The organism is Ferrimonas aestuarii, assembly GCF_005116665.1.
Taxonomy (GTDB): domain Bacteria; phylum Pseudomonadota; class Gammaproteobacteria; order Enterobacterales; family Shewanellaceae; genus Ferrimonas; species Ferrimonas aestuarii.
This window is the reverse complement of record NZ_SWCJ01000022.1, coordinates 1-57,671: the sequence shown is the minus strand read 5'-3', so window position 1 is coordinate 57,671 and position 57,671 is coordinate 1. Positions and strand designations below refer to the sequence as shown.

Below are 57,671 nucleotides of genomic sequence, written 5' to 3'. Positions count from 1 at the left end.
GCGCTTTGTTTAGCTCAGCCAGAACTTCGACCAACTGCTGCCACTGGGCATCAGTCAGAGCGGCGGCTTCGGTCACCGGAGCCAGACCATCGAACCAAGCTTCGGTGAATACAAACTCACCACGCTCACCTGGCATCAACTGCCAGATTTCATCGGCAGTAAAGCTCATGATTGGCGCCATCCAGCGCACCATGGCTTCAGTAATCAGGTACAGCGCAGACTGACAAGAACGGCGTGCCAATCCATCTGCCTTAGCGGTGTACTGACGATCTTTGATAATGTCTAGGTAGAAGCTACCCAACTCGATGGAGCAGAAGCGCATCAGCTTCTGAGTCACCGCAAGGAAGTTGTACTCGTCATAAGCGGCAACGATCTCTTGCTGCAACTGATAAGCACGGCCAACCAACCAGCGATCCAGTGCCACCATCTCATCCAGTGCCACCATGTCACGAGCTGGCTCAAACCCACTCATGTTGGCCAGCAGGAAGCGGGAGGTGTTACGGATACGACGGTAAGCATCGGCGCTGCGCTTAAGAATCTCGTCAGATACGGTCATCTCACCGGTGTAGTCGGTTGAGGCAACCCACAGGCGCAGAATATCCGCACCCAGTTTGTTGACTACCTGCTGAGGGCTAACCACGTTACCGATGGATTTAGACATCTTGCGACCCTTACCATCAACGGTAAATCCGTGGGTCAGTACCTGCTTGTACGGGGCTTTGTTTTTGATGGCCACACCGGTCATCAGTGAGGACATAAACCAACCGCGATGTTGGTCAGAGCCTTCCAGGTACAAGTCCGCTTCGGCGCCGTTAAACTCAGGGCGAGCATCAACTACAGAAGCATGAGTGGAGCCAGAGTCAAACCATACATCCAGGGTGTCCATCACCTTGTCGTACTGCTCAGCTTCTTCGCCCAGCAGCTCGGCAGCATCCAGATCCCACCATGCTTGAATGCCTTTATCAGCAACGCGGTCGGCAACCTGATTCATCAGCTCAACGGAGCGTGGGTGCAGAGCTTGGGTCTCTTTGTGAACGAACAGAGCAATTGGCACACCCCAAGTACGCTGACGGCTGATGCACCAATCAGGGCGACCAGCAACCATGCCTTCGATGCGGCTTTGACCCCAATCAGGGATCCACTGTACGTCTTTGATCTCTTCCAGAGAGCGCTCACGCAGCTTGGCTTGATCCATAGAGATAAACCACTGCGGCGTTGCACGGAAGATGATTGGCGTTTTGTGACGCCAGCAATGTGGGTAGGAGTGACGGAATGCTTCATGGTGCAGCAAAGCGCCCCTCTCTTTCAAAACTTCAACCACGGCATCGTTGGCTTTAAACACGTGCTGGCCAGCGAACAGTGGAGTGTCAGGCAGGTACACACCGTTGTTACCAACTGGGTTGGCCACTTCAAGGTTGTACTTGTTGCCCACCACGAAATCTTCCTGACCGTGGCCAGGCGCAGTGTGAACCGCACCAGTACCAGACTCGGTGGTCACGTGGTCACCCAAGATGGCCGGTACGGTCATCTCATAGAATGGGTGGTTGAACTGCTGCATCTCCAGCTCACTGCCTTGGCAATAGCCCAGGTTGTGATAGTTCTCGATGCCAGCACGATCCATCACTGACTTCACCAGATCCGCCGCAACGATCAAGCGCTCAGGGGTCTCACCTTCAACTTGAACCAATGCGTACTGCAGGTCGTGGTGTAAGCACACAGCGCGGTTAGCAGGCAGAGTCCAAGGCGTGGTAGTCCAGATAACCACAGACACAGGGCCGTGGCCGCTGTGATCTTCAGGGCAATCGAACTTATCGGCTACCAGCTTGGCATCAACGGCACTAAAGCGAACGTCAATGGAAGGAGAGGTCTTATCTTCATACTCCACTTCGGCTTCCGCTAGGGCAGAGCCACAGTCGGTACACCAGTGCACCGGCTTGGCGCCTTTGTGCAGGTGACCATTGTCGATGATCTTAGCCAGAGAACGGATGATCTCCGCTTCGGTGCCAAAGTCCATGGTCAGGTATGGCTTGTCCCACTCACCCAAAACACCCAAACGGATGAAATCGGCTTTCTGGCCTTCAACCTGCTTGTGGGCATACTCGCGGCACTTCTCACGGAACTCGGCAGCGGATACCTTGTGACCCGGCTTGCCCACTTTACCTTCCACTTTCAATTCAATTGGCAGGCCATGACAGTCCCAACCCGGCACGTATGGGGCATCGAAGCCAGCCAGAGTTTTGGACTTAATAATAATGTCTTTCAGGATCTTGTTAACTGAGTGACCAATATGAATGTCGCCGTTGGCGTATGGAGGGCCATCGTGCAAAATGAATGGCTTCGCTCCCTGACGGCTGGCACGAATCGCTTTGTACAGCTCTTTCTCGTCCCAGCGTTTCAACATTTCCGGTTCCCGCTTGGCAAGGTTGCCGCGCATAGGGAACTCGGTTTCAGGCAAGTTTAGCGTTGATTTGTAGTCGCTCATTGATCCTTTCACCATAATTCAGGCTAAAAGCATTAAGACGCAGACAACAGGGCTTTTGCCTGTGCTGCATCCTTAGAAATTTGATTTTGTAATGCATCCAACGAATCGAATGCTTGTTCATGTCTCAGGTGATGCAGCAGCTCCACTCTGAGGTGTTGCCCATATAGATCACCTGTAAAGTCAAACAGATGAACTTCCAATTGGCAACGGGTTCCCGCAACGGTAGGCCTACGACCTACGTTTGCGACCCCAACAAAACAGTCACCCTGACGGGTAAAGGCGCGAACCGCATACACACCCCCTAAGGGTGATACTCGGCGATTCATCGCAATATTGGCTGTGGGGAAGCCGATGGTTCGGCCCAATTTCCGGCCGTGACGCACCCTACCGGTAATTTGGTAGGGGTATCCCAACATAGCATTAGCTTGCTCAAGCTCACCAGACTTTAGAGCCTGACGAATCAGGGTTGAACTGACTCGCTGCTGCTGCACTCGAAAGCTGGCTGTCGGCACCACATCGAAGCCATGGCGGTTGCCCGCTTCAACTAGCGTGTCAAAATTCCCCTGACGGCCTTTGCCGAAACAGAAATCATCGCCCACCACCAGAAATTGAACCCCAAGCTTTTCAACCAAAAGCTGTTCAACGAACTGAGTATGACTCAGCTGGGCAAACCTCTGATTAAAGCTCACGCACAGAATGCGCTCAACTCCGAGTTCACTCAAACGCTGCACTTTATCTCGTAAACGGCTGAGACGTGGCGGCGCTTTATCACCGGCAAAGTGCTCTTGAGGTTGAGGCTCAAACAGCATTACGGTCACCGGCAGATCCAGCTGTTTGCCTTTTTCCACCAGTGATTTGATCACCTCAGCATGGCCAAGGTGAACCCCATCAAAGTTACCTATTGTCAGCACACAGTTACGGTGCCTCGAACGTAGGTTATGTGTTCCGCGGATCAGCTCCATAGTCCTGCTTGAGCTTGTTATGTCGAAAATCGCCGGATTATACCTCAGTGTGAGCTCAGAATCAGCACTCAAGCTGCTCGAAGATCGCGAGGACGCACCCCAAGCAGGAATAATGTGATGGCGTAGATGCCCGCGCCAGCACCAATCAGCCCACAGAGCCACAAAATTCGCTCACTCAAGTCCACCGCCAACCACTGAGCCATCTCAGGGGTTAACCAAACCAAGCCCGCCGCCATGGAGACTGCGGCAACAATCACTTTCATCAGATAGATAAAGGTTGGTTTAGATAACTGATACACCCCTTGGCGCTTTAGGCCGAAGTAAAGCATCCCAGCATTGAGAGTGGCTGAAGCCGCCGTGGCCAGCGCCAAGCCTACATAACCAAAAGGGATCGCCAGTAAGAGATTAAAAACCATATTACTCACCATGGCGATAATGCCGTAGCGCACCGGCGTCTTGGTGTCCTGGCGACTGTAGTAACCGGGAGCCAATACTTTGACCAACATAAAGCTGAGCAGGCCGCAGGCATAGGCCATCAAACTGGCGGCCGCCATTTGAGTATCATGGGGCGTAAACTGCCCGCGCATAAACAGCACCATGAGCATCGGCTGGGCCAAGGTCATTAAACCAAGGGCCGCAGGTAGACCCAAGGTGGAGACGCTGCGTACGCCCCAGTCCATGGTTGATGCAAATTGACTGCTGTCGGCATCCACATGTTTTTTCGACAGTGCGGGCAGAATGACCGTCGCAATGGCGATGCCGAATAGCCCCAGCGGAAATTCCAACAACCGATCAGAGTAATAGAGCCAACTGATGGAGCCGGTCATCAAGAAACTGGCAATTAGGGTATCGAACAACAGATTAATCTGGCTCACCGACACACCGAACATCGCCGGTATCATCAAGGTGCGAATCTTCACCACTCCAGGGTGATTCCAGCCCCACTTAGGGCGAACCAGCATCTTGGCTCGAAACAGAAACGGAATCTGAAACAGAAACTGAATTAGCCCCCCAGCGAAGACGCCCCAGGCCAATGCCAGTTCCGGCTGTTCAAGTTGCGGACCAAGATAAAGTGCAAAGCCAATAATGGCCACGTTCAAAAATACCGGCGTAAAGGCCGCAACCGCAAAACGCCCCAAAGTATTCAGAATGGCACCAGATAAGGCAGTAAAGGTGATGAACCACAAATACGGGAAGGTGATCTTAAGCATCAAGCTAGCCAGCTCAAACTTCTCCCCTTTGGGGCCACCGTTTAACCAATCAATAAACCAGCCGGTACCAAACAGTGCCGCTAATACTGGAGATCCAATCACACCAATCAAGGTCACTACAGTGACGATGGTGCCCAAAGTGCCGCTGACTCGGGCAATGAGTTCACGAACTTTGTCATCATCGCCTTCGGCACGCACCTCGGTGAGCACCGGCACAAACGCTTGGGCAAATGCACCTTCGGCGAACAGTCGGCGTAGGAAGTTTGGGATCTTGTTTGCCAGAAAAAATACGTCCGCCGCTGCGCCAGCGCCCATCAAATTGGCGACGACCACGTCACGAACCAGTCCCAAAACCCTTGAAATCAGTGTCATGGCACTGACAATGGCTCCAGAACGAATCAGCTGTTTACTCAATTGAAATCTGCTCTTTGTGTGGAGAGGAGAGGGGTTTGTTTCATCTACGCGATAAATATCGTCGCTTGCCCCTGTCACCGTACTAAAAATGCTGCTAGAATTGCGCCCCATCTTAAACTAGTTGGCTGGAAAAGTACCAAGGTTCGGAGAAATCCCAATCTGGTGACGTTAATTTGCACGGTAAGATTGACATTGCTTGGCAAAAACGCTATTTTCCACGGCCTTTGAAAATACGACAGCACCGTCTTTTAGGAGTTTGACCTTGGCTAACATCAAGTCTGCTAAGAAGCGTGCAATTCAATCTGAGAAGCGTCGCCAGCACAATGCTAGCCGTCGCTCCATGTTGCGCACCTACTTGAAGAAAACTGTAGCTGCTATCGCCGCTGGTGATAAAGCTGCCGCTACTGAAGCATTTAACAACGTTATGCCGATCCTTGATCGCATGGCTACTAAAGGCCTGATTCACAAGAATAAGGCTGCCCGTCACAAGAGCCGTATGGCTGCTCAGATCAAAGCCCTGTAAGAGCTTCGATCCTTGTGATGAAAAAACCGGCTTAGGCCGGTTTTTTTTTTTGCCTGAAATCTATCGTTGCAGATTAATTACTGCGATAACAGGCTGATTTTTGTAACATTGGCGCTCCAAAGGAGATAACAACAATAAAGGATGCCAATGCGCCGCTCGACTCTACTTGCCGCCCTATTGCTCTCAAGCAGCTGGGCCAACGCCGATTCTGCTCTGTCTGAACAGACCCTCAACGCCACCCAAGAACTGAAAAAACACGCCATGGTGAGCCAGCACCCCTGGAACATTCTGGAATCCTTGACCACCGAAGTGGGCCCAAGACTGCCAGGAACCGAGGGTGATGTTCGTGCGGTTCAGTGGGCCATGGATAAATTTAAACAGCTTGGTTTTAGCAAGGTCTACAAAGAGCCGGTTAAGGTGCCCTATTGGTATCGTGGCAGCGCCCACGCCAGTGTTGTCGCGCCTTTCCCACAGCCACTCACCATTACCGCTTTAGGCAACTCGGTTGCCGCCGATGTCACAGCACAGATCATTCGCTTTGATAACTTAGACGCACTTATCCAAGCCGATGCTGCGCAGGTCAAAGGCAAGATCGTCTTTATCGACCATAAGATGGAGCGATATCGCGATGGTCGCGGTTACGGCCCGGTAGTAAAAGCCCGAGGCAAAGGCGCGGTTGAAGCTGCCAAAAAAGGCGCTGTGGCGATGTTGCTGCGCTCAGTTGGCACTGACAGCCACCGCTTCGCCCACACCGGTGTCATGCGCTACGTAGATTATGTGGATGCCATTCCCGCGGCGGCGCTATCGAATCCAGATGCCGATCAGATCACTCGCATGCTCAGCCGAGGCGAAAAGGTCGAAGTAAACGTTAAGCTCACCAGTGAAAACCGAGGTGAGGCCACCTCCTATAACGTCATTGCTGAGATCCCCGGTAGTGATCTAGCTAATGAGGTGGTGATCATTGGTGCTCACCTCGATTCTTGGGATGAGGGTACCGGCGCTCTGGATGACGGTGCCGGTGTTGCCATTGTGACTGGCGCCGCCAAGCATATCCTCGAGCGAGGCCTCACGCCTCGCCGCACCATTCGAGTGGTGCTGTTTGCAGCCGAAGAGATTGGCCTTGTGGGGGCGAAAGCCTATCGTGATGCCCATAAAGACACGTTAGATAGTATTTACATCGCAGCCGAAGCCGATTTCGGCGCAGGCCCCATCTATCAGTTCAACACTCGGGTTAACGAATCTGCTCTGGATAGCATGGAGATAATCGCGAAACAGTTGGAATCACTTGGCGTCAAACTTGGCAATAACGCCAGTTGGGGGGGACCGGATGTGTCAATACTGCCAGCTCTTGGCGTTCCCGTCGCTGGGCTGTCGATGGATGGAACCGATTATTTTGATTATCACCACACTGCCGATGACACCCTAGATAAGGTTGACCCTGATGCACTGCGTCAAAGCAGCGCCGTCTACACCCTGTACGCTTGGATGATGGCAAACTTGGACGAAGAACTGCGTCCAATTCCACTGCCAAAGCAGTAATCAAACAAAAACGGGACCTGATGGTCCCGTTGCTTTAATCGTGATTGCTGCCGCAGTTATGCCGGCTCGTCGCGCAGGAACACTAGAGTATCATCGCTGGATTGCTCTTCACTAAAGTAATAACCGGCGTAGTTAAAGCCTTCAAGTTGGCTTAACTCAGTCACCTGATTCTCAGCCATGTAGCGCACCATCATTCCCCGAGCCTTCTTAGCGTAGAAGCTGATGATCTTGTACTGGCCGTTTTTCAGATCTTTAAACACCGGCGTGACCACCTTGGCATCCAAACTCTTCGGTTTCACCGCCTTAAAGTACTCATTGGAAGCCAGGTTCACCAACACCTGACTGTCAGCCTGTTTCAGCTGCTCATTGAGCATGTCAGTTAGGGTCATGCCCCAAAACTGATACAGGTCTTTACCCTTAGGATTCGCCAACTTAGTGCCCATCTCTAAGCGATAGGCCTGCATCAGATCCAGCGGCTTTAGCAAGCCATACAGACCTGACAAGATACGCAGGTTAGCCTGACAATAGTTCAGACCGGTTTCACTTAGCGAGTGAGCATCGATGCCGCTGTAAACATCCCCATTGAAGGCATACAGCGCCTGACGGGCATTGTCTGGAGTAAAAGGACGCTGCCACTCTTGGAATCGGGCAACATTAAGCCCAGCCAGTTTATCGCTAAGCTTCATCAAACTGGCCAGATCAGCGGGAGTCAGCTGTCGGCATACCTGAATTAGCTCCTCAGCCTGATCCAATAGCGGTGGCTGGGTGTACTCAGAGGTGGTCACCGGAGTGTCAAAATCCAGATTCTTTGCCGGTGAGATAACTGCCAACATAATGTGCTCCTAATTCACTGTGATGACGTCACTATATCAATGCCGTGGTAACAAAAAAACCGACAGTATTAGATAGCCGAAATCGCTTTTATTGAGGCAAATTCCTTGGTGTCGCTCACCCCATAAAAAAACCACGCTCGAAAGCGTGGTTCTAATGGATTATGAGAGCTTAAGATTATTTATCCCAAACGCCCTTCTCAAGCTTACCTTCAAGCTCAGGGAAGTTCTTCATCTCAAAACGAGGCTTCAGGCCTTGGTCTAGCTGACGCAAGTAGTCTTTGGCCAGTTTAATGGCGATGCCAGAAAGAGCCAATACTGCGATAATGTTGACTACCGCCATCATACCCATAGAGGCATCCGCCAGATCCCACACTACGGCAACCTTCGCCATTGCGCCAAACATCACCATACCCAGCACGAGGAAACGGAACGCCATCAGCCCCTTCTTGGTGTTGCCATTTAGGAACATCACGTTGTTCTCGGCATAGCTGTAGTTCGCAATGATGGAGCTGAAGCTGAATAGGATAATGGCAAAGGCTACGAAGTAGGTGGCCCAGCCGCCCAGCTCATTGGTCAGAGCCAATTGCAGCAGGCCAATACCTTCAGCACTGCCAGGGTTATCCATCACACCAGAAAGCAGAATGATGGCCGCAGATGCCGTACAGATAACGATGGTATCGACAAATACGCCGGTCATCTGAATGAAGCCCTGAGACGCAGGGTGATTTGGATTTGGGTTAGCACTGGCTGCAACGCTAGCGGCAGAGCCCATACCCGCTTCGTTAGAGAACAGGCCGCGCTTAGCACCGATGATCAGTGCACCCAGCAGACCTGCACCCGCTTGTTCCCAACCGAAGGCGCTCTTAATGATCAAAGCGATAACACCAGGAACTTCAGTGATATTCAATACCACGACAACCAGAGCGACAGCGAGGTAAACCAGTGCCATGATCGGCACGATGATTTCAGAAGCCTTAGCCACCTTCTTAATACCGCCCATGATGATCAGCGCAGTGGCAACCACCATGATGCCGCCCAGCAGCATCTTATCGATACCAAAGCTGTCACCGATTGCAGCTGCAATGGTGTTCGCTTGAACGGCGTTGAACACCAAGCCAAAAGCGATGATTAGGAAGATGGAGAACAGGGTACCCATCCAGCGTTGACCTAAGCCGCGCTCCATGTAGTAAGCCGGGCCACCACGGAAAAAGCCGTCTTCATCTTTCACTTTGAACAGCTGAGCCAAAGTTGCCTCAACAAAAGCGGTGGACATGCCCAGCAGAGCAATGACCCACATCCAGAAGATGGCACCAGGGCCACCGCCAATGATGGCCACGGCAATACCCGCCATGTTACCGGTGCCAACTCGGGCAGCCATTGAGGTGCAGAAAACTTGGAACGAGGAGATGCCATCGTCACTTTCTCGTCCGTTCAGAACGGAGTGGAAACCATGGCCTAAGCGGCGAAATTGGATAAAACCCAAACGAATCGTGAAAAATGCTCCCGCAAGAACCAGGAGATAGATCAACACGTGGTTCCAAAGCAGACCGTTGATTGAGCCTGTTACCGAAGCCAGAACATCGTTCACGGCTTCCAGGGTCGAGGCCCCAGCAACTGTAGTCATAATCATATTGGAGTTCTTCTTTGCTGAATAACCGAGTAAGTCTACTCAGTTAAAATGAATGGATATGTCCGTAACCAATTAGCGGCCTTTCATGGCCTTTCGCCCTATTTATAGGGTAGTTTTTTAGTGAGAATCTGCTGTTTTATTCAACAAACTCCGGGCGATGGGCTGGCACGTTAGCATAGCTCTTTCGAAAATCCGCGTGACCAGGATCACAAGTCAACACCCCTGTTACGGCAGCGCAACAAGAATCACACCAATAAAATACAAAAAAGACCATTCACAGCGCAAAATACGACCTTTAGCTCAATGTTTGCACTGCGACTTCTGAATGAAATACACCAGCGCCTGACGCAGATTAAAGGTAGGACCAATTGCCTCTCGGTTACTGGCCCATTTGGCATCAAATCATGGCAAAGCTCACTCAGGTTCTGGTGGTAATTTGGTCATCTAACACTACCTTTACTAAACAGGTATATAGAAAGGCCTAACCCACACCATGAAATTCACTCTCATTAATATCGGAATCGCTCTGCTGAGCTTCGCCGCGACCGAGGTGAAACCATCACCCACTCCCATAGAACAATTGGCACTCAAAGATCAGCCTCGACCGATCACGCCAGTCTACCAACAGGAGCCAGAGCCCACTCTGCCCTCCTACCTCTACTTTGGCCTAGATTCTGCCAGCTTGGCTCCCTCCGAACTTGCCAAACTGGCGCAGGTGGTAGCGTTTTTAGACAGCAACCGCAGTTATGATGTTTTTTTAATGGGTTACGCTGATGCGTTAGGCAACTCAGGCTACAATCAAGGATTGGGAATGCGGCGAGCTCAATCTGTAGCAAGCTTTATATCGCACTCATTTCCCAATTCCCGTTTGAAAATTACCCTTGGTAGTAATGGCGAAGTCGCTGCCGACGGCCGTTCTGGACGGGAATTCCGCAAAGTAGAGGTTAAATTGTTACCTAAGTGAACACTAGGTAATCTATCTGTCTTTGTAATTTAATTACTTTTCGGTTGGCAAACAAACAGAAATCGCATTTAATGTTGCTCTAGCCCGTCGAATTAGGATCAAATGGAAACACTTTATGACTGATGCTCTGTCACAACTTAAAGCCATGACCACCATTGTTGCCGATACCGGTGACATTGAGGCAATCAAACGCTATCAACCTCAAGATGCGACTACCAACCCTTCATTGATCCTAAAGGCGGCTCAGATCCCCGATTATGCGCCACTGATTGAGGATGCCGTCGCTTGGGCAAAAGCGCAGAGCAACGACGCCACTCAGCAGTTGGAAGATGCCGCAGACAAACTGGCCGTGAACATTGGTCTGGAGATTTTAAAAATTGTCCCTGGACGCATCTCCACCGAAGTGGACGCTCGCCTATCATTCGATACTCAGGGTTCTATCGCCAAAGCCAAAAAGCTCATGGCTCTTTATAACGATGCCGGCATTGGCAACGATCGAATCCTGATCAAGCTGGCCTCCACTTGGGAAGGCATTCAAGCCGCCAAGCAACTGGAACAAGAAGGTATCAGCTGTAACTTAACCCTGCTGTTCAGTTTCGCTCAAGCACGCGCGTGTGCAGAAGCTAACGTCTTCCTTATCTCACCTTTTGTTGGCCGTATCCTAGATTGGTACAAAGCCAGCACTGGCCAAGAGTACAGCGCCGCCGAAGACCCTGGTGTGGTTTCTGTGTCCAGCATCTATGAATACTACAAGCGTCACGGTTACGACACCGTGGTGATGGGCGCAAGCTTCCGTAACACTGGCGAAATTCTCGAGTTGGCTGGCTGTGATCGCCTGACCATTGGCCCAGGGCTACTGGAACAGCTAGAGCAATCTTCAGAAGCCGTAGTTCAAAAGCTGAATTACACCAGTGAGCTAGAGCCTCGCCCTACTCCACTGTCTGAAACCGAGTTCCGCTGGCTAATGAATGAAGATGCCATGGCGACTGAGAAGCTGGCAGAAGGGATCCGTAACTTTGCCGTAGACCAAGGCAAGCTGGAAACCATGCTAACCCAACGCCTGGCCGGTTAATCTGATTCACCTCTAGACCCCTCATTTGTGTGGGGTCTTCTTTTTGGAAAGGACTTAGCGATGAGTACCCTAACTTCCATGCCTGCGTGGCACGCCCTGCAAAACCACGCTCAAGAGATCACCCACACCCACCTGCGCGATCTGTTTGCCGCGGATGACCAACGTGTCGAACGCTACAGCGCCTCTGCCGCGGGTCTGTATTTGGATTACTCCAAGAACCGCATCAACGACACCACGTTGGCTCTGCTGAAACAGCTGGCCGATGAGGTTTCCCTGCCAGAGATGGCACAAAAGATGTTCCGTGGCGATAAAATTAACCACACCGAGGGTCGAGCTGTGCTTCATACCGCGCTGCGTAGTCGCAGTGACGAGCCTCTGTTGGTGGATGGCGTTGATATCCGTCAGGAGATCAAAGCCACCTTAGCCAAAATGAAGACCTTCGTTGAGCAGGTGCAACAGGGCGATTGGAAAGGGCATACAGGAAAGCAGTTTACTGATGTGGTCAGCATCGGTATCGGTGGCTCATTCCTTGGGCCGAAAATCATGGCGGAATCGCTAAAGCCTTACTGGAATAAAGATCTCAAGTGCCATTTCGTCGCCAACATTGACGGTACCGCCATCAGTGAAAAGCTAAAGCAGTTGGATCCAGAAACCACACTGTTTGTTATGTCTTCAAAGTCATTTAGCACCCAAGAGACGCTAACGAATACCCTAACTGCTCGAGACTGGTTCCTGGCCCACAAACTACCAGAGGAAGCCATTGGCCAACACTTTGTTGCCGTGACCTCCAATGTGGCTGCCGCTGAAGCTTTTGGTATCGATAAAGACAACGTATTCCCAATGTGGGACTGGGTTGGCGGACGTTACTCTATGTGGTCAGCCATCGGTCTGCCGATCGCTTTGCAGATTGGTTTTGATCACTTTGAGCAACTGCTTGAAGGCGCTGAGACGATGGATCAGCACTTCCTAACCGCGCCAGTAGAGTCCAACCTACCAATGCTGATGGGCCTGTTGGGCGTGTGGTACACCAATTTCTTCGGCTCTCAAAGCCATGTCGTACTGAGCTACGACCATTACCTACGTGGTTTGCCCGCCTATATCCAACAACTGGATATGGAGAGTAATGGCAAGAGTGTCGATAACCAGAGTAATCAGGTGGACTACAGCACAGGTCCGGTGATCTGGGGCGGCGAAGGCACCAATGGTCAACACGCATACCACCAGCTTATTCATCAAGGCACTGGCGTCATTCCCGCAGATTTCATTCTGCCTTTGACTAGCCACAACCCTACCGGACGTCATCACGCCATGTTGGCCGCCAACTGCTTCGGACAGACCCAAGCACTGATGGCAGGCAAAACCCTCGAAGAAGCCACTGTGGAGCTGCAGCAAGCCGGTCTGGCTGAGGATGCCATCAACGCACTGGCGCCGCACAAAGTAATGCCAGGCAATAAGCCAAGCAACACGCTACTGATGGATAAGCTCACACCAACAACTCTGGGCGCGCTAGTGGCACTGTATGAGCACCGAACCTTTGTTCAAGGCCAAATTTGGCAGTTGAACTCCTTCGACCAATGGGGCGTTGAGCTTGGTAAAGTTCTTGGCAATTCAGTGCTTGATGACCTAGAAAGTGCCACTCCGAAGCTCAATCAGGATGGATCCACAGTCAGTCTTATTAAAAAATTCCGTAACGGAGAAATTTAATAGGAAAATAAACCCTCCCGAATGCAACACTTTTGCAACATTAGTGTTGCATCATAAATGACGGCCATGTTATACCGTTGTTACGCAAGCAAGCTTAGGAGGGTTAGCTATGGAAAGGTTGGATTATGGTTCACCACTAGGGACAGTTGTGGAGAAGCCAACACGTACTCGCACCAACAAGAAGCGCAAATGGCGTGAAATTGAAGCTCTGAAAGAGCGTCATCGCCTCGAAAAAGAGATTCACGACATCGACTTTGCGTATGAGTTTGACTGGGACGCCATTGAAGTCTAACGACTCATTCTAAGCAATAACCCCGCCGAGGCGGGGTTATTTGATCTTGGGCTAGCATGAACGCCGTTAACCTACTCTGCATCCACCAGATAGCTGCGCAGATCTTCAAAGTCCTGATCACCACCGCGGCCAAATAACGGGTCATCCATCAGCTTGGATGCCACCTGCTGGTCCAACTGCTGCCAATCCTCATCAGTAAACTCCGCCTCCATCAACGGCAGTATGTGCTGCTCCTCATAGGTCAGGTGGCGGGTCTGCATCGACACGAACTCTTGAATACCTTGAATAAGTCGCTCTCTAGGTACGACAACATCGTTTAAGATCGTATTTAAGGTATCCAATAGGTTCTCAGTAGCACGGCGCAAAGACTGGTGCTCAACTTCCAGTTGGCTGACCTGATCGCTGCTACCCATCTTTTCCAGATAGTAACGATAGAGAATGTCTTCCAGTGGGTGGTGACTGCAATCGGCGTAGCGAAGCAGATAGTAGATGACATCACGCAATAGAGTCAGGTTGACCTCCTGCCCCGCTTGCAATCGTTCAATCTTTTGATGCAATAAGTTAAGCAGAGTCAGAATATGTCTATGATCTGTTCGAATTCTTGCTAACATAATCGCCCTCAATGTTCACAATTCCTGCCGCATCATAGTTAAGTTTTAGTTTCAAACCCTAACAACGGCATTATTCAATCACGGATTAATTGATGTAGATCAAAGCTGCCAATCGATTGGAGCTTGGTTTTTCTCAATTAACCATCTATTTGCTTCAGTAAAATGTCCACAGCCAAAAAAGCCTCGGTGCGCTGATAGCGGCGAGGGGTGCGGCGCATTTAAAACCAGATGCCGGCTTGCATCCAACCCTTTACCTTTCTTCTGAGCATGGCTACCCCACAGCATAAATACTGCCCCAGGATGGTTTTGGTTCAGCGACTCAATTAACGCATCGGTAAACCGCTCCCAGCCTAACTTAGCATGGGAGTGAGCTTGCCCCTGCTCGACGGTGAGCACCGTATTTAGCAGCAATACCCCTTGCTTAGCCCACGGGCGCAGATCGCCAGACTCTGGCGCCGTAAAGCCTGAGATACTCTGCTCAAGCTCTTTAAATATATTACGAAGAGAGGGGGGGATTTTCACACCAGGATTCACTGAAAAGCTCAACCCATGAGCTTGGTTAGGGCCGTGATAGGGATCTTGCCCCAAGATCACCACTTTCACCTGCTCAAACGGCGTCGCAGCCAATGCCGCCAGCTCAAGGTCAGCGGGGGGATAGACCGCAACGCCGGCACGACGACGGTCGGCAACCTGCTGAGTCAGCTCCTGAAAATAGGGGAGCTGACGCTGATTATCGATAATATCTTGCCAATTCACAAAAAACGCCTTAGTGCCTGACGAGAAAGAGCGTCAGGATAAAGCCCTTACCCGAGCGAAGCAACGCTTGAAACAGCTGTTAATCCACAAAAAATCGATTAAACCGATCCAAATAAGCCGCACATTTACCATTGTAGTTGCTGTGCAAACTGCCTACCCTATCGAGCCCCTTGAGCAATACCAGAGACAGCCATGCGACGTATTGGAGCCCATGTTAGCGCAGCCGGTGGCGTGGAGAACACCCCTCTCAATGCCGCCAAAATTGGTGCCAAAGCCTTTGCCCTATTCACCAAGAATCAGCGCCGTTGGCAAGCGGCACCTCTAACAGAGTCGAGCATCCGCAAGTTCATTGCAAACTGCGAGCAGGTGGGGATTGATCGCCGTTACGTTCTTCCTCACGACAGCTATCTTATCAATCTGGGCCACCCAGATCCCGACGCACTGCTGCGATCCAGAGAAGCATTCATTGATGAGATGCAGCGATGCCAGCAATTGGGGCTAAGCCTGCTTAATTTCCACCCCGGTAGTCACTTGAGGAAGATAGACGAAACCCATTGCATTCGGCTGATCAGTGATTCCATCAACATGGCCTTGGAGAAAACCGAAGGGGTGACCGCCGTCATCGAAAATACCGCTGGCCAAGGATCGAATATTGGCCATCGTTTCGAACAGATCGCTGCCATTATTGATGGCGTCGAAGATAAGTCTCGAATCGGCGTCTGCTTAGACACCTGTCACACATTTGCCGCTGGATACGATCTCTCTAACGCCGCGGGTTGCGCTCACACCTTTGACCGCTTTGATCAACTGATCGGATTAGATTACTTAAAGGCCATGCACCTTAACGGGTCGAAAACCCCGTTAGGAAGCCGAGTAGACCGACACCACTCATTGCAGCAAGGAGAGATGGGAACCGCCGCTTTCGAATTCATTATGAACCACCCCGCGACGGACGAAATTCCGATGGTGCTAGAGACCATTGACGATACCATCTGGAAGGATGAGATCCGTTGGCTGTACAGCCTCGAACAATAGCGGGCAAAAAAAAAGCAGGCCAAAAGGCCTGCTAAATAAGGGATGCACAAAAACCATATTGATGATGTTCCGACACAATTAAACATCATCTGGCTAGCGCAAAAGCACAAAACTGAATGAAACGAAAAAACACTCTCTCTAGCAGAACCTCGTCGAACTAGAATGAGTTACTAATTAAGCCACTGCTGCCTTAATCAAGATGGGAACATTCTGCCAGTGGTTGAGACAGGTCACAATCGAATAAAAATCAAGCTTGAATGAGCTCACATCATCCGAAACTGAAATGACCTAATAGCCAGAACCAATATCTCAACCTCAGCGCCGATGACCAAATGTGATCTGAACCACGTCACCTCTCCCCCTTAAATGCAAACAAGTGTTATTTCTGACCTGACCTGATAGAGTGAGGCCGTTTTTTGCCCAACCATTAGATGTCGAGACCACGATGATCGATCTACGCTCAGATACCGTTACCCTTCCCTGTGACGCCATGCGTCAAGCTATGCTTGTGGCGCCTGTCGGCGATGATGTTTATGGAGATGACCCCAGTGTTAATCAACTGGAAGAATATGCTGCTGATTTAGCGGGTTTCGAAGCCGCTCTGTTTACCAGTTCCGGAACTCAGGCCAACCTACTTGCCCTGATGAGTCATTGCCAACGAGGCGATGAGTATCTGTGCGGCCAGCAAGCTCACAACTACAAATTTGAGGGTGGCGGCGCTGCAGTATTAGGCTCTATTCAGCCTCAGCCAGTGAACAACCAAGCGGATGGCACCATAAATCTGAGCGAGTTGGCCAGCTACATCAAGCCAGACGATTTTCATTTCGCTCAAACTCGTTTGTTGAGCCTAGAAAACACCATTGGCGGTAAAGTGCTACCGCAACGCTATTTGGCAGACGCCCAAGCGTTCGCCTTTGAGCATAACCTGAAAATTCATCTGGATGGCGCTCGAGTCTTTAATGCTGCGGTTGCTCAAAACCGACCTCTGTCTGCAATCAGCCAACATTTCGATTCCCTGACCATCTGTCTATCCAAAGGCTTGGGGGCGCCGGTTGGCTCACTGCTGATTGGTGATGAAGCGCTGATCAACAAGGCTCGTCGCTGGCGTAAAATGTTGGGCGGCGGCATGCGCCAAGCGGGGATGTTGGCAGCGGCAGGTCAGTTTGCTCTAGAAAACAACGTTGAGCGTCTTGCTGAAGACCACGACAACGCTGCCTATTTGGCACAACAGTTGGCCGACGTACCCGGATTTAACGTGGATTCGGCACAGGTTCAAACCAACATGGTGTACGCAACTCTAGAAAACATAAACCCAGTTCAATTACAGTCGCACCTGCAACAACATGGCGTTATGATCTCCGCCGCCAAAACGCTGCGACTGGTGACTCACTTGAATGTCTCTCGCAGCGATGTGGACACCTTTATCAATGCCGTTAAGAAATTTGTGAGCCAATAATCGATGACTGAAATCCGCCAGCCCCAAGGGCAGCTGCTACTTCGAACCTTAGCCATGCCAGCAGATACCAACCCCAATGGGGATATTTTCGGTGGCTGGATCATGTCGCAGATGGACATTGCCGGAGGCTTGCTGGCCAAGGAGATCGCACGAGGCCGAATCTGTACCGTATCCGTGGATAAGATGACCTTCCACAGCCCAGTGGGCGTAGGCGATGCCGTCTGCGTTCATGGTCATTGCAGTCGCATTGGCACCTCCTCCATGGTGATTCATTTGGAGGTGTGGGCTAAGCCGATGCTGAAGCAGGAGAAAGATCGCTACTGCGTGACCGAAGGTACCTTTACCTACGTTGCCATTAATGAATCCGGTCGCCCTCGGCCCATTCCGGCACAAGCTTAAAACGAAAAAGGAGCCTTATGGCTCCTTTTTATATCGAGCTAATGCAGCTTAAGTTCTGGCCTAACCAGTCGCTGAATTCCGTTAAGCAGCATCAACAGTAACCCCTTACCAATACCATGCAGCGCAATCAAGTGACGTCGGTAGAGTGAGGTATAAACAAGACGAGCCATCTTGCCCTCCACCGTCATGCCCCCCCCAAGAAAAGACAGCATATTGCCTACGGTGTGAAACTTGGACAGATTAACGAAGGAACCTAAATCTTTGTAAAGGTACTCCTCCAAAGGCTCTTGCGATCCCACCATCAACTTCTGAATGTTATCGCCCACCATCAGAGCCATCTGCCGGGCGGTCTGCCCTCGCGGCGGCACCCAAGAGCCATCTGGCTGAGGGCACGCAGCACAATCACCGAAAGCAAAAATGCGATCATTGGTGAGCGTCTGGCAGCTCGGCTTCACCATGATCTGATCATTCTGATTCAGCTCAAGTCCCAACTCCCGCAGGGATTCATGACCTTTCACCCCAGCTGCCCACAACGTCATATCAGACTCGATAAACTGCCCATCCAAAGTCTGCAGCCCCTTGGGAGTCACCTCGGTGATGCGAGTATTGGTCATCACCTTAACCCCAAGTTTATCCAGTTCCTCCTCCACCGCATCGCAAATTCTAGCGGTATCGATTCGAGGTAAAACACGGTTGGAAGCTTCAATGAGGTTCACTTGAAGCAGATCTTCACTGATCTCATACCCATAGCCCCGCAACGTTGCGGCCGCATGATGCATCTCTGCTGCCATCTCCACGCCAGTAGCCCCGGCTCCAACAATGGAAATTTTAAAATGACGCTGTTCCACATCGTGCTCTTTGGCGTGTTTTAAGAAGCGGCGGCGAATCTTGACTCGAAGGGCCATCGCCTGCTCAGTCAAGTCCAAGAAATCACAGTGCTGGCGAACTCCATCAATACCAAAATCGTTAGTAATGGCGCCAACACCAATCACCAAATAGTCAAAATCAATTTGACGCTCCGGTAAGATCTCATCCCCTTTTTCATCTCGCATTGGCGCGAGGATTACTCGACGATCAACCTGGTCGATGGCACTGAGAACACCTTGCTCAAAGCGGTAGCCATTTTGAGAGGCGTGCATGCGGTAATCCAGCGCATTAAGCCCTTCATCAAGGCTACCGGTGGCCAGTTCATGCAGTAGGGGCTTCCAGATATGGTGGTCAGCCCGATCAATCAAGGTGATGCTCGCGCTGCCTTTTCGCCCCAACTTACGCCCAAGTTTGGTAACAATCTCCATGCCACCAGCGCCACCGCCAACGATCACAATTTTGGTCATGATTCCGCCTCTGAAAAGTCACCAAGGACTGTCAAAGCGTAGATAGAAAACCACCAAGTCTCGAATCCGATAGCAAAAAACTGACAGCGACGCTCACGACACCTCGGTGGCGATGGACTCATTCGACAGCAACTGGCAAAACTCTGGAACCGTCACCGGTCGGCCATGAAAGTAACCCTGAGTTAGATCGCAACCGTGTTGCTTTAGCCAGCGGTGTTGCTCAATTTTTTCGACCCCCTCAGCGACCACGGTTAAACCTAAATTTTGGGCCAAATGTAAAATCGCCTTAGTGATTTTGCAGTAATCGTGATTGGTTGGAAGCTGGCTCACAAAGCTGTGATCGATCTTAAGCACATCAAAGGGCAGTTGAGACAGGTAGGCCAGCGACGAGTGGCCTGTGCCAAAATCATCGATGGCAAACCGAATACCAAGAGACTGCAGTTGAACCATGGTTTGCCGAGCCACATCAAAATTATCCATCAATAGGGTTTCGGTGAGTTCAAACTCCAGCAAGGATGGTTCCACACCAGCGCGTTTAACGATTCGCTCAACCCGCTCCACAAATCGAGGATCACTCAGTTGGCGAACGGACACGTTGACGGCAACCACTATACGGCGGAACTCATCGTTCCAGCTTCGAACCTGCAAACAAGCCTGCTCGATGACCCAATCGCCAATGGGCAAAATCAGCCCCGACTCCTCAGCGAGAGCAATAAACTCATTGGGCGGAATCAATCCCAGTTGTGGATGATGCCAACGAAGTAGCGCCTCAGCGCCGTGAATCTCATCTTCATCCACTCGCTGCTGCTGATACACTACCTGCAGTTCATTGCGCTGAAGCGCGAACCTAAGGTCATGTTCGAGTTGCAGCCTTCTGTGAGTTTGCTCCCCCAACCGGCTGGAATGGATGCAACTGCGCTCGCCGCCAGCAGACACCGCCGCACCAACGGCGCAGTCGGCATCTCTAACTATCGCTTCCAACTCGTAGCCGGAAAGCTCGCAACTGGTGTAACCCTGACTCATGGTAAGGTGAAATTGGCGCTCGCCACGTTCACAAACAATAGGCTGACGAAACGCCGTGGCCAGTTTTTCGGATAAGCCGTCGATCCGAGTTTTGCAAAAAGGCACACCCCACAGCAGTGCAAAACGCGTGGATTCAAAACGGTACAACGCCAATGGCTGTTCAGGGCTATGCAGCTGATTTAACGTTCGCCGCAACAACTGTGCTGCCCCTTTCAACACTTCATCGCCTCGATTAAATCCGATCGCCGAAGTAACCCGTTGGAATCGATCTAGGTGAATCATCCCAACCACCACGGTTTGCTCCCGCTGTTCCAATGCGATAGCCAGATCCTTTTCAAATCGACGCCGATTTGGCAAGCCGGTCAAAAAGTCATGGTAAACCTGAAGCTTCAAAGCTTGCTCAGCCTTTCGGGCTTCGGTGATCTCGCGAATATGAAGGTGAACCTGAGACAGCTCTGTCTCAACCACAATATGAACCGCCAGTAGGTGCTCCTGCAGATTACATTCGAAATCTGAAACCTCATCGGTTTGCAGCTCACCCTCCAGTTTCTCGGGAAGATAGTCAGACAGCATCTCCAGCAAATGCGGCGCCGTGTCCACAGCTAATCGCTTCAACAGGGCTACCATCGCAGGATTAACGCTCAAAATGCGATATTCAAGGTCACAAACCATTACCGCTTCACTGCTGTGTGCCGACAATGCCGCCAGTCCGCCTCGCAGTTGTCGCTCTCGAAACCAAAGCATGACTAAGGCCACCGAGAGCACCACTGCGCACCAAAGCAGTATTAAAGCTTGCCAAGAAGAATCCATCGATGACTGAGCCTGGCTATCGGCAGGGACAGGAAGTACATCTGACAGAGTCACTAACAACTGAGCTGCTTCCTGAAATTGCAGCAGTTCCAGCGACCAAGATCCGCCCTCTGCGGCCAGATTTAATTTAGATAAAGTGGCATTCAGGGCGACTATGGTCTGCTGTAATTCGAGATTTCGGGCGGGTTCGAGGCCATCACTTAACTGATTAAGCAACTGCTGAGCTGTGGCTACCGACAGATCAAAGGAGGACAACCAAGGTTGAACCGCTTGGGTTTGTTGAACCAGATAGGTCTGTTCTAGCAAAGTTGCAGCATGATAGTGCAGCTTATTGAGCTTAAGCTGCCAACCATACTCCACACGCTCAGACTGAGCGCTGCTCTTTATTGTCAGATCGAGTGTCACACTGATTGCCAATCCAATGGCCACCAATGAAAACACACACAACATTAACCGCCAATGAAATGGCTGAGTGAATAATTTTCGCATCCTTGCACCTCAATACCACCAGCGCCTCAGTAATAACTCTAGACCCATAACGACATTCACGCTTAATAAACAGGAGGTAAAGAAGTAACAATTACTAACGTCAGCCGACTTCACTCCATTGAGGCCGGCATTGATGGCAGGTTAGTCGGCTTTTCTCACCCAGCCTAAATCTGACAAGATGGCATAGGCTGCGGGTATCACGAACAGCACCAACAAGGTCGAAGCAAAGATGCCAAACACAATGGAGATAACAATAGGGATCACCACCTGCGCCTGTAGGCTGGTCTCTAGCAGCAGCGGCAACAAGCCCGCGGCGGTTGTCAGGGAGGTCAAAAACACCGCCCGGAAACGCTCTCGACTGGCCTGAACCACCGCCTCTAATATCGGCTCTCCCAATTTAAGGTGATGACGGATGTACTGAACTAGCAGAATCGAGTCGTTGACCACGACCCCAGCCAAGGAAACAAAGCCCAACATCGATGGCATCGACAGATCTTTGCCCAACAATAGGTGACCCCAAATCACCCCGATCAACGCCAAAGGAATGGCAGACATCACCACCAACGGCTCTTGATAACTGCGGAACTGGAAGCTCAAGATGGCAAAGATGCCAAACATACCGATGATAAAACTGCGCTTCATGGAATCTGCGGTTTCTGCGCTGTCTTTAGAGGCGCCCTCCACCACTAGACGCACCCCAGGAAACTGCTGCTTGAGTGTTGGCCAGTATTCACGATTGAACTGGGCCAGTACTTCGGCGGTATTGGCTCTCTGGTTGTCGACGTTACCCATTACCGTAATAGTGCGCAGGCCGTTGATGCGCTGAATGCGAACGAAGGAGCGCTGGAACTCAATTTGCGCCACCGACGCCAGAGGAATTTGGCTGCCATCGGCCATAACAATGGGGAAGCGACTCAGAGCATCAATATCACCAGCTTGACGTTTATCAAGGCGAACCTGAATCTCGATGTTCTCCGGCCCCACCTGCACGATATCGGCATTTTGCCCAAAGAATGCCGCACGCAGCTGAGAGGCGATCTGATTCCCTGTCACCCCAAAACTCTCGGCACCACTGCGCAAACTAACCTTGATCTCCTCTTTACCCGGGCGCATGTCATCAAGCAAACCGGTAATGCCATCAAACTGAGCCAGATACTGCTGAATCGCCACCGACACCTGCTTTAGCTCATCCAGATCATCCCCTTGAATGCGAAGCTCAAGGTCGCGACCTCCGGGTCCCATCGCTGGCTGCTGAAATGAGAGCGCCAGCGGCATTGCCATCTCGCCGCTCTGTTCACGCCAACGGTAGAGAAAATCATCCATGCGGGTTTCACGCACCTCTGCCGACAACAGATCCAAGCGCACAGTTGCCACGTGAGGGCCACTTTCACCGGCATCGGCGTTGCTGTTGTAATGCACCGTAATGTGTTCAACCAGCGGCTGACCATCTTCTAGGTCTTGAGTAAATTCCGCTCCAACGGTTTCGGCGGCATCGATAATTCGAGCCACCACCGCCTCGGTTTGCGACAAGGTTGAGCCTGGCGGCAATATCAGGCGCGCTTCGGCAACATCGCCATCAAGATCTGGAAAGCCGATAAATTTCACCGCACCGCCCGCCAATAGCGCAAAGCTGGCCAATAGCAGGCCCAGCACCCCACCTACAAAGGCGTAGCGCCAACGCACCACGGTACGAACTGCGGGCACCAAGGTGTCATTACGAAACTGCTCAAATTTTTGCAGAAACACCCGCTTGAACTTGGGATCCGGCGTCTCATCTCGGCGCTTATGCAGCGAGTGGCGTAAGTGATTAGGCAAGATTAGGAAGGCTTCAATCAATGACAGGCTAAGCACCATAATCAACACCGCAGGAATGGCAGACAGCACCGCCCCCATCTGGCCATCAAGGAACAGCAAGCCACCAAAGATACAGATGGTAGTCAGAAACGAGGAGAACACCCCTGGCATCACCTTCTGTACCCCTTGAATCACCGCATCATCGAGCTCCATTCCTCTATCCAAGTGCGCCGCAATGGACTCAGCCAACACAATGGCATCGTCCATCATGATGCCAATGGCCATCAGCAGCGCCACCAGCGTCATGATGTTGATGGAGATGCCAAATAGCCCCATCAGGTAGATAGAACCTAGAAACGCCACCGGCAGTCCCGCCGCCACCCAGAAGGAGTAGCGCAGGGAGAAAAACAGCCACATCACCAGAAACACCAAGATGATGCCCTGGATGCCGTTATCGATGATCATCGACAATCGGTCCCACAGCAGCGAGGAGAAATCGTTGGTCAACGTTAGTGTTACCGTATCTGGCAAGCGCTGGCGTTCCGCTTCAATGAAGCTCACTACCTCATCTTTGATGGTCAGGGCATCTTCGGCTTTGTTCTTACTGACGGTCAAAATGGCCGCGGCGTGTCCATCAAACTCAATCTTGGCTTCATCAAGCTCAAAACGGTCGGTGATGGTGGCAATCTCTTTCAAACGCACCACCGCCCCACTTGAGTCCGACGCAACCACCAGCTCCCCTAACCCTTTGGGCGTAACCTGACGCTGATCAAAACGGATTAACAGATTCTTCTGCTCAGTCTCAATGCTCCCACTGGGCAGTTGAATGTTCTGCTGGCTCACCTGATTAGCGATGTCTGCCACCGACAGTCCAAGTTGGCGCACCCGCGCTTGATTGAGCTCAATGCGCAGCTGATGGTCGGAAAAGCCCTTAATCTCCACCAGTGCCACGCCGGTATCCAGTTTTAAGCGCCGCTTTAAGTCTTCCGCATACGCCTTCAAAGCTGGCTGGCTCATATCGGCACTGACGGCGATGTCGATCACCGGTTCAATGCGCTCAAACTGCTGCACAACCGGTGGTTCAATGTCTGCAGGGAAGTCTTTAATGGCGTTAATCTGAGTCTGGACATCCACCAGGTTGCGGCTCAAATCCGCTTTGTCATCCAGCTTTAAAATCATGCTGGCGGTGCCTTCCAGCGCCTGGCACTTGGTTTCGATGATGTCGCCAATGCCATCAACCGCATCTTCCATTCGCAAGCACAGGCTCTCTTCCACTTCAGAAGGTGATGCTCCCGGATAGGCGATGCTGGCGCTGATGTAGTTGGGATCAAACTCAGGGAAAGTTTCCCGCTTAATCTGAGGCAACGCCTGAATACCCACCAGCAGGAGGCCTGCCATCAGTAAGTTAGCGGCGGTAGGGTGGCGGCTAAAAAACGCAATCATCAATTGGCCTCCACCACTTTTAATGGCATGCCATCAACCGCTGGAATCAGGTCATTGAGTACCACTGCCATGCCACTCTCCAGTGCACCGGCAATGGCCACCAGGTTGCCGCTGCGATAGAGCACTGTAACTGGAATAATCCGCAGCTCGTTGTCCTCAGTCATGGTGTACAAGCTGCTGCCACGCAGCGCACGCTCCGGCACCATAAAGGCCTCTCTGGCTTTACCCTTTAAGGTCGCTTCAAGAAACATGCCTTTAACCAAAGGCGGGTTGTCTGGATTTTGCGACTGAGAAACTTCAAGAATCACGCCGACGGTGGCTTGATTTGGATTGACGGTATCACTGAAGCGGGTCACCTTGGCTGGCCAGCTTACGCTCACATCGCCACTTTGCAGCGTCACTTGAGCAAACAGCGCTAACTTAGACACATCGGGAAGCTCGCCGGTCATCGCTTGGCTGCGCTGGCCTCGCATCAATTTGGCAAGATCGTGAATGGCCACCTGGGCTTCCACTTCGGTGATTTCCAAGCCGTGAGCCTCCACCATCACCTGCTGCAGGTTCACCACCTGCCCCTGCTCGATGTTGACCTCAGCAATACGGGCGTCAAACGGCAGCACCACTTTGGTCTTCGCCAGCGTTCGCTCGGCATCTTTCACCCGAGCCTCGCTAACGCGAATGGTCGCTTTGGCCACTTCGATGTCATCGGGCAACAAGGTCAATTGGTTTTCTAGCTCCTGCACCACCTTGGTTTGCGACAGATAGCTTTGCTTTTGCGTGTCCAATGTGGATTGTGAAGTCAGCCCCTGCTTACGCAGTTTCTTCTGACGCTCTAGTTCCTGTTTCGCCAACCCCAAACGGCTGGTTTCAATCTCTAGCGTCAACTCCGTATTGGCCGTTTGCTGCTCCAGCCTAGCCAACTGAGTTTTGGCGCTACTGAGATCCGCCTGAGCTTGTGCCAAGGCCAGCTCATACTCCAAAGGATCGACACGCAGCAGCTCGGTACCGGCTTTGAGAAAGCGCCCCTTCTCCAGTGTAGGTAAGCGATATACCACCTCGCCGCTAACTTCCGCCAGCGCTTGCCAAACCAACTTAGGTACCGCACGACCATAGCCGGTGATCTGAGGCTGAGCCGAAGCCTGTGTCAGTGACATCACCTCCACCAGTCGTGGGGCCTGAGCACCCGGATGTACCGGCACTGACGGCTTCAATTTGATTGCCAGCAGCAAAATAATCACACCAATGGCAAGCAAACCAGCTCCCAGCTGCCTAGGGTGGCGCCTGCCATAGTTCTTAAGTGTTGCTGTTATGCCGGAGGCTTGGGTCGAAGAGGATGGCATTATTTGTGTTCTCCGGTGTTTGCGAGCATGCCCGCTTTAAGCATCGCCACATTGTGCTCTGCTAAGCGGTCGAGAAAGTCAGGGTCTAGCTTTGCGCCATGGAGCGCTAACATCTGTGGGGGAGCAAGGAATGGAAAGATCATCAGGCTAAAAAAGCTAACTCTAGCGATGGCGGCTTCAACGCCGGGCTTTAGTTCACCTTTACGCTCTAGAGCGTCAAACAGCATTGAGTCAGAACTGCCTATCACCTGTTGCACCCGCTCCATAAACATCAAAAACAGTGGACTGTCTTGCTCAAGGGTCAATATTCGATAAATAAGTTTTGGAAAATCAGGGTTCTGACCCATCACACGATAGTAAGTTCTCAGCACGTTAACTTGAGACTCAAAATCATCTCCAATTCTGGCTTGGGTCATGGCCTCGAGCATCGGCGCCATGGTCTCCTCCAGCATGGTACGAAACAGGCCCTGTTTATTGCTGAAGTAGTAGCGGATCATCGCCGCATTGACTCCGGCTTTTTCCGCCACCATACGGGTGGAGACTTTATCGTAATGCAAAGCGGTAAAAAGCTGTTTCGCCGCCTCAATCAATTGGCTGCGTGCGGTTGAAGGCCCTGATGGACGGCCTCGATTGTTTGCCATGACGCTGCACCCCTAAAATTAACCATTTGGATAATTCTAAAAGAAAACCGAGACCATTGGTCTCGGTTTAATTACTCAAATTCAGTCGCAGCGATTAAATTCGCCACTCAGTTTGATTAATCTCAATCCAATGAGAGGGTCACCTTGTCTAGGCTGCCCGTGGTTACCGAAGAGCTGTTTTTAAGCTTGATCATCAGTCGCAGATCGTTCGCAGAATCCGCATGATGCAGCGCTTCCTGCTCACTGATGCGATCCGCTGTAAACAGCTCATACAAGGCTTGGTCGAAAGTGCACATCCCCTGCTCATTGCTGGCCGCCATGGTGGCCTTGAGCTCATGCAGTTTGCCGTCAGCCAGAAGCCCCGACACTCGCGGAGTGTTAAGCAGCACCTCGATCGCGGCCTCTCGACCTTCTCCTGACTTCGATGGCACCAACTGCTGTGCAATGATGGCATTCAGATTCAACGACAGATCAAACAGCAACTGCCTGTGTTGCTGCTCTGGCATCAGGTGCAAGATACGATCTAGCGCCTGATTGGCATTGCTGGCGTGCAACGTTGCCATACACAAGTGGCCCGTCTCTGCGAAAGCCAAAGCAAATGCCATCGCTTCAGGAGTACGAATCTCCCCAATCAAAATCACATCCGGCGCTTGGCGCAGAGCGCTCTTTAGGGCGGATTCAAACGACTCGGTGTCTTGACCCACTTCTCGCTGCGTCACAATGCTGCGTCTGTGCTTGTGCACAAACTCGATGGGATCCTCGATGGTAAGGATGTGGCCTGCCTGATTGGCATTTCGATGCCCGACCATGGCCGCCAATGAGGTTGACTTACCGGTACCCGTGGCACCAACCATCAACACCAAACCACGTTTAGCCATGGCCACGTCAGTCATCACTTTGGGAAGTTTAAGTTCCTCTGGTGTGGGGATCTCCGTTTGAATGCGGCGCAGCACCATACCCGGCAGTTTTCGCTGCCAGAATGCAGACACCCGAAAGCGGCTGCCATCATCCAGCTCATAGGCAAAATTAGCTTCTTGATGGTCGCAAAACTCCTGCCACACCTCGTCGCTCATTACCGCTTTCAGCAACGCTTCGACCTCAATCAGTGTGAGGGAGGATTCGCTCAAAGGCGACAGCACGCCATCGATTTTAGCGCTCACCGGAAAGTCACAGGTGATGAACAGGTCACTGCCCCCTGCCGCAACCATCTGCTTGAGTAGCCCAGTAATATCCATGTTGATCGCCTCCTTAGGGGAACACTCAGTTAGTGCCAAGCTTGGCCATCATATCCTGACGACTGATCTGCCCGGATGTGGCAAGGCGCGTGAGACTTTGCTCCAACGTTTGCATGCCGTGGGTGGCACCGGTTTGAATCGCCGAGTACATCTGCGCCACCTTATCTTCGCGGATAAGGTTTCGGATCGCTGGGGTGCCCAACATAATTTCGTGGGCTGCCACTCGGCCACCACCGGTTTTTTTCACTAGGGTTTGCGAGATCACCGCCTGCAAAGACTCAGATAACATGGTTCTTACCATGCCTTTTTCTGCTGCGGGGAACACATCGACAATGCGATCCACGGTTTTGGCAGCCGAGGTGGTATGCACGGTGCCAAACACCAGGTGGCCGGTCTCCGCCGCGGTCAATGCCAGGCGAATGGTTTCCAGATCCCGCATCTCCCCTACCAGAATCACATCGGGATCTTCACGCAGGGCACTTCTTAGCGCGTTACTGAAGCTGTGGGTGTCGCGGTGCACTTCGCGCTGGTTTACCAAGCAATTTTTCGACTGATGCACGAACTCAATAGGATCCTCAATCGTGAGGATGTGCTCACGGCGCTCGGCGTTGATGTAATCCACCATCGCCGCCAGCGTGGTGCTCTTACCTGAGCCAGTGGGGCCCGTTACCAGCACCAAACCTCGAGGGTAACTGGCGATCTGTTTAAAGATATCTGGAGCTTGCAGCTCCTCTAAGGTCAATACCTTTGACGGAATGGTACGAAATACCGCAGCGGCACCGCGGCCCTGATTGAAGGCGTTAACCCTAAATCGAGCGAGATCGGGAATCTCAAATGAAAAATCCACTTCGAGGTTTTCTTCGTATTCACGTCGCTGCTTATCGTTCATGATGTCGTAGATAAGGGCGTGAATGGTGTCATGCCCTAAGGCATCCACATTAAGGCGGCGTACTTCGCCATCCACACGGATAATCGGTGCTTCCCCTGCAGAGAGGTGCAGATCGGAGGCATTGTGTTTTACACTAAACGCAAGAAGCTCAGTAATATCCATATTTAACAACCAACTGATCAATAATGATGACAACCATAGCAGACCGGATCGATGCTGCGAAAGCTCGAATCACCCAAGCTGAGAAGCAAGCCCAGCGTCCGCTAGACTCAGTACAGTTGCTGGCCGTCAGTAAAACCAAGCCAGCCTCAGATCTGCGTCTGGCCTTCGAAGCGGGCCAAACTCAATTTGGCGAAAACTATCTTCAAGAAGCACTGGATAAGCAACAGCAATTAAGTGATCTGAATATCCAGTGGCACTTTATCGGCCCAATTCAGTCCAACAAAACCCGTCCCATCGCCGAACACTTCGATTGGGTACACAGTGTCGAACGGCTAAAGGTAGCCCAGCGCCTGTCCAATCAGCGCCCAGACTCAATGGCTGAGTTAAATGTGTGCCTGCAGGTCAACATCAGTGGAGAAGCCTCCAAGTCTGGCGTCAGCGCCAATGAGCTGTTGCCCCTAGCTAAACAGGTGGCAGCGTTGCCACATCTGACCCTTAGAGGTTTGATGGTTATTCCACAAGCTACTGATAATCCAGAACATCAACAGCAACAATTTTCTGAGGTAAAAGCCCTGTTCGATCAGCTAAAATCTCAGTATGACAGCGTGGACACCCTGTCTATGGGGATGAGCGGCGATCTGGAAGTCGCCGTAGAACAAGGCAGTACCATGGTGCGAATTGGCACCGCCATTTTTGGGGCAAGGAATAAACGTGAGCAATAACATCGGATTTATTGGCGCAGGCAACATGAGCCGCAGCATCATTAGTGGGCTAGTCACCAATGGCTATCCTGCGGCCAACATCATCGCCAGTAACCCCAGTCAGCCAAAGCTAGATTCCCTAAAACAGGACTTTGGCATCCAAGTCACCACCGACAACCTACAAGCGGCTCAATCGGATCTACTGGTATTGGCGGTCAAACCTCAGATGCTGGAGCAGGTATGCAAACAGTTAAGTCACCTAGACTTAAGCAATACTTTGCTGGTTTCCATTGCTGCTGGCGTTACCTGTGAACGCATCGCTGAGTATCTTGGTCAGCCAGTCAAACTGATTCGCGCCATGCCAAATACGCCATCGCTTTTAGGGCTCGGCATGACCGGCATCTATGCCAATGCAAGGGTTAGTGATGAGCAGAAGCAGCTGGCACAGCAGTTACTGAGCTCTGTTGGTGAAACCGCGTGGTTTGATGAGGAAGTGGGCATCGATCAGGTTACCGCCTGTGCCGGCAGCGCACCAGCGTACTTCTTCCTGATGATGGAAGCGATGCAGCAAAGTGCTGTAGACAGCCTAGGTGTTAGCCCAGAGCAGGCAAGACAGCTAATTCAACAAACCGCCATTGGCGCCGCCGCCATGGTAAAACAGAATCCTGAGTTGTCACTGGAGGAGCTACGCCTACGAGTGACCTCAAAAGGCGGAACCACCGCCAAAGCCATTGAACATTTTGAAAGTCAGGGATTACGTCAGACCGTCGATGGTGCTATGCAAGCCGCCTTTGAGCGCGCCCAAGAGATGGCCAAACTTTTTTAATTTGATACGGACCGAACGCTAATGCAATCAATCGTCTATCTAGTCTCAACTCTGTTCAACCTCTATTTGATGGTCTGTCTGCTCCGCATCTGGCTGCAGTGGGCCAGAGCCGATTTCTACAACCCATTTAGCCAATTTATCGTCAAAGCGACCCACCCCATTTTGTCGCCAATGCGCCGAGTTATCCCCTCCATTGGCAAGCTGGATCTGGCCAGTCTGGTGTTGGCGTATCTAGTGGCGCTGGCGAAATGGCTGGTTTTGGGTGCCATCACCGGCGCCGCCTTTGACCCACTTTCCTTCTATTTGGCCGCCATCACCGTTGTGAAAGAAGCGGGCTTCCTGCTGTTTTGGATCCTGATCATTCGCGCCATCATGAGCTGGGTTAGCCAAGGCCAAAACCCCATTGAATTCGTGTTCCACCAACTTACTGAACCTTTCCTCGCGCCAATTCGCCGCGTCATTCCTGTAATGGGCGGTCTGGATCTGTCGCTGATGGTGGTACTGATTGGTATGAACTTCATCAATCTGGCGCTGGGAGATCTGCTGCCATTGTGGAGAGCCATTTGAGCCCAGTGACGCAGCAAGCCGACGGCTTGCTGCTCAACCTCTACATTCAACCTAAAGCGAGTCGAGATCAGATTGTTGGCACTCACGGTGATGAGCTGAAGATCACCATCACTGCGCCGCCTGTCGATGGCAAAGCCAATGCCCATTTGACTAAATTTCTAGCAAAACAGTTTAAGGTGGCCAAAGGGCAAGTCAGTATTTTGAAAGGCGAACTTGGCCGCCACAAACAGATACACATCGAGGCACCAAGGCAGGTGCCAGACGTCATAGAACGTCTATTATAAGTACAAGGCAGCCTCCAAATCGGAGGCTTCGCCACCGCAAGGAGCTGATTATGTTTACACGTTTAGGCGCCATTTTGGCCCTGTCTCTCATGCTGGTTTTCCCCGCAATGGCCGAGCAAAAGGTGACGGTGGGCGATTACGCCATCCACTACGTCTCCTTTGGCAGCACCTTTCTAACTCCTGAGATCGCCAAAAACTATGGCCTGACCCGAAGCCGCTACATCGGCTTGGTGAATGTCAGCGTTAATGACACTCGGGATCCCGATGCCATGGCCATTCCTGTGACCATTACCGGCTATGCTCAAAACCTAATTGGTAACCAAAAGACACTGGATTTTAAAGAGATCCGTGAAGGGGATGCCATCTACTACTTTGCAGAGCTCGACCATCGCAACGAAGAGACCTTCACCTTTAACCTCACCGTCTCCAACGGCAAAGATCTCTCCACCAAACTGAGCTTTAAACAGAAGTTCTACGTCGACTGATACTTTGGTATTCGGCCTAGGCTCGGGTAGAATCCCTCTCCTGAGCCTCAGGCACATAAACCGAGTACCTATTATGAAAAAGATTGTTCTGGCCACCGGTAATGCCGGCAAGGTTAAAGAGTTCGCCACCCTACTGGCTGACTTCCCGATTCAGGTTTCCCCTCAAAGTGAATTCAACGTCCCTGAAGCCATCGAAGATGGTTTAACCTTCGTTGAAAACGCCATCATCAAAGCTCGTAACGCCGCCAAGGCCACTGGACTTCCAGCCATCGCTGACGACTCAGGTATCGAAGTGGACGCCCTAAACGGCAAGCCTGGGATCTACTCGGCTCGTTTTGCAGGGGAACCCTCAAATGCTGAGAACAACTGGCGCAAATTGCTGATTGAGATGGAAGGTAAAGCCGACCGCAGCGCCCGCTTCCAATGCGTATTGGTATTCATGCGCCATAGCGAAGATCCAACCCCAATCATCTGCCAGGCAAGCTGGGAAGGTGAGATCTTGGATCACGCCCGAGGTGAACAAGGCCATGGTTACGACCCGGTATTTCAGGTTCGTGGCGATACCCGTAGCGCCGCCGAGATGGACGCCGACACCAAAAACCGCCTCAGCCATCGCGGTAAAGCGATGAAACTGTTGCTGGATGCCATGAAAGAACAAGGCATTATCTAATGATGAAGTTGCCACCGCTGTCGCTTTACATCCACATTCCGTGGTGTGAGCAGAAGTGCCCCTACTGCGACTTTAACTCCCATGGTCGCAAGGGAGAGATACCAGAAGCGGACTACATCAGTGCGCTCCTTGAAGACCTTGCCAAAGACGCTCATCTTGCCAAAGGGCGTAAGCTGGCCAGCATCTTCATTGGCGGTGGCACCCCTTCGCTGATCTCCGCCGTCGGCATCGACAGATTACTTCAAGGGGTCGAGCAGCAGTTGGGGTTTGAAGACCACATTGAGATCACCATGGAAGCCAACCCAGGCACCCTAGAAGCGGGCCGCTTCGAAGGGTATCGCCTCGCGGGCGTCAATCGCCTGTCGATTGGTGTGCAGAGCTTCCAGCCTCAAAAGCTGATGCGCTTAGGTCGAATCCACAATGATGCTCAGGCCCACAAAGCGATCGACAGTGCCAAAGCCGCCGGTTTTGAGCGAATCAACATCGATCTGATGCACGGACTGCCCAACCAAAGCGTTGACGATGCCCTATTCGATCTTAAACAGGCCATCGCCCACAACACCGCACACCTGTCTTGGTATCAGCTCACCATTGAACCCAACACCCAGTTTGCTTCCAAACCGCCTACGCTTCCCGACGAAGAGATCCAGTGGCAGATCTTCGAACAAGGTAAAGCCCTACTGGAAGCCGCCGGTTATCAGCAGTACGAGATCTCCGCGTGGGCCAAACCAGGCTATCGCTGTGAGCACAACCTCAACTACTGGCGCTTCGGTGACTACCTTGGCATTGGCTGCGGTGCCCACGGCAAAATCACCTTGCCAGAAACCAATGAGATTGTGCGTACCGTTAAGGTAAAACATCCAAAAGGCTACCTAGAGCCAACGCGGGACTTCATGGACAACCAAAGCCCGGTCCTCGAAGAGGATATGGCACTTGAGTACTACATGAATCGCCTAAGGTTGATGGAGGCGATGCCACTCACCGAGCTGGCCGAGCGCACCACACTGACTCAGCAACAGGTGGCAGAGGTGCTAAAAAACGCCGAGCGCAAGCAGCTTATTCGCATCGACCATGAGCAGATGCAACTCACCAGCACTGGTCATCGTTACCTCAATGAACTGCTGGCAATGTTTCTGCCCGATTAGTTTAAACACCTTGGTTGATCGAATATTCAGATCTTTTAACAATTTCGATTCGAAACTTTCTATCGCTCCATGCATGATTAAACCAACCTAATTAAATAAGTGGTCTATCTAGTGCGACCAAGAAATGGGTTCAATCAAAACGCGAGACGCCATTGCTAGTGCCCCTAACAATCGGTCTCGCAATGAAGAGTTGCCCCATTAAAGCAAGCAGTAGTGATCAGGTATTTATTCAGGTTGGTATAAACCCCAAATCGATCACTGCATGGAGCAACACGTGACCCTACGCCACTCAATTACCGCCGCGGCGGTCAGCGCGACCCTACTCTTCAGCCAAAGTGCTTTTGCCCACGCTGAAGGCCACGGCCAGCCCGCCCCTACGTCGACCACTTCCCAAGCCAAACAAAGTGATAACGCCGCCGCAGAAGCGCTGTTTGAACAGTTTTTTATGGAAGATGTGATGGCCAGTCCCGTATTTCAAACCTACCTTGGCATCAAGAAAGACCAAGATAAGTGGGACGACCTCAGCGACGGCTATCAGCAACAGCAACTTGAGCGCACAAAAGCACAGCTAAGCAAACTCAGCAACCTGGATGAAAGCGCCCTGAGTGGCCAAACCAAGCTTAGCTACCAACTGTTGAAACAACAGCTTGAGCAGGATATCGCAGACTACAAGTGGCGTTATCACAGCTACCCAGTCAACCAGATGTATGGTTACCAATCCACCACGCCCTCGTTTCTGATCAACCAGCATCAGATCGAAAGCGTTGATGACGCCACCGCCTACATCAGCCGCTTAGAGGGCATCGAGAAGCGCTTTGATCAGGTTATCAGCCAACTTAAGACCAGGGAGCAGCGCGGCATCATCGCCCCCAAATTTGTGTTTGCCTACGTGCTGGATGACAGTCGCAATATCATCACAGGCTACCCTTTTGAAGACAGTGAGCAGCCATCGACACTATGGCAGGATTTCTCCGATAAAGTGGCCAAACTAGAACTCACCCAACAAGCAGAGCAAGCCCTACTTAATGACGCCCAAATGGCGCTGACTGGCCCAGTAAAGCGCGGCTACGACAAACTAATAAAAGAGAGTGAGCGCTTACAATCCAAAGCTTCAACCGATGATGGTGCTTGGAAATTCCCAGACGGTGACGCGTTCTACAATCAAGCGCTAAAAAACACCACCACCACGGAGATGACCGCAGATGAGATCCACAAACTGGGTCTGTCTGAGGTGGCTCGCATCCACGATGAGATGCGAGCGATCATGAATCAGGTGGGCTTTAAAGGCGACCTGCAGGCATTCTTTGAGTTCATGCGCACCGATAAGCAGTTTATTCTGCCGGATACCGAGGCAGGCAAACAGCAGTACCTGCAATTGGCCAGCGACTACATCGGCAATATGAATGCTCAGCTAGACTCCGTATTTGGCATCAAGCCCCAAGCTGGGCTCGAAGTTAAGCAGGTGGAAGCGTTTCGCGAAAAATCCGCTGGCAAAGCCTTCTATCAGCGCCCTGCCCCAGACGGCAGTCGCCCAGGGTTCTTCTATGCCAATCTGTACCAGATGGCCGATATGCCAACCTATCAGCTAGAAGCCCTAGCTTTTCATGAAGGCATTCCAGGGCATCACATGCAGATCGCCATCGCCCAAGAGCTGGATTCTCTGCCTAAATTCCGCCGCTTCGGAGGCTATACCGCCTACATCGAAGGTTGGGGGCTCTACTCTGAGTATTTGCCAAAAGAGATGGGCTTTTACCAAGACCCCTACTCTGACTTTGGTCGCCTAGCCATGGAGCTGTGGCGAGCCTGCCGTCTGGTGGTGGATACCGGTATTCATGCCAAGCGCTGGACACGTGAGCAAGCCATCGATTACTTGGCCAAAAACACCCCCAATCCTGAAGGTGACATCGTTAAAGCCATTGAGCGCTACATCGTGATGCCATCTCAGGCAACAGCCTATAAAGTTGGAATGATCAAGATCTTAGAGCTAAGAGAGCAGGCGAAACAGCAACTGGGAGATCAATTCGAGCTCAAGGGGTTCCATGACACTGTTCTCGGAAACGGACCATTGCCCCTTAATGTACTGGAACAGCAGGTCAATAATTGGGTAGACAGCGTTAGGTTGTAACTGATTACGGTGGCGGTTTCGGCCGTCATCGTTCCCCTTAACCGACGCCTTGGCCAAAAGGCAGATAAGAAAAAGGGAGAGCCTTTCGGCTCTCCCATTTCTTTTTATTATGTTGGGCTACTTTGTTTTTATTTTGACGCTGCCCATCGCCCGGCTACCGCTCCAGAGCTTATTTTGCTCTTTATTTTGTAGGGTACAGAGTGGTATTCCTGCCGCTGAAAAATGCCCCGGATCCGACCGGGGCCAAAATTCCAGATGATGGATTTCAATAATCCGCTGATAGTGAACCGCGAGGTTAAAACCATCAGGTCGGCGATCTTGAATGGCTTGTTTCCCAGAGGGGTCAATTCTGAAAAACTCAATCTCAACCGACAACTGCATTGTATTCCTATCAGAACAATTGGCAAGTTCTCTGTGGTTAAAATGCTCACTTAACCATAACAACACATTAACCAACACCAGTATTTGAACATTAATCAATCAGTTTAAATTCAATGACTTAACTATTTTTGAATCCCAGTACCGAGTGATTGTTCATATTTGAAAACGATGTTTCCTATATCCACTACAAAATAAGGGCTAATTTTCTATCCCAAGGCGGTACCTCTCCCAAGCTCTCCTTCACAAAATCGGTGAAGGCACGCACTTTAGGAGCAAGGTTCTGTCTGCGAGGGTAAACCGCTTGCAGCGCCAATGGATGGTTGAGGCTCCACTCCGTCATAATGGGGATAAGCTCCCCTTCGCGAATCTCATCTTCTAGCAGGTAAGTCGAGAGATAAACAATGCCTAGCCCCTTCTTAGCCACCTCTTTGAGCGCTGGTGCATCATCAACACGGTAGTTGCCCTTCACTGGGATCTTCTTCTCCTCAGAGCCCCGTTTGAACTCCCACACTGCGTGTTCATACCATTCGCTCTTATAGACCAAGCAGTTATGAGTCACCAGCTCTTCAGGGTTGTTCGGTACGCCGTGCTTAGCCAAGTAATCAGGGGATGCTACCAATACGAAACGGCAATCCATCAATGGGCGGGCAACCATACCCAGAGGCAGTTGCTCTGACATGGTAAGCAGCAGGTCTAGCCCTTCATTCACCACATCTACTTTGTGATCGAGGAAGCTTATCTCCAGCTCTAGGTTCGGGTATCTGGACATAAATTCAGGGATAAGGGGCATCAGGTGCATAGAGCCAAACGCTTGGGTCATGCCTACGCGCAGTACACCACGGATCTCATGGTGCAAGCTCTGTACGTTGGCCACTGCCGAGTCCACCTCCCGAATGATCGACTCTCCATGACGATAGAGAGTCTCACCAGCTTCAGTAAGGCTTAGAGAGCGGGTTGTTCGCTGTACCAGCTGCACCCCCATCTGCTGCTCTAACATACTCACTTGGCTACTTACTTTGGATTTCGAGATCCCTAACCGCCGTGCCGCCGCCGAAAAACCTTGGGCTCGGACCACGTGGGTAAAGATAACAATGGGCTCTAACAGTTCACGCATGGGCATCTCCAGAAGCTGCCACTTCGAATAATGGGTGGCTTGATAGGCGATACTCTACCCCTAAAGCGGGTCAGTACAAAGAGATGCAGTTTTGATTGTTCACAAAAAAAGACAAAAAAGGCGACACACTAACGAAAAATTCGTGTCTGTGTCGCCAAACGCACATCGCAGTCATAAAGTACTGCTAGGGAAATCAGTTATCTGAGTTACCACATCCAGCGGTATGCCAGCTCGTTATCGCTGGATTGAATCAGATCGAAAGCCTTTAATTCTGGAATCTGCTTTTGCATCTCCTGCTCCAGCTTATCCAGCTCCTGCCAGTTCATGCACAGTTGGTTAGCGTCCTGCTCCAGTGAACGCTCACGTTGTGCCACCTCCTGCTCAATCTGGGCAGACATGGTCTCCATACGCTCACCAAAGGCCTCCATCTGGCTAGCGAAGGTCTCCCCTTCGCCATTCACCATGGCGCTGCCCATCTGCATCATAATGCTACCAATAGATTGAGATACCGCCGCTTCGATCTGTTGCTCCAGCTCGCCTTCGTAGCCAACGCCGAAGTTATCAAAGTCACCGGATACCAAGCGATAGGAGCCATCATCTTGCTGAATATGTTCGGTAATAGATTGGGACAGCTCATCCATAAAGCCCTCTAACATCGACATGTCGATATCCATCTGGCTTAGGTGTTCAACCACCGCATCAACCGCCACACCGGCTACCGCTAACGCTTCTTCAATTACTGCCATGGTAGCGGGCATCTGATCATAGAACTGGCTCTGAAACGCCACCATGCTGTTGTATTGTTGAGAGCTAAGATCAACGGTTTTGCCATCCACAAGTAGGTTATGGTCATCGAAGCGATAGAGCACTTTGCCCTCATCACGAACTTCCAGACTGTTCTCAGAAACAATCAAGTCGTGATTAAAATTGATGTCACAGTTGATATCTGACGCATTGGCGGCCAACGGCATCCATAGGGCACAGCCAAGTACTGAAATGGTGAACAATCGAGTGGTGGTCATGGTTAAGCTCCTTGAAATCATTCTGATTACTTGGATGCGAAGATCAGGCCAATATCGACAAAAATAGTTAAATGCTTGAAAAAATTGAGTTTTAAATCAATGGCTCTTAGAGAAGAGATTTTGGGGAGTGGTCAATACCACCACAAAGTGGTGGTATTGAATATCAGAAGATGGAGCGGCCTAAACGCTTAGAGAGCAGTTCCAGCATGCGGGTTCCAGCTAGAGAGTTACCTGACTCATCCAGCTCAGGAGACCAAACGCACACACTCAGCTCACCGGGAACCACAGCAACAATGCCGCCGCCAACGCCACTTTTTCCTGGCATACCAACACGATAAGCGAACTCACCCGCGCCATCGTAAAGGCCACTGGTCGCCAGCAAAGCATTGATCTGCTTACTTTGACGCTCTCCGATTAAGCGGCGCCCCCCTAAACAAACCCCTTGGTTCGCTAGGAAGAAGAACGCTCTCGCTAGATCGGCACAGCTCATGCGAATGGCACAGTGGTTGAAGTAACTCTTCATTACATCATCCACATTGTTCTCGAAATTGCCGAATGACTTCATCAAATAGCAGATGGCCGCATTGCGAGCAGAGTGATCGTACTCCGACTTTGCTACCACTTTATCTGAACAGATGTTGGGGTTACCGGAGAGGTCACGCACCAACTCAAGCATACGTTGCTTGGGTGCCGACAGTCGCCCTTGAAGCATGTCAGACACCACAAGCGCCCCAGCATTAATGAAGGGGTTACGGGGGATGCCGTGTTCAAACTCCAATTGAACCAAAGAGTTAAACGGGTCTCCTGAAGGCTCTTTGCCCACACGAGTCCACATCTCACTCTCATCGTAGATGGTCATCGCCTGCACTAGAGAGAACACCTTAGAAATACTCTGAATCGAGAATGGCTCTAGGTAATCTCCAGCACCAATCACACCACCTTCGGCGGTGCAGATGGCGATGCCCAACCTATCTGGTGGAACCTCGGCCAGAGCGGGGATGTAGTCGGCAACGTGTCCCTGCCCCAGCAGAGGCAGAGCCTCCTCATGGATGCTCTGCAGCAACGCCTTATCAGGCATTAACCCCACCAGACGTCGTATAGCTCGGAGGTTTTCACTTCAGAGACAGGCTTGTCTTTGAAGAAGCTTTCCAGTGCCTGACGGTGCTCTTCGGTGCATTTGCCCAGCTTCTGGGTACACACGATGCCGTCCCATGACTTGTGGCCGCCACCGGAGAAACCCAGCTGCATCGGTTCGATCACTTCATCAATCATCTGATCAACGATGGCATCGATCTGCTCTTCGCTAACCTCTTCGTTAAATACCCAAGCTAGGTCGAAACCCAACTCTTGGAACTCATCTACACGCAGTTTCTTACGAAGACGACGGCTACGGTTCTTAGCGGCTGGAATGTTGGTCATGCGATTTTCTCCTATTCGCTACGTGCGAAAATAAGATCCCAAACACCGTGGCCCAAACGTTGGCCACGAGCTTCAAATTTAGTCAGCGGACGGAAATCCGGACGCGGTACAAAGTCCTGCTCGGCAGTATTGGTAAAGCCTGGGGCTTCGTTCATCTCTACCAGCATGTGCTCAGCATAATGCTCCCAATCGGTCGCCATATGGAATAGACCGCCTGGCTTAAGCTTTTTACGAATCGCTTCAATAAATTCAGGCTGCACAATACGGCGCTTATGGTGACGCTTCTTGTGCCAAGGATCAGGGAAGTACAGTTGTACCCGATCCAACGACTCATCTGGGATGCAGTCTGCCAGAACCTCAACCGCATCGTGCTCATACACACGCAGGTTTTTTACGTTCTGCTCTTCAGCAGACAGCAGGCAGGCACCCACGCCCGGACCGTGCACTTCAACACCGATGAAGTTCTTGTCCTGTTCAGCGGCGGCCATCTCGACCAGAGACTTACCCATACCAAAGCCAATCTCCAGTACCACTGGGGCACTGCGGCCGAATACTTCAGCCATGTCGATCATGCCCTGCTCATGGGTCAACCCCATGGTTGGCCAGTACTCTTCCATTGCGCGCGCTTGACCTTTAGTCATGCGACCTTCGCGCTTTACGTAGGACTTAATCCGACGAATGTGCTTACCCTCAGGCAGCTCAGGCTTTTGCTCTTCAGTCATTTCAACCTTCTCGCTGGTTGCCGCAGGCGTTACACTGTGGCGCCAAAAAGCGGTAATTGTAATTTAGGTAGATAATCGATGGAAGCGAAGCCGAAACCATTTTCCCAGCGGGTGGTAGATTGGTATCGAATCGCCGGGCGCAAATCGCTGCCTTGGCAGCAGCAGAAGACCCCGTACAAAGTATGGGTCTCGGAAATTATGTTGCAACAAACTCAGGTCACAACCGTGATCCCCTACTACCTGAAATTCATGGAACGCTTCCCCTGCGTCGAGTTGTTGGCTGCCGCAGAGCAAGATGAAGTACTGCACCTTTGGACTGGTTTGGGCTATTACGCCCGCGCCCGCAACCTACACGCGGCCGCCAAAAAGATTGTCACTGACCATAACGGTGAATTCCCTACCGATTTTGAGCAGGTACTGGCCCTTCCTGGCATCGGCCGCTCTACCGCCGGTGCGGTACTGTCACTCTCTTTAGGCCAACACCACCCAATTCTTGATGGCAACGTCAAACGGGTACTGGCTCGCCACCAAGCCATCGACGGCTGGCCTGGGGTGAAAACCGTTGAAAATCAGCTGTGGCAACTCACAGAAAAGCGAACACCAGCCAAAGAGATCGAAGCCTACAATCAGGCGATGATGGATCTGGGAGCGATGATCTGCACCCGCAGCAAACCCAAATGTCAGTTGTGCCCGGTGGCCGACGACTGCATCGGTTTCGAGTTAGGTGACCCGAGTTTATACCCCGGCAAGAAACCAAAAAAAGACAAGCCCGAGAAGCACTGCTTGCAGCTACTGCTAGTGGATGGCGATACCGTATTACTGCAGCAACGACCCGCTTCTGGCATCTGGGGAGGCCTGTGGTGTTTCCCCCAATTTGATACCCAAGCACAAGCCAATGACTACCTTGCTCAGCAGGGCATTAACGGCACACAAGTTAAGCTTGAAAAGTTTCGCCACACCTTTAGCCACTACCACCTACACATCCAGCCAGTGGTGGTAAAACTAAGCAGTAAGCCCGCCCAGGTGCAGCAACAGCCAAGCCAATGGGTCGATATAGACGCCCCTGGACAACTGGGTTTGGCGGCACCGACGGAAAAACTGCTGACCGAACTTAGCGAACACCTTTGAGCTCATCGGCTCTGTTAGAGTTCAGTCAACGAATTTGGTATAACTAGCACATCTGAATTGGGAAGGAATAGACCATGGCACGCACCGTATTTTGCCAGTACCTCAACAAAGAAGCCGAAGGCTTAGATTTTCAGCTGTACCCTGGTGAACTGGGCAAAAAGATCTTTGATAACATCTCCAAAGAAGCGTTTACCCTGTGGCAGAAGAAGCAAACCATGCTAATCAATGAGCACAAGCTCAACATGATGAACCCTGAGCATCGCCAGATGCTAGAAGGCCACATGGTCGGCTTCCTATTCGAAGGCAAAGACGTCGAGATTGAAGGCTATCAGCCGCCTGAAGAGAAGTAAGGCAAGATAGCGGACAATCAAAAGGGGCCAATTGGCCCCTTTGTTGTCTCTAAAGTCTGGTTATATCGCCTTGCGCTTAAACAGCCAGTGGCCGATGCCAAGCAGGGCGACAATCCACAAGCCGAAACTGGCCCACATTAGCGGCACACTGATGCTGTTGTTGGTAATGAGGCTAAGCACGCCGGAAACCGACACATCCCCCACAAACAGCAGGTTAACCAAGCGGAACAGATCCACAGGGTTAAACAAAATCAAGCCACGGATAATCCCCCCGTTAGCTTCGGCGACAATCAAGCTTAGCAGTACCATGTCATACAGCAGCACCAACACAAACCACAGCAGCGCCGAGACAACCAGCGCCCGGCCCTTACTGGAAACCAGCAAGCTCACGCAGTAGCTCAGTAGTAAAAACGCCCACGCCAGCAGAGAAGCCGCCAGCATAAACACGCCAAAAGCCGCCAGCAGTTCAACCACACCGGCAACCTGCAAGCCTATAAGGGCGATCATGGTGATACCAAAACCGATCACCACGGTGGCAGTTAGAATGGCACCTTGGCCCAACGCCTTACCCAACAAAAGCTGCCAACGGCTGATGGGATAGGAGAGCAGCAGCAGCAGAGTGCCGCCCTCTTGTTCACCCACAAAGGCATCATGACCCAGCAAAATGGCAATCAGTGGAATAATGAACGCTGCCAAGGTTGCCAGCGCGGAGATGGTGGTCGGCAATTGAGGCAGCGCAAAACTGCCGCCAATGGCTGGCCCAAGAAAAGTCACCGCTAGGGATAGTAGTGCGAAGATGAGAGAGGCAAATACTAACCAGCGGTGACGGAAACCGTCGATAAACTCTTTGGCGGCAATGGTGGCGATAACCTTCATGATGCTATCTCCGATGTATGGCGCTGACAGCTGTGGTAGATCTCGACCAATGATGGCGGCAAGACGTTAAGATCAAAGCGTTGGTGCTTTTCGGTCAACCTCTCCACCAACCACGATTTTTGCTCAGCCGCCACAGAAAATTGATTCTGGTGCAGATCGAAATACTGGCCCAGTTCAGGGTCTTTTTGCGCTAATAACGCCGCCCCCCCAAGCTCAATTCGAGTTTTAAGCTCAGGCAGGTTTCGCAGCTCCTCCATCCGTCCCTGCTTAATGCAGTGGCCTTTGGCCATCACCATCGCCTGATCCAGGTGGTTGTCTACCAGAGTCAGCTCATGGGTACACACAATGACGGCACAGCCCTGCTGCTTTAGGGTCAGCACTTGGCCATAAAGCATCTGCGCCGCTTCTGGGTCTAAGCCTACCGTGGGCTCATCCAGAATCAGCACCTTAGGATTGGCCAAAATTGCCTGCCCTAATGCCAAGCGTTGGCGCATCCCTTTGGAGTAGGTTTTTACCAATCGGTGCTGAGCTTCCTGAAGCTGAAGCTGCTCCAGTACCGAGAACACCCGCGCCGGTTTGACGCCACGCAATTTGGCGAAGTAGTTCAGCAGCTCAAAGCCGGTTAAGTTGCCATAGAGACTGACGTGTTCTGGCAGATAGCCAAGACTAAGCTGGTCACGGTTGGTCGCAGGGTTTTGACCTAACACTTCAACCTGACCGCCATCGGGCGTGCTTAAGCCTAAAATCAGTTTAATCAGCGTGGTTTTACCGGCACCGTTGTGGCCCAGCAGGCCAAGAAGTTGCCCTTGAGACAAGCTCAAGCTCACGTCGTTAAGGGCTTTAAGTTGGCCGAAATCCTTATGTACGTTTTGTACCTTGACCACAGCGCTATTCATGGTTGCATTCCCCGTACTGCTTGGGTCGCCAGCGGGCTGAGCCGTGGTTGACTGTCGGTGATGCCTTGCGGATTAAGCTCGGCAAATTGCTGCTGCAGCCAACGCAGTACACTCACTGCTGGGCTGCTCATTAAAAACTTGGCTTCCGGATAGATCCAAAACAGCTTATCCAGAGCATCGTTGGGACGATAGAACTGATCCCCAAAGCCATCTTGGTCCAGATCCCAACCTTGGTAGCTGCTCCAGTAGTTGCCGCTCCAATCCAACTGACTCTCACCCACGTATTTCACCTGCACTTGGTTATGGATAAAGGCGTTGTCGTGGATCTGGTTCTTCTCACCGCCCATGGCCATGGCGATGCCAATTTGTGAGGTTTCGATGCGGTTGGCGAACACTCGGTTGTCTTGCGCTCCATAGATATAGATGCCCTTGCCTTCACCATCGAACACCTTGTCAGACTCTGGATTAAACACCTGCTCAACCCAGTTATCGCTTACTTCGCTGTCGTTACTTAGGTTCAGCAGCAGGCCAAATTCGGTCGCGCCTCGCACCCAATTGTGCGAAGTTTTGATTCGCTCGGATCCCATGATGGCGTACCCGCCAACCACATTTTCGGCTCGATTACGGCTGGCGCTGCTGTCTGTGGCGTACATAAAGTGCACCGGATACTGCATCTGGCTCATGCGGTTATCGTCGATAACCACGCCAGAGCTAGACTCGGCATAGATGCCATCACGGCCACCTTGAATGAGGTTGTCGGTAATGGTGACTGAGGTAGAGTGCTTCACATAGATGGCATCGCCACGCATCACCGCCGGCGCTTTTTGATCTCCGTTCATGGTGTTGTTGGAGATACGAATGTTACTGGCCTCGATGGCATGAATACCAAAGCCACGGCCATCGAATTGGCTGTGACTGATTGAAATATCTGATGCGGATTTCATGATGCGAATGGCGGCATCATTTGCGAATACCACCGAGCCCCAGTTTTGAAAAACTAACTGGAAAATTTTGACCCCACTAGCGCTTATCTTCAGCACGCTGCCGCTACCGCCGCCATCGAAGATCGCCCCAGGTTCGCCAACTAAGCTCAAACTTTTATCGATCTGGAACTGGCCTTGATAAGTGCCAGCAGCAAGCTCAATAACGTCGCCATCTTGAGCTTGCTGTAAAGCTAGACTGAGGGAATCACTGCTACTGACCGAATGCAGTTGAGCCCATACACTGGCACTCAAGCACAGAGACAGTAAACAGCTAAATTGAAGCAGCAGCCTAGCAAACATGATCACAACCTAATTAGTGCTTATGGCCGTGATGGCTTGGTTTACCAAACATGTTCAGACTTATCTCATCATAGGGTTTAACGCTGCCCCCATAGGAGTTGGCAAAGGCTTGCGCCTGCTGCTGAACACTGAAGCTCACCAAGGTTGGTCCCATGGCACCATGACGGTTGGAGCCGGTCACAAACCACGCCTTCTCAGCTGGCATAAATGCATGATCCTGAGGGTTATCCCAATCGGTTTTGCCCATGTCGTGCACCCATACTTCTTTAATCTGTCTGACGTTTTCTGGCTGCAAGACAAACTGGAACATATCCCCAGTCGAGCAGAACGCCAACGCCGATTCCTGACCCTTTACTCGCACCATGGCCTTTGGGCCAGGGTAGCGTTTGATGAACATGCCGCACTGGTGGCAACGGCGCTGTTCGCCGATGATGAGATCAGAGGATTGAGCATCCAGCCCGGTTGGCTCCGCTTGCGGTTGACCACAACCACCCAAAATTGCTGCCAACATCAGCATCATCAAATAACGCATAACTCTCTCTTCTTATGCAATGTATCAACAAGGGGGAGCTAGGCTCCCCCGATAAGCCTTAAACGGCGTAAATTTGCCCTGAATAGAGCAGGAACAATCGTAGGCACATCATGCCGCATACCACACTGCCGCCGGTCAGGTAGAACGCCCGACTAGAGTGTGCAAACCGTTGACCTAACGCGAAATTCAGAATCAATGGCATGATAAAGCCAAGACCAATTACGCCAGTCCAGAACAGGGCTGACCAACCGCCTTGGTAGAAGGCCACTGATGCCGCCTGATTACTGCCATCACCAAGAATCAAACCGGCGAAAAGCATGAATAGGAACAGGCCTTCAACCGCCATAATCGGCCACTCAACCTTATGCAGCATCTCCATCTCAACGCTGTGTACTGGCTCATTGAACCAACGTACGGCGATCATCTTGGCCGTTGCCGCACCGGCAGATAGGCCGGAGATGATAAACAGCGCTGGCAGAATTGAGGTGTTCAACACGGGCATGTGCATCAGTGCGGAAATCAGGAAGCCGGTGTAAGCACAAACACACACCGCTAGAATCAGCATCAAGGTTTCCAATGGGCCACGGAACTTCGCCGCCATCTCATAGATAGGAGCAACCCACGGCTTGTTCACCAAGGCTTTAATTTCATCTTCCAGGGCATAGGCTGCAATCACCGCCGTCAGCGGAATGTAGAACAGCAGTACGATAACCCCCAAAGACATCACTGAATTCAGGTTGTAGTACAGCAGGATTTTCCAGAAGAACAGCGGGTTGGTCAGGTCCAATACCAGACACAACATACCCAAACAGATGGTGCCGAAGGAAACCAAACTGGCGGCCTTCAACAGTGGTGTATTACCCACCTGTTTACGGTAATAACGAACCAACAACGCGATGCTGATGGAGCCGCCAGAGATACCGGCGAAGAACAGGTACACCGCGATCGGCCAAGGCCAAGCGACGCCCTCAGAGATACTGGATGTGAAATCAATAGGACTCATAATTACAGCTCCGGCTTAACTTTGACGATGTAGTGCAAGTTAGGCTCTGTGCCCAGATGCGGACGGATGCGAGAGGTGTTCTTAACCTTCAGCAACTTGCTGACGTAAGAGTTCTCATCATTGGCATCACCAAACACCAAGGCACCGTATTTGCACTTAGCGACACAGGCAGGTTTATTGCCCTTAGCCAGTTCGCCCTGCAAGCAAAAATCACACTGGTGCGACGTCTTAGTATCACTGTTGATTGTGCGAGCTTTATATGGACAAGCGGCGATGCAGTATTTGCAGCCGGCGCACTTAGACGCATCGGTGCTGACAATGCCAGTCGCTGGGTCTTTGTAGGCGGCACCGGTTGGGCAAACCATTACGCACGGCGAGTTCTGGCACTGCTGGCAGGAGACACGAACGTATTTGCGATCGCAGTTACAGTCGGTCTTACCACATTTAGGACACACCTCACCCTCTACGCGGTCAGTTTGACGCTCCACAAAACAGCGTGACTCCCCTTCCGGCAGATTATTGGCTTCATTACAAGCTTCACTACAACGGCCACAGCCTACGCATTTGGTCTGATCAAAGACCATTACGTAGTTCGGGCCGCTACCCTGCTCACCGCTGGGATCGGTAGAGCCACAGCCCCCCGCAATCACCGCGATAGAGCCAACGCCGATGCCCTGAAGCACGCGTCGTCTCGGTAACATAATGTTGTTCACATCATCCTCCAACCATCATTATTTTTTGTCTTTTCGAGCGCCTTCAGCTTATTGCTGCTGTGTGAGTAACTTGGCCTGAGCTCGAGTTATGGCACTCTCGATAGCGTGACGGAATCGGCCTCCGCGGCCGCTATCGACAATGACCTGCCAGTGTTCGATGGCGGTTTGGTAGTCCTTCTGGCGAAACGCATGGGACGCAAGCAGTTCTCGGGTGGTGAAATCCTGCTTATCCAATTGAAGGGCTCGGGATGCGGCGGCAGTGGCCTCCATCCCCAAAACGCGGCCATCACGGTAGTAGAGATACTTAGCTTTGAAACCCAGTAACTCGGCGGTTTCTGTCATCAACTCCTGCGCCTGCTCCAAACTCTGCACTGCGTCGGCGTATTTCCCGCCAGCAGCAAAGTCGTGAGCCAACTGCATCAGTTTGTAGGGATCTTCTGGGGCCTCTCGAACCGCCATCTGGCTTTGGTTCAAGTTGGCCTGTAGCAAGTAGTTGACTCGAGCCTGATCAAACCCAGAATCCCAATCACCAAAACGCCCAAGCTTTCCGTAAATCAGCAGAGAAACAATGATGAGAGAGATGATCAGGGTCAGGGGAATCCCCCAACCCACAAGAGGTTGTGATTTTTCGGATTGACTGAGGACACCCGCTACCGCCAGATGTTGACGCTCCCAGCGGAGGTGACACAGGGATATCACCACCACCACCATGAGAGTCAAACCACCTAAAATCAGAGCTAAGCTGTTCATGAGAACTCCAGAATCAATCAGGCCGAGTCAAAATCGATTAATGAGCCGCGGTACCCGCAGCGCCCATACCCATATTCATGTTCATGCCCATTCCCATGCCCATTCCACCGTGGCCTTTGCCCGGCTTCTTCGCGTCGATCAATTCGATATCAAAGATGATGGCGGAACCACCTGGGATGGCTCCCATGCCTTGATCGCCATAAGCCAACTTGGCTGGGATGGTAAAGCGGTAGGTTGAGCCGACTGGCATCAGCTGAATGCCTTCGTTCCAGCCGTCAATCACATTGATAAGGCCCAGCTCTTTTGGCTCACCGCCGTGAGTGTCTTCAAACACACTGCCGTCAAGCAGCGTGCCTTTGTAGTGAACGGTTACCGCATCTTCAGGATTCGGTTTGCGGCCATCACCTGCCACCAGAACTTCATACTGCAGACCAGACTCAGTAGTCATAACGCCATCTTTCTCGGCGTTTTGCTCCATGTATTCGCGAGCTTCTTGGGAGGTCTCTTTCAGCAGCGCCGCCTGGCGTTCCTGTTTGCGGTCGTTCAACACTTTGGCGCGGGCATTCAGCGCGTCGATCAGCGCTTCATTGTCCAGTTTATTGTTGCCCTGCAGGGCGTCGGCGAAACCAGCAATCACCTGATCGAGATTGGCATCGATGCCAAACTCTTTCTGAACAGTGATCTGGCCGTTTAGGTATTTACCCATGGAAGCACCGATGGCGTAAGACTCGTTGTCTAGGTCGGTGTTGGCCATGGCAAAGTTGGAAACTGCGGTCAGTGACAGGGCAACTACAAGGCTTTTAACTTTAAATTTCATTGTCTTATCTCTTAAATTCTTAACGTTAACCAATTAGGGTTTTTCGATTGGTCGGCCAGACAAGCGCCAGCCATAGATGCCGTCAGGCATTTGAAATACATTGGTGTATCCCAGTTGCATCACGGTATAGGCCGCAATTTCACTGGCGTTACAAAGTCGGTTGGCGCAGTAGAACACCAAGGTGGCGTTCTTATCTTTCGGCAACACGGATCGCCAGTCGTCGACCATGAAATACACCGCGCCAGGGATGAAGCCTTCAGCCCACAGTTCCAGAGTGTTTACATCGAAAAAGTACACACCCTCTTTTCCCACCAGCATCTCCGCTTCGGTCATGCTGATGTAATTCAAATTCAGTCGGTATTCATCAGCAGGACGCATCTCGTCACCGCTGCCGGCTACCGCATTGCCGGTCAATAAAGTGGCCACTAGGGCTAGGGTTGATATCAGTAAATTGCGCATTGTTGTGCCTCTCTCAAATTCCCCCGCCACCTAAGTGGCGGGGGCAACAGTGCTTACTGGTCGTAGCCAGCTTCGTCCATGATGGACTGAGCTTTCTGGACGTAGATCCAAGCGTCGTTCATCAGGCGCTGAGACAGTGCCGGACCGTGAACACCCCAAGAACCGTCTTTCTCGATCTTGGCAACGGCGTCGCGAGCCTTATCAACCATCATCAGAACATCAGCCTTGTCGGAGACATTCAGACGAGTCACAGTCATCAGCTCGTCGATGCGGGCGATCTGCTTAACCACCTTGGCGTGGGTCTCTTTAACAGGGTTCTGCCATTCAACCACTTCACCGTAGATCTCTTGCTGGTCTTCGAAGTGCAGGCCTTCATCCAACTCAGACTGGAACTGGCTGTGACAGCCTTTGCCGTTCAGCACGGTCAGATCCTGAGAGGAGGTACGAGCACAGGACCACATCAAGTCGAGGTAGCTGTAGCCGTTCTCATCTTGAGCAACAGTCCAACCCTTAACATCGCTGGTGCGAGGCTTACCTTCTGGCGGATTCAACGTCTTCTGAGTTGGGTCAACTTTGATGTTCCAGATGTGGGACGCACGTACGTTGTCGAAGCCCGCTTGATCAGGGAACTGGATTGCAGTGAACTTCTCACAGCTGCCCATGTTAGGCATGTGACAGGACGTACAATCGTTCTCTGCGTGAGGCTTAGAGCTCTTATGGAACTCAGCCTGAGGCTCGTGACAGTCCTGACAGGTCTGCTTCAGCTTGGTCTTAGTGACGCTGGTCAGGTAGCTGCCATCGGTAACTTCGTGTGGATCGTGACAGGTAGTACAACGCATGCCCTTGTCATAGTGAGCAGTGTTGAACATCTGAGAACCTTCGGTACCACAGGATGGGCATGCACCCTTGAACTTAACGGTCAACGCATCTTCAGGCTTCGCATTCAGGGCTTCGCCCATCTCAGCGACATAGTTGAAGCGCTGGTGACAGCGTTCACAGTTCGAAGGCATGCCGCCGCCAACACCACCGTCTAGGTGGCCACCGGCGCCGTGACACTCTTCACAGGAGATACCTTTAGAGATGGTGTGCTTGCGCAGCTCTTCTGGGTTACCCAGAGCAGCGAAGAACTCATCTTTGGTCTTAAAGTCGAACTTGTAGGTGTGGCACACTTCACAGTAGGAAGAGCCAGGCTGGAACAGGAACTCTTTATCCTGCTTAGCACCGTAGGAGTTCACACCCCAGGTGTTGGAGCCAGAATCGCCGAAGTCTTCCATCTTGGTTGGGAAAGTTGGAATCACTTCCGCGATTTCGCGGGCTTTCTCTGGAGTTAGGAAGGTGGTCCAGTTCATGGAGAACTGGTTACTACCGGCGTGAACCGTACCAGTACCTTCACTCAGCAGACCGTCACGAACGGTGTAGGAACCACGAACCAGCCAAGCATCTAGGAAGCCATACTTGGTACGAGGGGTACCGATCATGGCGTAGATGGAGTCCGCGGTAATACCTTCAGGCAGCAGGCCGTTGGTGCCGCCGAATGCCGGCTTCTTCAGATCGCCATCAACTTCTTCCATCTCATCAGGGAAACGAACCACTTTGGCGTGGCGAGAACGCTTCCAACGCTCATATTGCAGCGCGTGACATTCGCCGCAGCGCTCTGGACCAACAAACTTGTTTGGGAACTCCAGAGTCGACTTCGCACCTAGGCGATACTGAACCGCCATCGGCTTACCAATCTTCTCTGAATAGTCTTCGGAGTTACCAGTGTGCAGGTACTCTTCACCACGGTCAGAGATGTGTGGTTTACCAACGATACGGCCTTCAGGAATATAAGTTTTAAAGATTGGGTGGTTTTCAAACAAGAAATCCCACAGCTCTTTTTCCTGAATAATATAGTCGTGAAGGGTACGAACACCTTTATCTTCCAGATCACCATCAGGGTTCGCAAAGATCATTTGCGATTGAGGCGACATTTTATAGCCGTCGCTGCTTTTCGCTGCTTCGCCAGCGACAGATTGACCTGCCATGCCGAAGCAGAATAAAGCACCGATTGACGCTTTTAATTTCCAGCCTTTCATCATTATCTCCTACAAAAGGTTTTTGTTTCTTGCTTGGCGCGGCTCTCTTTTGCCGAGTTCCCGCTGCCAATTTCAAGTCAGCAAATCCAAGAAACAGCTGCAATGTAATCGCCAAACCCATTAAAAAACCGGAGATAGAGCACACAAGCCGTGCGGTTTTAGCCTTTGAGGGGTTCACAACAACCATTTCAACTATTACCCTTTAAATACAACACCTTAACCAAACAATGAGCTGAAACAATGATGATTAATCAGAGCTAAAACTGAAATAAAAAAAGATAAAAACAACAAAAATATGGATAAGGTTACTTGAAATTAAGTAAATAAGATCCGAATCAACAAATCATGTGAAAAATGTAATGAATAACAATTTCAAAACATAAGAGTCCATTTGCAAACCCGCTTCACACTTTAATTATTCTTCTAGGATGTCTGGGATATCCAGGTGATAAAATGCGGTCTACAAAATTAAGATTTATCTATGACGAGGCCTACAGTGATTCCTGAAATCGGCCACTACTCATTAATACTCTGTACGGTAATATCTCTGTTTTCCGCGATCAGCTTATTAATACCAGACCGAAATGGTTATGGCTTTTACTTATCAAAACAGTTAACTCGGCTATCGTTATCCTTAGCACTCGTGTCCATTGCAGCCCTGTTAATTAGCTTCCTGAATAACGACTTTTCAGTTGCTTATGTTGCCCATAACTCAAATACTAGCCTCGCTTGGTATTTCAAAGTCGCGGCCCTTTGGGGGGGACACCAAGGCTCTATTCTATTTTGGAGTAGCGGCCTACTACTGGCCACCGCCAGCATCGGCGCTCGAGGTAAATCAACCCAATTTCTCAGCCAGACTCGAGGCCTAATGGCGCTACTGAGCTTTGGCTTTCTGCTGTTTATTCTGCTGACCTCCAATCCATTCGACCGTTTACTGCCAGAGGTGCCCATTGAGGGCCGAGACCTTAACCCAATGCTGCAAAGCATTGGGTTGATTCTACACCCTCCCCTTATCTTCTTCGGCTATGTGGGCCTAAGTGTGCTGTTTTGCGGTGCACTGACGGTTCTGATCAATCCAACTCGCAGCATCCATTGGCAATGGTTCCGCCATTGGAACCTGTTGGCTTGGGTGAGCCTAACGCTGGGCAACCTATTTGGAGCATGGTGGGCATACAACGAACTTGGCTGGGGCGGTTGGTGGTTCTGGGATCCGGTAGAGAACGCCTCCTTTATTCCTTGGCTTATCTCCACCGCCTTAATGCACAGCTTACAGCTAAATCAAAGTAAAGGGGCACTGACGCTGACTAGCATCATGCTGGCACTCGCAGGGTTGAGTGTCAGCTTGGTCGGCACCTTTATGGTTCGCTCTGGCATCATTCAATCTGTGCATGCCTTTGCCGCAGCGCCAGATAAAGGCGTTGGCATCTTGCTACTATTGGTTGCCACACTAATGCCCGCCCTCGGCCTGCTGGCGTGGCGCACACCACAGTTACCCAAAGCCATACCCTTACCTCTATTGAGCCGAGGGTATTTGGTCATGATTTCCGTAGCACTGCTGACCATCGCGGCATTTTCGGTGATGCTTGGCACCTGCTACCCATTCATCTTTAAAGGCTTAGGGCTGGGTTCCATCTCTGTGGGTGCGCCCTACTTTAATACCATCTTCATTCCCATCGTCACGGTTTGCGTGTTGATTCTAGGTTGGGTCAGCCTGAGCAAAACTCAGCAGCGCTCGGTGGCCGGAATTGCCATTCTGGCTCTGGCGCTATTTTCCGCGACTCTGGCGTGCTTCTGGCAACCGACAGACAGACCGGAATGGCTATTTCAGGGGGTGTTTTCCTTTGTGTGGCTCAGCGGCTGTTTGACGCTTGCTAGCACCTCAATTGCGAAGCAGCAAAAACCTTGGCTTGCCATCGCCGCCCACGGTTCTTTGGCCATCTTTATTCTTGGTGCCACCGTACTCAGCCATTTCGAGCAGTCGGCCATGGTGAAGATGGGTCCAGGCAAGGGTCGAGAGCTGGCCGGTTACACCGCCATCTATGAGCAAACTAACCAGCTGTCATTAAATTCATACCATAGCCAGCAAGCGCAAATTCGCATTGAGGACGCCGACGGTAACCAACTCAACCTGCTGTTTCCAGAGCGTCGTACCTACTTAGATGACATGGCCGAGATGACCGTTGCCGACGTTCACCACTCGCTGGTGTCTGATTTCTACCTCTCCATGGGGCCTAAGTTGGAACAGCAAGATTACCTGATTCGCATCAGCTACAAGCCTTGGGTCAAACTGCTGTGGATTGGAGGCGTACTGGCCGCCCTATTCGGCTTTTTGAGTCTGTTTCGTCAATCTAAGGAGAGCAAATAATGAGATCTTGGCTCACTATTTTCTGCTGCCTGTTCGTTTTAGTGGCATCGGCACCCGCTGCCAATGCGGGTACGACCTTAACCGTCAATCAACAGATGGAGCAGATTGCAGCGACTCTGCGCTGCCCATCCAGCACCAATCAAACCCTATTGGAATCGGAAGCGGCCATCGCCTTTGAGCTAAAAGCTCTGATTGCACAGCAGCTGACCGAAGGCAAATCTCATCAGCAGATTGAGGCGTATCTGGTGGAGCGTTATGGCGAGCAGATCCGCTACCAACCAGGGCTCAACGCCGGTACAGCAATACTCTGGCTTACCCCCGTTGTCCTTATCTTCCTGCTATTTGTGGGGCTGTGGTTCAACCGCCGCCGCTCTGAATGATCAACCGAGAGCATCGACTATGAAACTGAAAACTCAACTCTCCGCGTTCGCACTCATGTTGTTGCCCAGCATGTTGTGCAGCGCCTCCAACCTGCCCAAGGCCTACAACACCGGTGAACAGATTGAAAAACCGATGATCATGCGTAAATTCGTTGAGTTCACCAACGCTCGAACGCCGCCAGAGCTGATTTTCGAAGATCGAAATGGCAACCCCAAATCGATGAACGATTACCGCGGCAACCTCACCATGATCAACATCTGGGCCAGTTGGTGTGGGCCCTGCCTAAAAGAGCTGCCTTCCCTAGAAAAGATGCAGGAACACTTCAAAGACGAGCCTCTTAAAATTGTGCCGGTTTCTGTAGATGAAGATTCGCCAGAGAAGGTCTACGAACTGTTGGCCAAATACAACCTAGACCACACTTACAGCCTATTCGATAAAGAACAGAGCATGAACGGCGTTATGCCAACCAATGTGGTGCCAGCAACCTATTTCCTCGATGCAAAAGGCAACATTATCGGCTTTGCTCGCGGCTATCTGGATTGGTCCGACCCCGATGTAAATCCCTATATGGATAAACTCATCGATAAGTACACCGAGACTGAATAATCACCGGCTCAGCAAAAAAACGGCGCCCTTGGAAAGGGGCGCCGTTTTTTTATCTAGGTAAAAGAGGGCATTTACATCTGCATAGTGGACTGCTTCATCCAAGCCACCGTTTGGCCATAGAAAGGAATGACCCAGGCAGAAGAGTTATCGTCGCGATAGAAGCGGCAGAAGTACAGCGGTTCATTCGATAAGCTGTTTCGGCGCAGCTCTCTGTAAAACGGCAGCGCCGCTTCAGTAACCAGCTCTGGCTTGTGGAGCACCCGCTGATTGGTGGTAACTTTAAACAGATCCACTGGATGGCCATCTATCTCGGTCTGAACTCGTTCGAAATCGCCTTCAAACTCATACTTTATTGGGGACGTTTTACAGTCTTGGTCGGTCACGCAAAACGAAGCAAAAAACATCCCCTTGGACTCATCTCGATACACCATTGAGATGTTGTGATCCACACGGACCAACAGTTGTTCATTGCGGGGAAAGTAGATGTCAGCGCTGTACATCGACTCGGTGAGTTCCCCTTGATGATAACCGGTTTTAGGCAACTCGATGCGGTTGTAACGGATGCGACGCTCCATGATCTTCGCCAGCTCAAAAAAGGAAGGCAGATCCATGTTTACCCGTTCAGTAACTGGAAAGTTCAGGTTAATGATGTCGTGCCCTGGGCATTGGCCATCTTCATAATGGGGGCACAATGCAATGGAGTCATTCAAGCCATCGGTAACCGCAAAAGCACGAAACGGCGGCAACATATTGCGTTCCAATTTAGACTCAAAATGACGCTGCCAGCGGCTCATGTCAGCAATGGCGTGCTTGGTGGTGGTCAGTAGCTCAGTTTTGCCCTGAGAATCACCAACATGAATCTCTTTGGAGTCGGTCCAGTGCCAAGCGCTAGTCGGGTTTCCCTTAAACAACCATGCGATGCCCCAACTGACACAACCAACAGCAACCACCAACGCCACTAAAGCAACCCACTTTCTATTTTTCAGCCGTTTATCCGAGTCAGAGGCAGCCTGTTCAATAGCAACCTCCTCATCTTCATCTTTCATAACAACGACTTGGTAACCCCGACGAGCAACGGTTTTCAGTGCAATCTCAGGGTAGGCCTCAAGCTTCTTTCTCAGTGTACTGATGCACTGAATCAATGACGATGGGGCTACGACCCGTTCAGGCCAGCCCTGCTCTAAAAGTTGTTCTTTGGTGCAGATATCATTGCGATGCTCAAGCAAGCACTTCAACACTGCCGTCTCAGCAAACGTAAGACTGGTTAAAGTCTCATCTCGACTATCTCTTAGGCATAGATTCTGAATATCTAGGCTTAAGTCTTTATTTATATTTAATATAGTCACTGCGTTTTCCCAACGATTTGACGGTCGGTGTATTTAGCTCAGCTCAACGCCCATTATGCCTTTGCTGCATATCCCATCCTGTGATGACTTTCGCATTACTTTTAGCTTTAACGCGGCCAATTACCAACATTGAGAGTCAACGCACTGATATGAAACCGCTCCCGACTACTTGCCCAATATTCGAGCAAACAAACAAGCTTGGTTCAAAACTGTTTGACTGTATCTTAAGAAAAGCGTTTAATGTCGTCCGTCGCCTCGATAGCTCAGTTGGTAGAGCAGGGGATTGAAAATCCCCGTGTCCCTGGTTCGATTCCGGGTCGAGGCACCATATAAGAGAAAGCACTTATCTTCGGATAAGTGCTTTTTTCGTTTTAGGGCGTTGGATTCAATCAAAAGCCACTGGCTACCGGCGTTCGCCGGCAAAGCGACATCAAAGCATGCAAGTGACAGCGAATCCACCATCACCTACTACCCCAGCAAATGCCTCTCTGACGCACGTCAGAGCCCAGCGTCATTTTCATTTAGGACGCAGGATTTAATCAAAAGCCACCAACTACCGGCGCTCGCCGGCAAAACGACATCAGAGCATGCAAGTGACAGCGAATCCACCATCAACTACCGCCCCAGCAAATGCCTCTCTGACGCACGTCAGAGCCCAGTGGCTCTAATACGGCCTTACTCTTCGATACTTGGAACATCAACCAGTTGATAACCATGGCCGGTATATTGGGCAAATTTCTCAACGTCCGCCTGCTCCAACACCAAAGTCCGAGTGTTTACCAACGGGTGACATTGAAACGCTTCCCCATTCCAAAGATCACTATCAATCCACAACTCAACTTGTTGACGATGATCATTAAGCAAAGCCAACAGAGAGACTGAGCCAGGTTGAATACCAAGGTATTTTTGCAACCGCTCAGAAGACGCGAACCCTAAACGACTCATTTTTAATTGCTTAGAGAGCAACTTCAGGTCTACCGCCTTGTAGGCCGAGGTAATTAGCAGAAAATGACGTTTGCCGGCGTTATCTCTTAAAAACAGGTTTTTCAGACGCTGTCCAGGTCGATGCAAGTTAAGCTTATCGGCATCTTCACAGGTAAATAGTGGCGGGTGTTCGAACGCCTGAAACTCGATACCAAAAGCGGCTAGTTGATTCTCTACCATGTCGGCCTCATCCAAAACTTCACTCTCTAAAGGGTACCCTTCCCTTCCAATCAGAATCCAGAATTAACCGTTTCTGCGCCAATCACCTCTCCGTTTATTGTTGTTTTAGGCTTCAGGGCGCTCAAAATTGCTCCAGACGGTAAAAATATCAAAAAAAACCATTGACTCATTAAGGTGAAATCCGTTTAATACACGCCGTCGCCTCGATAGCTCAGTTGGTAGAGCAGGGGATTGAAAATCCCCGTGTCCCTGGTTCGATTCCGGGTCGAGGCACCATTTTTAAGAGAAGCGCTAACCGAAAGGTTGGCGCTTTTTTTATGTCTCGCATTTACAGAAAATTCAGTTTCTAGGTATCTTAACCCGGTAATCTCACGGCGCTTCGCTTAGTCCGATGACCGTCGCAAGCGACGTTACTGCGTATATTAC

At 51.3% G+C, this 57,671-nt stretch carries 54 protein-coding genes and 2 tRNA genes (1 of these 56 running past the window's edge); 24 read left to right on the top strand and 32 right to left on the bottom strand.

Going from position 1 to position 57,671, the window contains the following annotated elements:
* The 3 genes from ileS to murJ form a co-directional block, all read right to left on the bottom strand.
* A protein-coding gene (ileS, locus tag FCL42_RS19460) for an isoleucine--tRNA ligase (protein WP_136865097.1) crosses the window boundary here: on the bottom strand, positions 1-2,482 show its 5' portion. Its footprint begins 341 nt before the window's first position; 2,482 of the gene's 2,823 nt are visible here — the first part of the coding sequence; it begins with the start codon at positions 2,480-2,482; its stop codon lies off the left edge, out of view.
* 32 nt (positions 2,483-2,514) lie between these two features.
* The gene (gene ribF / locus FCL42_RS19455) at positions 2,515-3,444 is read right to left on the bottom strand and encodes a bifunctional riboflavin kinase/FAD synthetase (protein WP_136865096.1); all 930 of its coding nucleotides are present in this window, start codon (positions 3,442-3,444) and stop codon (positions 2,515-2,517) included.
* Between the two features lie 68 nt (positions 3,445-3,512).
* The gene (murJ, locus tag FCL42_RS19450; protein ID WP_136865095.1) at positions 3,513-5,069 is read right to left on the bottom strand and encodes a murein biosynthesis integral membrane protein MurJ; all 1,557 of its coding nucleotides are present in this window, start codon (positions 5,067-5,069) and stop codon (positions 3,513-3,515) included.
* Between the two features lie 262 nt (positions 5,070-5,331).
* Here murJ and rpsT point away from each other — a divergent pair, with 262 nt between their 5' ends.
* On the top strand, positions 5,332-5,592 hold the full coding sequence (gene rpsT / locus FCL42_RS19445) for a 30S ribosomal protein S20 (RefSeq protein WP_136865094.1): 261 nt from the start codon (positions 5,332-5,334) through the stop codon (positions 5,590-5,592).
* A gap of 141 nt (positions 5,593-5,733) precedes the next feature.
* Positions 5,734-7,131 carry a M20/M25/M40 family metallo-hydrolase gene (locus FCL42_RS19440; RefSeq protein WP_136865093.1) on the top strand — a complete coding sequence of 466 codons (1,398 nt, stop codon included), beginning with the start codon at positions 5,734-5,736 and terminating at the stop codon, positions 7,129-7,131.
* 56 nt (positions 7,132-7,187) lie between these two features.
* On the opposite strand, the gene yaaA is transcribed toward FCL42_RS19440, so the two are convergent.
* Positions 7,188-7,964, bottom strand: coding sequence for a peroxide stress protein YaaA (gene yaaA / locus FCL42_RS19435; protein WP_136865092.1), 777 nt, complete (start codon positions 7,962-7,964; stop codon positions 7,188-7,190).
* A 175-nt stretch (positions 7,965-8,139) separates the two neighbouring features.
* Positions 8,140-9,594 (bottom strand): alanine/glycine:cation symporter family protein, encoded by a 1,455-nt coding sequence (locus FCL42_RS19430; protein WP_229359914.1) that lies wholly within the window; start codon positions 9,592-9,594, stop codon positions 8,140-8,142.
* Between the two features lie 493 nt (positions 9,595-10,087).
* On the opposite strand from FCL42_RS19430, the gene FCL42_RS19425 reads away from it, so the two are divergent.
* The 4 genes from FCL42_RS19425 (at position 10,088) to FCL42_RS19410 (ending at position 13,626) form a co-directional block, all read left to right on the top strand.
* Positions 10,088-10,558: an OmpA family protein gene (locus tag FCL42_RS19425; protein ID WP_136865091.1), complete on the top strand. Its 471-nt coding sequence runs from the start codon at positions 10,088-10,090 to the stop codon at positions 10,556-10,558.
* Between the two features lie 115 nt (positions 10,559-10,673).
* Positions 10,674-11,630 carry a transaldolase gene (gene tal / locus FCL42_RS19420; protein WP_136865090.1) on the top strand — a complete coding sequence of 319 codons (957 nt, stop codon included), beginning with the start codon at positions 10,674-10,676 and terminating at the stop codon, positions 11,628-11,630.
* Positions 11,631-11,690: 60 nt separating this feature from the next.
* Entirely contained in the window at positions 11,691-13,334 is a 1,644-nt protein-coding gene (gene pgi, locus FCL42_RS19415; protein WP_136865089.1) for a glucose-6-phosphate isomerase, read from the top strand.
* A 109-nt stretch (positions 13,335-13,443) separates the two neighbouring features.
* Positions 13,444-13,626, top strand: a complete 183-nt coding sequence (locus FCL42_RS19410; RefSeq protein ID WP_136865088.1) for a DUF3545 family protein — start codon at positions 13,444-13,446, stop codon at positions 13,624-13,626.
* A 71-nt stretch (positions 13,627-13,697) separates the two neighbouring features.
* Here FCL42_RS19410 and FCL42_RS19405 read toward each other — a convergent pair whose 3' ends face one another.
* Both FCL42_RS19405 and ung read right to left on the bottom strand, forming a co-directional pair.
* Positions 13,698-14,237 (bottom strand): hemerythrin domain-containing protein, encoded by a 540-nt coding sequence (locus tag FCL42_RS19405; protein ID WP_136865087.1) that lies wholly within the window; start codon positions 14,235-14,237, stop codon positions 13,698-13,700.
* Positions 14,238-14,336: 99 nt separating this feature from the next.
* Positions 14,337-14,993: a uracil-DNA glycosylase gene (ung, locus tag FCL42_RS19400; RefSeq protein WP_136865086.1), complete on the bottom strand. Its 657-nt coding sequence runs from the start codon at positions 14,991-14,993 to the stop codon at positions 14,337-14,339.
* Between the two features lie 192 nt (positions 14,994-15,185).
* Between ung and nfo the strand changes: the two genes are divergently transcribed.
* The 3 genes from nfo to yciA all read left to right on the top strand — a co-directional run bounded on the left by nfo (position 15,186) and on the right by yciA (position 17,883).
* The gene (nfo, locus tag FCL42_RS19395) at positions 15,186-16,028 is read left to right on the top strand and encodes a deoxyribonuclease IV (protein WP_136865085.1); all 843 of its coding nucleotides are present in this window, start codon (positions 15,186-15,188) and stop codon (positions 16,026-16,028) included.
* Between the two features lie 445 nt (positions 16,029-16,473).
* Complete coding sequence (ltaE, locus tag FCL42_RS19390; protein ID WP_136865084.1) at positions 16,474-17,484, top strand: low-specificity L-threonine aldolase; 1,011 nt, start codon at positions 16,474-16,476, stop codon at positions 17,482-17,484.
* Positions 17,485-17,487: 3 nt separating this feature from the next.
* Positions 17,488-17,883 (top strand): acyl-CoA thioester hydrolase YciA, encoded by a 396-nt coding sequence (gene yciA / locus FCL42_RS19385; protein WP_136865083.1) that lies wholly within the window; start codon positions 17,488-17,490, stop codon positions 17,881-17,883.
* 38 nt (positions 17,884-17,921) lie between these two features.
* Here the strand turns inward: yciA and FCL42_RS19380 are convergent, their stop codons facing one another.
* The 7 genes from FCL42_RS19380 to FCL42_RS19350 form a co-directional block, all read right to left on the bottom strand.
* Complete coding sequence (locus FCL42_RS19380) at positions 17,922-19,217, bottom strand: NAD(P)/FAD-dependent oxidoreductase (RefSeq protein ID WP_136865082.1); 1,296 nt, start codon at positions 19,215-19,217, stop codon at positions 17,922-17,924.
* Positions 19,218-19,310: 93 nt separating this feature from the next.
* A complete protein-coding gene (locus FCL42_RS19375; RefSeq protein WP_136865081.1) occupies positions 19,311-21,539 on the bottom strand; it encodes a putative bifunctional diguanylate cyclase/phosphodiesterase in 2,229 nt (742 codons plus the stop codon).
* Positions 21,540-21,680: 141 nt separating this feature from the next.
* Positions 21,681-24,776 (bottom strand): efflux RND transporter permease subunit, encoded by a 3,096-nt coding sequence (locus FCL42_RS19370; protein WP_136865080.1) that lies wholly within the window; start codon positions 24,774-24,776, stop codon positions 21,681-21,683.
* The gene (locus FCL42_RS19365; RefSeq protein ID WP_229359913.1) at positions 24,776-26,026 is read right to left on the bottom strand and encodes an efflux RND transporter periplasmic adaptor subunit; all 1,251 of its coding nucleotides are present in this window, start codon (positions 26,024-26,026) and stop codon (positions 24,776-24,778) included. The genes FCL42_RS19370 and FCL42_RS19365 overlap by 1 nt, the downstream gene beginning before the upstream one ends.
* A gap of 86 nt (positions 26,027-26,112) precedes the next feature.
* The gene (locus FCL42_RS19360; protein WP_136865079.1) at positions 26,113-26,754 is read right to left on the bottom strand and encodes a TetR/AcrR family transcriptional regulator; all 642 of its coding nucleotides are present in this window, start codon (positions 26,752-26,754) and stop codon (positions 26,113-26,115) included.
* A gap of 122 nt (positions 26,755-26,876) precedes the next feature.
* Entirely contained in the window at positions 26,877-27,989 is a 1,113-nt protein-coding gene (locus FCL42_RS19355; RefSeq protein ID WP_136865078.1) for a PilT/PilU family type 4a pilus ATPase, read from the bottom strand.
* A gap of 25 nt (positions 27,990-28,014) precedes the next feature.
* Complete coding sequence (locus FCL42_RS19350; RefSeq protein WP_136865077.1) at positions 28,015-29,040, bottom strand: type IV pilus twitching motility protein PilT; 1,026 nt, start codon at positions 29,038-29,040, stop codon at positions 28,015-28,017.
* A 26-nt stretch (positions 29,041-29,066) separates the two neighbouring features.
* On the opposite strand from FCL42_RS19350, the gene FCL42_RS19345 reads away from it, so the two are divergent.
* From FCL42_RS19345 to FCL42_RS19310, 8 genes are all read left to right on the top strand, one after another.
* On the top strand, positions 29,067-29,762 hold the full coding sequence (locus tag FCL42_RS19345; protein WP_136865111.1) for a YggS family pyridoxal phosphate-dependent enzyme: 696 nt from the start codon (positions 29,067-29,069) through the stop codon (positions 29,760-29,762).
* Positions 29,752-30,567, top strand: coding sequence for a pyrroline-5-carboxylate reductase (gene proC / locus FCL42_RS19340; RefSeq protein WP_267873246.1), 816 nt, complete (start codon positions 29,752-29,754; stop codon positions 30,565-30,567). Before FCL42_RS19345 ends, proC begins: the two co-directional genes overlap by 11 nt.
* A 21-nt stretch (positions 30,568-30,588) precedes the next feature.
* Positions 30,589-31,134: a YggT family protein gene (locus FCL42_RS19335; protein ID WP_136865076.1), complete on the top strand. Its 546-nt coding sequence runs from the start codon at positions 30,589-30,591 to the stop codon at positions 31,132-31,134.
* Positions 31,131-31,418: a DUF167 family protein YggU gene (yggU, locus tag FCL42_RS19330; RefSeq protein ID WP_136865075.1), complete on the top strand. Its 288-nt coding sequence runs from the start codon at positions 31,131-31,133 to the stop codon at positions 31,416-31,418. Before FCL42_RS19335 ends, yggU begins: the two co-directional genes overlap by 4 nt.
* Positions 31,419-31,468: 50 nt before the next feature.
* Entirely contained in the window at positions 31,469-31,903 is a 435-nt protein-coding gene (locus FCL42_RS19325; RefSeq protein WP_136865074.1) for a DUF4426 domain-containing protein, read from the top strand.
* Positions 31,904-31,976: 73 nt separating this feature from the next.
* Positions 31,977-32,573 carry an RdgB/HAM1 family non-canonical purine NTP pyrophosphatase gene (rdgB, locus tag FCL42_RS19320; RefSeq protein WP_136865073.1) on the top strand — a complete coding sequence of 199 codons (597 nt, stop codon included), beginning with the start codon at positions 31,977-31,979 and terminating at the stop codon, positions 32,571-32,573.
* Positions 32,574-32,575: 2 nt separating this feature from the next.
* Positions 32,576-33,718: a radical SAM family heme chaperone HemW gene (gene hemW, locus FCL42_RS19315; RefSeq protein WP_136865109.1), complete on the top strand. Its 1,143-nt coding sequence runs from the start codon at positions 32,576-32,578 to the stop codon at positions 33,716-33,718.
* Positions 33,719-33,992: 274 nt separating this feature from the next.
* The gene (locus tag FCL42_RS19310; RefSeq protein WP_229359912.1) at positions 33,993-35,843 is read left to right on the top strand and encodes a DUF885 domain-containing protein; all 1,851 of its coding nucleotides are present in this window, start codon (positions 33,993-33,995) and stop codon (positions 35,841-35,843) included.
* A gap of 117 nt (positions 35,844-35,960) precedes the next feature.
* Here FCL42_RS19310 and FCL42_RS19305 read toward each other — a convergent pair whose 3' ends face one another.
* From FCL42_RS19305 to trmB, 6 genes are all read right to left on the bottom strand, one after another.
* The gene (locus FCL42_RS19305; RefSeq protein WP_136865071.1) at positions 35,961-36,224 is read right to left on the bottom strand and encodes a hypothetical protein; all 264 of its coding nucleotides are present in this window, start codon (positions 36,222-36,224) and stop codon (positions 35,961-35,963) included.
* A gap of 184 nt (positions 36,225-36,408) precedes the next feature.
* Entirely contained in the window at positions 36,409-37,338 is a 930-nt protein-coding gene (locus FCL42_RS19300) for a LysR family transcriptional regulator (protein ID WP_136865070.1), read from the bottom strand.
* 206 nt (positions 37,339-37,544) lie between these two features.
* Entirely contained in the window at positions 37,545-38,360 is an 816-nt protein-coding gene (locus FCL42_RS19295; RefSeq protein WP_169308463.1) for a DUF2884 family protein, read from the bottom strand.
* 163 nt (positions 38,361-38,523) lie between these two features.
* A complete protein-coding gene (gene glsB, locus FCL42_RS19290) occupies positions 38,524-39,438 on the bottom strand; it encodes a glutaminase B (protein ID WP_136865068.1) in 915 nt (304 codons plus the stop codon).
* On the bottom strand, positions 39,438-39,779 hold the full coding sequence (locus FCL42_RS19285) for a 50S ribosome-binding protein YggL (protein WP_136865067.1): 342 nt from the start codon (positions 39,777-39,779) through the stop codon (positions 39,438-39,440). Before FCL42_RS19285 ends, glsB begins: the two co-directional genes overlap by 1 nt.
* Before the next feature lie 11 nt (positions 39,780-39,790).
* Positions 39,791-40,501: a tRNA (guanosine(46)-N7)-methyltransferase TrmB gene (gene trmB / locus FCL42_RS19280; RefSeq protein ID WP_136865066.1), complete on the bottom strand. Its 711-nt coding sequence runs from the start codon at positions 40,499-40,501 to the stop codon at positions 39,791-39,793.
* Between the two features lie 78 nt (positions 40,502-40,579).
* Here trmB and mutY point away from each other — a divergent pair, with 78 nt between their 5' ends.
* Together mutY and FCL42_RS19270 are read left to right on the top strand one after the other, a co-directional pair.
* On the top strand, positions 40,580-41,629 hold the full coding sequence (mutY, locus tag FCL42_RS19275) for an A/G-specific adenine glycosylase (protein WP_136865065.1): 1,050 nt from the start codon (positions 40,580-40,582) through the stop codon (positions 41,627-41,629).
* Between the two features lie 74 nt (positions 41,630-41,703).
* A complete protein-coding gene (locus FCL42_RS19270; protein ID WP_136865064.1) occupies positions 41,704-41,979 on the top strand; it encodes an oxidative damage protection protein in 276 nt (91 codons plus the stop codon).
* Positions 41,980-42,039: 60 nt separating this feature from the next.
* On the opposite strand, the gene FCL42_RS19265 is transcribed toward FCL42_RS19270, so the two are convergent.
* Genes FCL42_RS19265 through FCL42_RS19220 form a run of 10 tightly spaced genes read right to left on the bottom strand, consistent with a single transcriptional unit; the run spans position 42,040 to position 51,383 of the window.
* On the bottom strand, positions 42,040-42,855 hold the full coding sequence (locus FCL42_RS19265; protein WP_136865063.1) for an ABC transporter permease: 816 nt from the start codon (positions 42,853-42,855) through the stop codon (positions 42,040-42,042).
* Positions 42,852-43,751 carry an ABC transporter ATP-binding protein gene (locus FCL42_RS19260; protein ID WP_136865062.1) on the bottom strand — a complete coding sequence of 300 codons (900 nt, stop codon included), beginning with the start codon at positions 43,749-43,751 and terminating at the stop codon, positions 42,852-42,854. Before FCL42_RS19260 ends, FCL42_RS19265 begins: the two co-directional genes overlap by 4 nt.
* Positions 43,748-45,034 carry a nitrous oxide reductase family maturation protein NosD gene (gene nosD, locus FCL42_RS19255; protein WP_136865061.1) on the bottom strand — a complete coding sequence of 429 codons (1,287 nt, stop codon included), beginning with the start codon at positions 45,032-45,034 and terminating at the stop codon, positions 43,748-43,750. The genes FCL42_RS19260 and nosD overlap by 4 nt, the downstream gene beginning before the upstream one ends.
* 13 nt (positions 45,035-45,047) lie before the next feature.
* On the bottom strand, positions 45,048-45,566 hold the full coding sequence (locus FCL42_RS19250; protein ID WP_136865060.1) for a nitrous oxide reductase accessory protein NosL: 519 nt from the start codon (positions 45,564-45,566) through the stop codon (positions 45,048-45,050).
* Positions 45,567-45,624: 58 nt separating this feature from the next.
* Complete coding sequence (gene nrfD / locus FCL42_RS19245) at positions 45,625-46,572, bottom strand: NrfD/PsrC family molybdoenzyme membrane anchor subunit (RefSeq protein WP_136865059.1); 948 nt, start codon at positions 46,570-46,572, stop codon at positions 45,625-45,627.
* A complete protein-coding gene (locus FCL42_RS19240; protein ID WP_136865108.1) occupies positions 46,572-47,270 on the bottom strand; it encodes a 4Fe-4S dicluster domain-containing protein in 699 nt (232 codons plus the stop codon). Before FCL42_RS19240 ends, nrfD begins: the two co-directional genes overlap by 1 nt.
* Positions 47,271-47,330: 60 nt before the next feature.
* Entirely contained in the window at positions 47,331-48,032 is a 702-nt protein-coding gene (locus FCL42_RS19235) for a tetratricopeptide repeat protein (RefSeq protein ID WP_136865058.1), read from the bottom strand.
* Between the two features lie 37 nt (positions 48,033-48,069).
* Positions 48,070-48,849 carry an FKBP-type peptidyl-prolyl cis-trans isomerase gene (locus FCL42_RS19230; protein ID WP_136865057.1) on the bottom strand — a complete coding sequence of 260 codons (780 nt, stop codon included), beginning with the start codon at positions 48,847-48,849 and terminating at the stop codon, positions 48,070-48,072.
* A 33-nt stretch (positions 48,850-48,882) separates the two neighbouring features.
* Positions 48,883-49,308, bottom strand: a complete 426-nt coding sequence (locus tag FCL42_RS19225) for a rhodanese-like domain-containing protein (RefSeq protein WP_136865056.1) — start codon at positions 49,306-49,308, stop codon at positions 48,883-48,885.
* 53 nt (positions 49,309-49,361) lie between these two features.
* Positions 49,362-51,383, bottom strand: coding sequence for a cytochrome c3 family protein (locus tag FCL42_RS19220; protein WP_136865055.1), 2,022 nt, complete (start codon positions 51,381-51,383; stop codon positions 49,362-49,364).
* Between the two features lie 481 nt (positions 51,384-51,864).
* On the opposite strand from FCL42_RS19220, the gene FCL42_RS19215 reads away from it, so the two are divergent.
* From FCL42_RS19215 to FCL42_RS19205, 3 genes are read left to right on the top strand one after another with little or no spacing between them, the layout of a single operon-like run.
* Positions 51,865-53,748, top strand: coding sequence for a heme lyase CcmF/NrfE family subunit (locus tag FCL42_RS19215; RefSeq protein ID WP_136865054.1), 1,884 nt, complete (start codon positions 51,865-51,867; stop codon positions 53,746-53,748).
* Positions 53,748-54,128 (top strand): cytochrome c-type biogenesis protein, encoded by a 381-nt coding sequence (locus tag FCL42_RS19210; RefSeq protein ID WP_136865053.1) that lies wholly within the window; start codon positions 53,748-53,750, stop codon positions 54,126-54,128. The genes FCL42_RS19215 and FCL42_RS19210 overlap by 1 nt, the downstream gene beginning before the upstream one ends.
* Before the next feature lie 19 nt (positions 54,129-54,147).
* A complete protein-coding gene (locus FCL42_RS19205) occupies positions 54,148-54,735 on the top strand; it encodes a TlpA family protein disulfide reductase (protein WP_169308462.1) in 588 nt (195 codons plus the stop codon).
* A gap of 71 nt (positions 54,736-54,806) precedes the next feature.
* On the opposite strand, the gene FCL42_RS19200 is transcribed toward FCL42_RS19205, so the two are convergent.
* Positions 54,807-56,081, bottom strand: a complete 1,275-nt coding sequence (locus FCL42_RS19200) for a winged helix-turn-helix domain-containing protein (RefSeq protein WP_267873245.1) — start codon at positions 56,079-56,081, stop codon at positions 54,807-54,809.
* A gap of 252 nt (positions 56,082-56,333) precedes the next feature.
* Between FCL42_RS19200 and FCL42_RS19195 the strand changes: the two genes are divergently transcribed.
* Positions 56,334-56,409 (top strand) — tRNA-Phe (locus FCL42_RS19195).
* 347 nt (positions 56,410-56,756) lie between these two features.
* Here FCL42_RS19195 and FCL42_RS19190 read toward each other — a convergent pair.
* Positions 56,757-57,245 (bottom strand): prolyl-tRNA synthetase associated domain-containing protein, encoded by a 489-nt coding sequence (locus tag FCL42_RS19190; RefSeq protein WP_136865050.1) that lies wholly within the window; start codon positions 57,243-57,245, stop codon positions 56,757-56,759.
* A 200-nt stretch (positions 57,246-57,445) separates the two neighbouring features.
* On the opposite strand from FCL42_RS19190, the gene FCL42_RS19185 reads away from it, so the two are divergent.
* A tRNA-Phe gene (locus FCL42_RS19185) sits at positions 57,446-57,521 on the top strand.
* The last annotated feature ends 150 nt before the right edge of the window (positions 57,522-57,671 follow it).

Excerpts from the sequence above, each read along its gene's own strand:
- ribF (WP_136865096.1), bottom strand. The coding sequence starts at position 3,444 with ATGGAGCTGATCCGCGGAACACATAACCTACGTTCGAGGCACCGTAAC.
- FCL42_RS19440 (WP_136865093.1), top strand. The coding sequence starts at position 5,734 with ATGCCAATGCGCCGCTCGACTCTACTTGCCGCCCTATTGCTCTCAAGC.
- yaaA (WP_136865092.1), bottom strand. The coding sequence starts at position 7,964 with ATGTTGGCAGTTATCTCACCGGCAAAGAATCTGGATTTTGACACTCCG.
- FCL42_RS19430 (WP_229359914.1), bottom strand. The coding sequence starts at position 9,594 with ATGATTATGACTACAGTTGCTGGGGCCTCGACCCTGGAAGCCGTGAAC.
- FCL42_RS19425 (WP_136865091.1), top strand. The coding sequence starts at position 10,088 with ATGAAATTCACTCTCATTAATATCGGAATCGCTCTGCTGAGCTTCGCC.
- tal (WP_136865090.1), top strand. The coding sequence starts at position 10,674 with ATGACTGATGCTCTGTCACAACTTAAAGCCATGACCACCATTGTTGCC.
- pgi (WP_136865089.1), top strand. The coding sequence starts at position 11,691 with ATGAGTACCCTAACTTCCATGCCTGCGTGGCACGCCCTGCAAAACCAC.
- FCL42_RS19410 (WP_136865088.1), top strand. The coding sequence starts at position 13,444 with ATGGAAAGGTTGGATTATGGTTCACCACTAGGGACAGTTGTGGAGAAG.
- FCL42_RS19405 (WP_136865087.1), bottom strand. The coding sequence starts at position 14,237 with ATGTTAGCAAGAATTCGAACAGATCATAGACATATTCTGACTCTGCTT.
- nfo (WP_136865085.1), top strand. The coding sequence starts at position 15,186 with ATGCGACGTATTGGAGCCCATGTTAGCGCAGCCGGTGGCGTGGAGAAC.
- ltaE (WP_136865084.1), top strand. The coding sequence starts at position 16,474 with ATGATCGATCTACGCTCAGATACCGTTACCCTTCCCTGTGACGCCATG.
- yciA (WP_136865083.1), top strand. The coding sequence starts at position 17,488 with ATGACTGAAATCCGCCAGCCCCAAGGGCAGCTGCTACTTCGAACCTTA.
- FCL42_RS19380 (WP_136865082.1), bottom strand. The coding sequence starts at position 19,217 with ATGACCAAAATTGTGATCGTTGGCGGTGGCGCTGGTGGCATGGAGATT.
- FCL42_RS19375 (WP_136865081.1), bottom strand. The coding sequence starts at position 21,539 with ATGCGAAAATTATTCACTCAGCCATTTCATTGGCGGTTAATGTTGTGT.
- FCL42_RS19370 (WP_136865080.1), bottom strand. The coding sequence starts at position 24,776 with ATGATTGCGTTTTTTAGCCGCCACCCTACCGCCGCTAACTTACTGATG.
- FCL42_RS19360 (WP_136865079.1), bottom strand. The coding sequence starts at position 26,754 with ATGGCAAACAATCGAGGCCGTCCATCAGGGCCTTCAACCGCACGCAGC.
- FCL42_RS19355 (WP_136865078.1), bottom strand. The coding sequence starts at position 27,989 with ATGGATATTACTGGGCTACTCAAGCAGATGGTTGCGGCAGGGGGCAGT.
- FCL42_RS19350 (WP_136865077.1), bottom strand. The coding sequence starts at position 29,040 with ATGGATATTACTGAGCTTCTTGCGTTTAGTGTAAAACACAATGCCTCC.
- FCL42_RS19345 (WP_136865111.1), top strand. The coding sequence starts at position 29,067 with ATGACAACCATAGCAGACCGGATCGATGCTGCGAAAGCTCGAATCACC.
- FCL42_RS19335 (WP_136865076.1), top strand. The coding sequence starts at position 30,589 with ATGCAATCAATCGTCTATCTAGTCTCAACTCTGTTCAACCTCTATTTG.
- FCL42_RS19325 (WP_136865074.1), top strand. The coding sequence starts at position 31,469 with ATGTTTACACGTTTAGGCGCCATTTTGGCCCTGTCTCTCATGCTGGTT.
- rdgB (WP_136865073.1), top strand. The coding sequence starts at position 31,977 with ATGAAAAAGATTGTTCTGGCCACCGGTAATGCCGGCAAGGTTAAAGAG.
- hemW (WP_136865109.1), top strand. The coding sequence starts at position 32,576 with ATGAAGTTGCCACCGCTGTCGCTTTACATCCACATTCCGTGGTGTGAG.
- FCL42_RS19305 (WP_136865071.1), bottom strand. The coding sequence starts at position 36,224 with ATGCAGTTGTCGGTTGAGATTGAGTTTTTCAGAATTGACCCCTCTGGG.
- FCL42_RS19300 (WP_136865070.1), bottom strand. The coding sequence starts at position 37,338 with ATGCGTGAACTGTTAGAGCCCATTGTTATCTTTACCCACGTGGTCCGA.
- FCL42_RS19295 (WP_169308463.1), bottom strand. The coding sequence starts at position 38,360 with ATGACCACCACTCGATTGTTCACCATTTCAGTACTTGGCTGTGCCCTA.
- glsB (WP_136865068.1), bottom strand. The coding sequence starts at position 39,438 with ATGCCTGATAAGGCGTTGCTGCAGAGCATCCATGAGGAGGCTCTGCCT.
- FCL42_RS19285 (WP_136865067.1), bottom strand. The coding sequence starts at position 39,779 with ATGACCAACATTCCAGCCGCTAAGAACCGTAGCCGTCGTCTTCGTAAG.
- trmB (WP_136865066.1), bottom strand. The coding sequence starts at position 40,501 with ATGACTGAAGAGCAAAAGCCTGAGCTGCCTGAGGGTAAGCACATTCGT.
- mutY (WP_136865065.1), top strand. The coding sequence starts at position 40,580 with ATGGAAGCGAAGCCGAAACCATTTTCCCAGCGGGTGGTAGATTGGTAT.
- FCL42_RS19270 (WP_136865064.1), top strand. The coding sequence starts at position 41,704 with ATGGCACGCACCGTATTTTGCCAGTACCTCAACAAAGAAGCCGAAGGC.
- FCL42_RS19265 (WP_136865063.1), bottom strand. The coding sequence starts at position 42,855 with ATGAAGGTTATCGCCACCATTGCCGCCAAAGAGTTTATCGACGGTTTC.
- FCL42_RS19260 (WP_136865062.1), bottom strand. The coding sequence starts at position 43,751 with ATGAATAGCGCTGTGGTCAAGGTACAAAACGTACATAAGGATTTCGGC.
- nosD (WP_136865061.1), bottom strand. The coding sequence starts at position 45,034 with ATGTTTGCTAGGCTGCTGCTTCAATTTAGCTGTTTACTGTCTCTGTGC.
- FCL42_RS19250 (WP_136865060.1), bottom strand. The coding sequence starts at position 45,566 with ATGCGTTATTTGATGATGCTGATGTTGGCAGCAATTTTGGGTGGTTGT.
- FCL42_RS19240 (WP_136865108.1), bottom strand. The coding sequence starts at position 47,270 with ATGTTACCGAGACGACGCGTGCTTCAGGGCATCGGCGTTGGCTCTATC.
- FCL42_RS19235 (WP_136865058.1), bottom strand. The coding sequence starts at position 48,032 with ATGAACAGCTTAGCTCTGATTTTAGGTGGTTTGACTCTCATGGTGGTG.
- FCL42_RS19230 (WP_136865057.1), bottom strand. The coding sequence starts at position 48,849 with ATGAAATTTAAAGTTAAAAGCCTTGTAGTTGCCCTGTCACTGACCGCA.
- FCL42_RS19225 (WP_136865056.1), bottom strand. The coding sequence starts at position 49,308 with ATGCGCAATTTACTGATATCAACCCTAGCCCTAGTGGCCACTTTATTG.
- FCL42_RS19220 (WP_136865055.1), bottom strand. The coding sequence starts at position 51,383 with ATGAAAGGCTGGAAATTAAAAGCGTCAATCGGTGCTTTATTCTGCTTC.
- FCL42_RS19215 (WP_136865054.1), top strand. The coding sequence starts at position 51,865 with ATGACGAGGCCTACAGTGATTCCTGAAATCGGCCACTACTCATTAATA.
- FCL42_RS19210 (WP_136865053.1), top strand. The coding sequence starts at position 53,748 with ATGAGATCTTGGCTCACTATTTTCTGCTGCCTGTTCGTTTTAGTGGCA.
- FCL42_RS19205 (WP_169308462.1), top strand. The coding sequence starts at position 54,148 with ATGAAACTGAAAACTCAACTCTCCGCGTTCGCACTCATGTTGTTGCCC.
- FCL42_RS19190 (WP_136865050.1), bottom strand. The coding sequence starts at position 57,245 with ATGGTAGAGAATCAACTAGCCGCTTTTGGTATCGAGTTTCAGGCGTTC.